Source organism: Streptomyces sp. NPDC093221 (assembly GCF_044753885.1).
GTDB lineage: Bacteria > Actinomycetota > Actinomycetes > Streptomycetales > Streptomycetaceae > Actinacidiphila.
The window spans coordinates 150,981-208,037 of the sequence record NZ_JBIVOA010000011.1; the positions used below are offsets into that span (position 1 = coordinate 150,981).

Genomic DNA, 57,057 nt, shown 5'->3' on the forward strand with positions numbered 1-57,057 from the left:
CCGGGCGGGGGGGTGTTTTCCGGGGGGGGCCTCGGCTGCCCCGCCCCCCGGCCCCCCCCGGCCGGGTAAATGGCGGGGCCGGGGCGGGGGGGGGGGGGCCCCCCCCGCCCCCGCGCCCGCGTCACGCTCCGCTCAGCGCGGCATGTCGCTCACAGGTACAGCGAGTTGGGCTCAAGGCCGGTCAGGGACCTGCCGTACAGCTCGATGTTGGTGCTCGGCGTGATCAGGGCGTGCAGGGACGTCGCGTGCACGTCCCGCTGGATGCGGGTGATCGGCACGTCCCGGAAGATCGAGGAGCCGCCGCTGGCGGCGGCGAGGATCTCCACGGCCTGCTTGGTCTGCTTGGCGATCCAGCCGATCTGCACCCGGGAGAAGACCCGGTCGTCCTGGGACCACGGCTCGTCCCGCCGGATCTTGTCGGCCAGCAGATCGGCGAACCGGTGGGCGCGGGCCTCGGCGTCCTCGATCAGCAGGGCCGCCTCGCCGACCTGGAGATGCGTGATCGGCGCCTCCAACTGGCTGGGGTAGCTGGTGTACGTCAGCGGCCGGCCGGGGAGCCGCTCCAGGAAGCTGGACAGGGCGTACTTGGCGGCGCCGACGAGCTGGCCCGTCTGTATCACCGTGGCGCTGACCAGCATCGGCACCCGGTAGGCGCCCTTGGCCGCGTTGGCCTGCGACTTCGAGACGTTCTGGTAGAAGTCGGCGCCGGAGATCACCCGGTGGTCGGGGACGAAGACGTCCTTCGCCACGGTGGTCACACTGCCGGAGCCCGCCAGGCCGATGGTGTTCCAGTCGTCGACGATCTCCAGTTCGGAGATCGGGATGAGGGCGAAGACCGGCAGGGTCTCCCCCGCGGGCCCCTCAGGCATCGCCGCGGTGATCTTCCAGTGGGCGTGCAGCACGCCGCTGTTGTAGCCCCAGCTACCGTTGAACAGATAGCCGCCGTCGACCCGGGTCGCCTTGCCGGACGCGGCCGTCGTGCCCGTCACGCGGACATGGGGCTCGGCGAACACCTCGTCCAGCGCCTCGTCGGGCCACAGGCCGACCATCCAGGTCAGCGAGGCGTAGATGGACAGGACGAAGGCGGCCGAGCTGTTGCCCTTCGCGACCTCGGCCAGCACGTCGACGAAGGCGCGCGCGTCCGACTCGTATCCGCCGTACTGCGTGGGCACCTGCATCTTGAGCAGACCCGACGCCTCGATCGCCTCGATGACGTCCTGCGGGAGCCTGCGGTTCTCGTCGATCCACAGCGCCCGGGAGCGCAGCAGGGGCACGAGTTTCCCCGCGGCCTCGACGAGATCGTCCCGGGACGGCGCGGTGGTGGTCATGATGGGTTCCTCCCGATGTGGGTTGCACTTGACGCGCCCGCTGCCGGGCACCGGTATTCCGGACGGTCCGCGCGCTGACATCGCCGGCGGGAAAGGGGAGTTGAGAACGGAATGCGTTCGGTGCTCTGATCACCGACCGACCGTTTTCCCGATCCTCGCACCCTCGGCGAAGCGGCGGCGAAGGAGCCGGGGAAACCTACGGTTCGCCCGCAGGTTTGTGTCGCACTGCCGGGGATTCCCCGACCGCGCTCAGTACCATGACGAGTTCGCCTCTGCCGGAGATGGCGAGTTTGCGGTAGACGCCCGACAGATGGAATTCGACGGTTCTGACGTTGAGGAAAAGGGCTTCCGCAATGCGCCGGTTGCTGTATCCGGCGCGGGCCAGCTGCGCGATTCTGGCCTCCTGCGGGGTGAGTCCGCGCGGGGCGCCCGGTCCGCCCAGCCGGCGCAGCGCGGACTCGGCGCGGTGCGCCCAGAAGGTGTTGCCGCAAGTGCGCGCGACCGCGGCGGCGGCCGTGAACCGGCTCCGCGCCCCGGCCGCGTCCTTGCGTTCGGCCCGCAGCGCGCCGAGGTCGTAGAGGGCCTGAGCCACCTCGCCCTGGGCGTCGGCCAGGCGGAGCAGATCGACGGCCTCCTCCAGCAGTACGAGGGAGGTCTTGTCGCGGCGCGCCACGGCGACGGCGCGCAGGGCCGTCCCCAGGACGCGCGCCGACCCCCACTTCCGCGCGGCGACGAGTTCGTCCTCGGCCAGGGCGACGGCGAGGTCACGGCGGCCCGCGACCGCGGCCCCGAGCGCGCCCGCCGAGCGCCAGGCGACCACCGCGGGATTGTCGATGCCGTGCGAGGCCAGCAGCCGGCCGCTGCTCAGGCAGTCGTCGATCCCCTGCCGGAACTGGCCCGCGGCCAGGTGCAGCGCGCCGCGGGCCGCCAGGACGTGGGCCCGGTCGTGGCCTTCGAGGTCGAGCGCGCCGACCATGCCGTTCTCCTGGAGCACCGTCCACGCGCCGTCGAGGTCGCCGGTCCCGACCAGCGCCTCGGTCAGCCAGACCGCGGCGAGGGGGACGCGGGTACCGGACCGGCCACGGGCGAGGACCGCGCGCAGAATGCGTACGGCCCCGCTCGTATCCCCTCCGAGCAGCTTGATCCGTGCGCGCAGCAGGGCCAGCGTCTGGCGGTGGCGGACCGAACCCGACCAGAGCGGTTCGCGGGCCAGCCGGGCGCAGTGCGCGCTCGCGGACGAGGTGTCCCCCGCGTACAGCAGGGTCAGTACGGCCTGCCACACGCTGTCGGCGTCGGCTCGCCGCTCGTCCGCGGCGAGCAGGCGCTCGGCCTGGCGCATCGCCGTGGAGCGGTTCACCCCGCGGTGGGCCAGTTCGAGGACGCGGGGGGCCGCGGACACCTCGGTCGCGTCGGGACGCGCGCGCTCGCCGTCGTCGGCGCGGCGGATGCCCGGTGCGGGCGGGTGCGCCGCCGCGTATTCCTCGTGACGCCACCGTGCGACCGCCGAGGGTGCCTCGGCGAGACGCAGCGGCGCGGATTCATTCCTTCCGCCCTGCACGGTGGACTCCGTTCGGTAGGTCGGTGGGCCGGTGGGCCGGTGGGCCGGTGGGCGCGCGGATCTGACGTGGTGTCAGGCGGTGAGGCTGTGCAGGAGGTGGTAGCGCTTGAAGCCGATCGGCCGGACGCCGGGAGTGTCGTGGGTGGCGCGCAGGGTGGCCGCCCGCGTGGCGCCCTCAAGGAACGAGATGTGCGCCTCGTCGCTGGTCCACTCGGCGTAGTTCAGGACGCGGGTGCCGTCGGTGCTGAGGTGGAAGTTGGCCGAGAGCAGGCCGGGGTGCTGCGCGCCGGGGGCGCTTTCGAGGGCGCCCGCGATCGACTCGACGATGTGCTCCTGCGGGGCGGGCCCGTCCACGTCGAAGGTCGCGACCACGAAGCTGGACGGCACCAGCGGCCCCTTGTGCAGCACGATCGCGCGGCGCAGCGTGTACGCGACCGTCGCGGCGCCCGCCAGTCCCGTCAGCCCCGAGGTGAAGTCGCGGTGGGCCGAGGCTCGCGAGGTCTGGAGGTAGGTCAGCACCGTGTCGTCCTCGGTGCTGAGATACGCGGAGGCCGACAGGAGCCCGGTCGGCCAGTCGGCGGCGCGCCACTGCTCGACGGTCTCGGCCACGGCCTCGACCCCGGACTCGCGGTCGGGGACGTGCCACTGCGCGACGTGCGCGGCCGTGCTGTCGGCGCGCCGGATGTCCGGCGGTGCGGAGGAGATCTGCTGGGTCATTGCCGTCGTCCTTCCAAAGGACCGAGGTCCGGGGGTTCGGGGCGGGAAGCGGGCGGTGCGTGGGGAGTCACCGGCCGGGTGCGGGCTCAGCGCGGGTACGGATCGGGCGCGGGCTCAGCGCGGGTACGAATTGGGCGCGGGCTCAGCGCGGATACGAATTGGGCGCGGGCTCAGCGCGGATACGAATTGGGCACCGGTTCAGCGCGGGTACGCGCGCTCGGCGCGGGCCGCCCGCAACGCGTTGCCCCACCAGTGCAGTTGGTCCAGGAGCAGTCCGGCCGACAGGACGCTCGGCTCCGGGTCGATCAGCCGGCCCGCCTCGTCGAAGCGGTTTCCCGCCAGGGGAAAGGCGACGTTCTCCCGTACGGTCAGGGTGTGCACCTCGGCGAAGACCTGCCGGAGCTGCTCGACGGCGCGGATGCCGCCGCTGAGGCCGCCGTACGAGACGAAGCCGACCGGCTTGGCGGTCCACTCCTCGTAGAACCAGTCGACGGTGTTCTTCAGCGCGGCCGGGAAGCTGTGGTTGTACTCGGGCGTGACTACGACGAAGGCGTCGGCCGCCACGAGCACGGAACGCAGCGCTTCGCGGGTCCTGGCCGTCTCCAGCGACACGTCCTTGCCGGGCCCCGGCAGGACCAGCGGCAGCGGATGGTCGATCAGATCGACGCTCTGCACGGTGAATTCGGGGCGTTCCTTGACCTGGGACAGGAACCAGTCGGCCACGGCGGGACCGAGCCGCCCGTCGCGGACGCTGGCGGTGATGATGGCGAGGGAGAGCTGGTCATCCGTCATGGTGCGACCTGTCTGTGAGGGGTACGGAGTCCGGTCAGTGCGGCCAGCAGGCCGATCCCGGAGACGGCGGTGATCAGGGTCAGCGCCGGGCGGTGACCGTGGTGGGAGCCGAGCAGCGCCGCGGTGGCCGGGAGCATCACGACGGCGCCGACCTGCACGGCGGTCTGGAACAGCGGGACGGCCGCGGCCCGTTCGGCGGGCGGCAGGGCCCCGGTCGCCTGGAGATTGAGGGCGGCGAAGGAGAGCACGAACCCGGCGCCGACCAGAAGGAGCGTCGGCAGCATTCCCGTGAGGTAGGAACCGCTGTCGGGCCGCCACAGGTAGAGGGCGTAGCCCAGCAGCGGCGCGGTCGCGCCGAGGGCGATGAGCCGCCCGGTGCCCCACCGCGCCGTCATGGCTCCGGCGAAGGGCACGGTCACGGCAAGCGGCACGCACGCGGGCAGCAGGGCGACCGCCGACTGCCAGGGAGACCAGCCCAGTTGGCGCTGGGTCTGAAAGACGAGCAGCAGCAACAGGCTCTGGTACGTGCCGTTGAGACAGGCCGCGCCGACGGCGGAGCGCAGCAGTTGGCGGTTGCGCAGCAGCGCGGGGGTGACGCGCGGGGCCGGGACGGCGCCCCGGTCGCGCGGGATGATCCGCAGGGCGAAGACCAGCAGGATCAGGGCCACGGGCGCCGGGAAGAGAAAGGTCCAGCGCCAGCTCTCGGTCAGCAGCGCGCCCGACAGCAGCAGTCCGACCGTGAAACCGGCCGCGCCGAACAGGGCGTAGACGGACACCGCCCGCCGCTGCTGCGGTCCGCTGGGGAAGGTGGTGCCGATGATGGCGAGACCGGTCGGTGCGGTGAGCGCCGCGCTGAGCCCCTTGACCACCCGGGTGGTGATCAGCAGGGCCGCGCTGTCGGTGAGTCCGCCGACCACCGAGGCGGCGGCGAAGAGCAGCATCGCGGCGAGGTAGACCCGCCTGCGGCCCAGTCGGGCGTTGAGCCGGGGGCCCAGGACGAGCAGCGTGGCGAATCCGACGGCGAAGCCGCTCATCAGCCACTGCGCCGTCCACAGGTCAAGGCCGAGCGCGGCGCCGATGGAGGGCAGCGCGACGAGCACCAGGGAGACCTCGATCGCGTCGAGGATCATGTTGGCCGACAGGATCAGGAGGACGGTCCAGAGCCGGGCGTCCCAGCGCGTCGATTCCGCCGCCGGTCCTGGTCCCGTGCCCGTGCCCGCTCCCGCTCCCGCTCCCGTGGCCGTTCCCGTGGCCTCGGGGTCGGCATCGGCATCGGCATCGGAAGAGTCGGTCCACGAGGGAGCTGTCATGAGGGGCCGCCGTGTCTGTGTCGGATGGGGTCGCGGTGTCGGCTTCGGCGTCGGGTCCGGCTCACGGCAGCAGCGCGGGCAGCTTCTCGGTGACGAGCCGGATGTTCTCGGCGACCAGCTCGTCCGGCATCCCGGCGATGCTCGCCCAGAAGATGAGGTGCTTGACCGGCAGGTCACCGGTCAGTTCCTTGATCCGGACGGCCGCGTCCTCGGGGGTGAGGATGTCGAGCAGGCCGCGTGTGTCCTCGGCGTTCGGGTCGCGGAGATCCTCGGCGGTGAGCAGCGGTTCGGACTTCTCGCGGCCCTCCACCGACAACTGCCGGTAGGAGTTGACCTGGTGGGCCAAGTGCGGCGCGACCTGGTGCCACGCCTTCTCCGGGTCCTCGGCGAGGATGATGGGCATCAGGTCGCTGACTCGGGCCGCCTGCGGGTCGTGGCCCGCCTCGACCAGGCCCTTGCGGTAGTGCTTGAACATGGGGCGCGAGATGTGCAGCAGCCCGATGCCCAGCTCGCCCGCGAGCTTCGCGCCGCGCGGACCGTAGAAACCGCCCCACAGCGGCGGCGGGTCCTGGATCGGCAGCGGCGAGATCACCCGCTCCTGCCACAGGCGCAGGATCTCGCGGATGTTGCGGCCGGTGCCCGCGAACCGGCGGCCGAAGTCCGCGCCGAACAGCTCGTATTCGGGCACCCGGTACCCGGCGCCCAGGCCGAGTTCGAGCCGGCCGCCGCTGATCAGGTCGACGAGCGCGGCCTGTTCGGCGAGGTCGACGGGGTGGTGCAGCGCGGGCAGCACCACCGAGGTGCCGATCCGGGCCCGCCGGGTGCGCGCGGCGACGGCCGCCGCGACGGTCAGCGGCTGCGGCAGATAGCCGTCCTCGAAGCGGTGGTGCTCGGTGAACCACAGGCCGCCGACACCGCGTTGGTCGGCCTCTTCGCAGAGTTCCAGAGTATGCGCGTAGTGGTCGGCCCACGGCCGGTGCCACTGCTCGGGGTTGCGCAGGTCGAAGAGGAGTCCGACGTCCATGCCACGATCCTTTTCACTGGGGTGGGTTGCCGTGCTTGCGGTGCGGCAGGTCGGCGCCCTTGGCGCTGAGCATGTTCAGGGCGCGGCAGAGCACCGGCCGCGTCAGGCGCGGGTCGATCACGTCGTCGACGAGGCCGCGTTCGGCCGCGTAGTACGGATGGACCAGCTCGTCGCGGTACTCGGCGATCTTCTGGGCGCGCATGGCGGCCGGGTCCTCGGCGGCGGCGATCTCGCGCCGGAAGACCACGTTGGCGGCGCCCTCGGCGCCCATGACCGCGATCTCGTTGGTGGGCCAGGCGAAGGCCAGGTCGGCGCCGATGGAGCGGGAGTCCATGACGATGTACGCGCCGCCGTACGCCTTGCGCAGGATCAGTGAGACCCGCGGCACGGTGGCGTTGCAGTACGCGTAGAGCAGTTTGGCGCCGCGCCGGATGATGCCGTTGTGCTCCTGGTCGACGCCGGGCAGGAATCCGGGGACATCGACGAGGGTGACCAGCGGGATGTTGAACGAGTCGCAGAACTGGACGAACCGGGCGCCCTTCTCACTGGAGTCGATGTCCAGTACGCCCGCCATCGCCGCGGGCTGGTTGGCGACCAGGCCCACCACCCGGCCCTCCAGCCGAGCGAGCGCGCAGACCAGGTTGGGCGCGAACGCGGCGTGCACTTCGAGGAATTCGCCGTCGTCGACGATCTCCTCGATCACCCGCCGGACGTCGTAGGACCGGTTGCCGTCGGCGGGCACCAGGTCGAGCAGTGCCTCGGACTCGCGGTCGGGCGGATCCGCGGTGATGGCGCGCGGCGGCAGTTCGCGGTTGTTGGCGGGCAACAGCGAGAGCAGATACCGGACTTCGGCCAGGCAGGTCTCCTCGTCGTCGTAGACGAAGTGGGCGACCCCCGAGGTCGCGGCGTGCACGTCCGCGCCGCCGAGACCGTTCTGGGTGATCTCCTCGCCGGTCACCGCCTGGACCACGTCCGGGCCGGTGATGAACATCTGCGAGGTCTCCCGGACCATGAACACCAGGTCGGTGAGGGCCGGGCTGTAGGCGGCTCCGCCCGCGCACGGGCCGAGCATCACGCTGATCTGCGGGATCACCCCGGAGGCGCTGGTGTTGCGCCGGAAGATCCCGCCGTAACCGGCGAGCGCCGAGACGCCCTCCTGGATACGGGCGCCCGCCCCGTCGTTGAGCGAGACCAGCGGGGCGCCGGCCGCGATGGCCAGGTCCATGATCTTGTGGATCTTCTCGGCGTGCGCCTCTCCCAGCGCGCCGCCGAAGATCCGGAAGTCATGGGCGTACACGAAGACCGTCCGGCCCTCGACCGTGCCCCAGCCGGTGACCACACCGTCGGTGTGCGGCTTCTTCGCCTCCAGGCCGAAGCCGCTGGCGCGGTGCCGCCGCAGCCCTTCGACCTCGGTGAAACTGCCCTTGTCCAGGAGCAGTTCGATCCGCTCCCGCGCGGTGAGCTTGCCGCGTGCGTGCTGTCGTTCGGTCGCCCGCGGATCGGGTCCCTGCCGGACCCGTTCCTTCAGGGCGCCGAGTTCGGACGTGCGGTCCGCGATGCTTCCCGGGACGTCTGTCGGCATGCCGGGCCACCTCCTCTCCCGTTCGATTCGGTCGGTTCCTGCTCCCCTTGGGCGGTCAGCCCAGCAGCGTGCCGCCGGTGGCGTCGATGAAGGCACCGGTGATCCACCGGGCCTCGTCGGTGGCGAGGAAGGTGACCACGTCCGCGACGTCACCGGCCTTGCCGACCCGCTTGAAGGCCGAGAGCTGAGCCATCTGCTCGACCGCCTCGGGGATGTCGAAGACGGCGCTGCCGTTGTCGGTGATCCCGGGCGCGACGCTGTTGATGGTGATGCCGCGCGGCGCCAGGTGGCGGGCGAGGTGCAGGGTGAGCTGCTCGATCGCGCCCTTGGTCATCGCGTACGCGACCTGGTCGGGGTTGGCGACCCGGGTCAGGCCGGACGAGATGTTGATGATGCGACCGCCCTCGGGGATCTGCGCCAGGGCCCGCTGCACGATGAGGTACGGGGCCTTGGCGTTCACCGCGAAGAACAGGTCGAGCTGTTCCGGGGTCACGTCCTCGGGTGCGATGCCGCTCGCGCTGGTCGCACCGGCGTTGTTCACCAGGATGTCGAGGGTGGTGCCGCCGGACCGCTCCTTGAGGCCCTTCTCCAGGCCGAGGAAGAGTTCGTGCACATCGCCGGGCGCGCCCAACTCCGCTCGGACGGTGAACGCCTGGCCGCCGTCCTTCTCGATGAGTTCGACGGTCTCCTGGGCCGCCGCCTCGTTGGCGGCGTAGTGCACGGCGACCAGCGCGCCCTCCCGGGCCAGCCGTACGGCGATGGCGCGGCCGATGCCGCGGCTGGAGCCGGTGACGAGCGCCGTCTTGCCGATGAGCCTGCTCATGATGCCTCTCCTGGGGTGACGTCATCTGTGGTGGTCTGGTGTGGTGCCGCGGGGCCGGACGCGTCGGGGCCGACGGGGTCGGGGTCGGCCGGACCGGGTTCGGCGGGGTCGGGGGCGGCGGCGCCGAGGCCGCTGATCGCGCGGGCCAGATGGCGCCGGGCCGAGTCGATCTCCAGCAGTTGGCCGAAGACCGACCGCAGGCCGTCCACTTCGGGACCGCCGAGCAGCAGCCGGGCCTGGGCCTGGATGTTGGTGAGCGTCGCGGCGCCGATCCGGTGCCGGGTGTCGTGGTAGCTCTCCAGCAGGGCCGAGCCGCTGTCCTCGCTGCCCCCGTCGCCCTTGGCGATCTGTTCCGCGAGCTTGCGGCCGAGGTCGGCGGCGTCCTGGAGGCCGAGGTTGAGCGCCTGGCCCCCGACGGGCATCTGCACGTGGGCCGCGTCGCCCGCGAGGAGCACCCGGCCCTTCACATAGCGGGTGGCCTGGATCGTGGTGTTGTCGAAGGCGTTGAGCCAGACCGGGGTGCCGGCGCCGATGTCCTCGCCGGTCACCAGGGACCAGGCCCGGACGACCTCGTCCAGGCTCGGGGCGCCGGTCCGCCGTCCAGGGCCGGTGCCAGTTCCGGTGCCGGTGCCGGTGCCGGTGCCGGTGCCGGCTTCGGCTTCGGCTTCGGCTTCGGCGGACGGACCGCTGCCTTCGCCGTGCACATGGACCATCACCCGCGTGCTGCCGTCGGGCCAGCGGAAGGCGGTGGCGAGCCCGTTCGGATGCCGCTCGAAGCGCCGGTTGGGGATGTCGATGCCCGCGAGGTCGGCCCGGAGCATCTCCAGCGTGCCGTCCCCGCCGTCCACCTCGAATCCGGCCAACTGCCGTACGGTGCTGCGCTCGCCGTCGCAGCCGACCACGTAGGAGGCGGTCAGGACGCCCGGTTGGGAGCCCAGTTGGATGAACCCGGCCTCCACCCGGTCGGTCCGCGAACGCAGGCCCGTCACCGCGTGCCCACGCAGCACCCGCGCGCCCAACTCCGTGGCCCAGGCGTACAGCACGGCCTCCAGACGCGCCTGGGCGCACTTCCACTGCCCGGCCCAGCGGTGGCCGGGAGCCGCCGCGGTCAGGTCGAGGCGCAGGCCGCCGAAGTGCCCGGGGCCGCCGCTGGGCAGCGTGCCCAGCCGTGACAGCAGCCCGCGTTCGTCCAGGATCTCCATCGTGCGGGTGTGCAGCGTGGACGCCCGGGACTCGGTGGTCGGTTCGGTGAGCTGCTCCAGCACGGTCACCCGTGCTCCGCCGAGGCGCAGTTCACCGGCGAGCAGCAGCCCGACGGGGCCTGCTCCGACCACGACGACGTCGGTGTCCAGTGGGCCCGCCATGCTCAGCGCCGCGCTTCCGCGTGCTCCTTGGCGTGGTTCAGCGTGGCCCGGCTGTTGTTGCCGAGCGCCTCACGGATGAACCGGCGCGCCTCCTCCACCCCCGCCTCGGGGCCGAGCACCTTGCCGATGTTCTCGGCGTTGAGCACGACGGTGTGCTGTGAGGTGGCGGTGGTGACCCCGTCCTCGCCCTCCTCGAAGGTCCAGTAGCCGGTGTGCAGGTCGAGCAGCGCGGGCAGCGTGGTCTGCTTGTAGGCGATCTTGTGGTGCGGGAAGCAGACCCGGACCGACTCGGTGGTGTGGGTCGAGCCGTCCTTGGTGAGCGTGTCCATCCGCAGGGTCTGGAGGCCCGGGGTGTCCTCGGTGAGTTCGACCTTGGCGACGTGCGGCAGCCGCTCGGTCCACAGGTGGGCCTCGTTGACGAAGTCGAAGACGTCCTTGGCCGCGCCCTCGACCCGCACGCTGTCCTCGAAGGACAGGCTCAGCCCGGCGTCCTGCGCCGACAGCTCCAAGTTGGTCTTCAGGCCCGGCAGTTCGGCCCGGCTGTTGCGGTCGACCGCCTCGTCGATCCATCGCAGACCCTCGGGGTCGTCGTCGATCGCGCGGTAGCTGTGCAGCAGCCGTACCCGCGACTCCCGCTCCCCCAGCCGCTCGATGATCCAGGTGCCGGTCATCTCGGCCACCGGGGGCGCCGAGACCTCCTGCCAGAAGCGGATACGCAGGGCCTCGGGGTCCAGCGTCCGCCGCGAACTCCAGTTCTTGGCCTCGCCGTTGGCGGTGGCCCAGATCCGGATGCGCTCCTCGTTCCCGTCGCGTTCGAGGTAGTCGACGTAGACGGACGGCGGGAACAGCCGGGGCCAGTTCTCGACCTCGGCGAGCAGCCGGTAGACGTCGGCGGCGGGGGCCCGCACGGTGATCTCGTGTTCGACCTCACGGGTCGTCATGTCACAGCTCCGATCGGTGGTGGAAAGGACCGCGGGACCGGGCGGTCGTCCGCGGTCGGTCAGGGGCCGGTCAGGGGTCGGGCAGCGGTCGGGCAAAGGGCAAACGGGATCGGCCGGAGATCGGCCGGAGATCAGCCAGGGTTCAGAAGTTGCCGAGGCCGCCGCAGACGTTGAGCGCCTGCGAGGTGATGGAGGCGGCGGTGTCGGAGGCGAGGTAGCCGACCAGTCCCGCCACTTCCTCGGGCGAGGAGTAGCGGCCGAGCGGGATCTTGGACTGGAACTTCTGGAGGATCGCGTCCTCGCTCGTGTCGTAGGCCGCCGCGTATCCCTGCCGGACCCGCGCCGCCATCGGCGTCTCGACGTAGCCGGGGCAGACCGCGTTGACCGTGATCCCGGTCGGCGCCAGCTCGTTGCCCAGGGCCTTGGTGAAACCGACGACGCCGTGCTTGGAGGCGGAGTACGGGGCGCCGAGCACCACGCCCTGCTTCCCGGCGGTGGAGGCGATGTTGATGATCCGGCCGCGGCTCTTGTCGCGCAGACCGCCCGTGTTCAGCACCTCACGGGTGACCCGGAAGACGCTGTTCAGGTTGGTCTCGATCACGTCGTACCACAGCTCGTCGGTGATGTCGGCGGTCACTCCGCCGCCGCTGCGGCCCGCGTTGTTGACGAGCACGTCGATGGTGCCGAAGCGGTCGACGGCCGCCTGGACGAACGACCTGACCTCCTCGTCGCTGCGGATGTCGACGACCGCGCCGTCGACCTCCAGCCCCTCGGCGCGCAGTTCCTTGACGGTGGCCGCGACGTTGTCGGCGTTGCGGGCGCCGATGAAGACCCGGTGCCGCTGGCCGGCCAGCAGGCGGGCGACCGCCAGGCCGATACCGCTGGTCGCGCCCGTCACCAGGGCGACCCGCTCCGTGTTCTGCGACATGTGCCGTCTCCTCAGACGCTCGGGGCAGCGGAGAGCTGCGAGTTGACGGCGTCGATGAGGCCGCGCGGTGTGACCGCGTCGGTCAGGGCGGAGTCGTCGAGCGAGATGTCGTACTCGCGCTCGATCCGGCTGCCGGTCTCCAGCAGGGCGAGCGACTCGTAGCCGAGCGCCTGGAACTCGGTGTCGATGATGTCGCCGCTCAGGTCGACGCCCTCCTCTTCGCCCGCGGCCTCCAGCAGGATGCGGCGGAGGTCGTCGAGGGTGAACGGGCTGGTGGTGGACATGTCCGGTGCCTTTCGTGGTGGGGATGGTGGCCGGGGCGCGCGAAGGCCGGAGCCCGCGGTGGCCGGTGGTCCCGGCGGCGGGCGGCCTCAGCGGTCGGCGGCGGGTGACTACAGCGGTCGGCGGCAGGTGGCTTCAGCCGTCGTGGGCGGGCGACAACAACCGTCGGCGCCGGGTGGGTTCAGCGGTCGGCGGCGCGTACGACGAGGGCCGAGTTGAATCCGCCCTGGCCGCGGGCGAGCACCAGCGCGGTGCGTACGGGCGCGGGGCGGGGGGCGCCGACCACCAGGTCTATGTCGTACCGGTCGGCCAGGGCCGTGCCGATGGTCGGCGGGATCACGCCGTCGCGGATGCTCAGCAGGGCGGCGGCGACGTCCAGCGGCGCCGCGCCGGAGTAGAGGCGGCCGGTCATGGTCTTGGGCGCGGTCACCGGGACCCCGTGCGGGCCGAAGGTCTTGGTGATGGCCTCGGCCTCGATACGGTCGAGTTCGGGGATCGCGGCGGCGTCCGCGAAGACCACGTCCACCTCGTCGGGGCCGGTGCCCGCGTCCAACAGCGCTTCCTCGATGGCCCGTTCGATGCCGGGCGCCCGGCCGCTGCCCGGCCGGGGATCCATGGTGGCGGCGTGGCCGACGAGTTCGCCGTAGATGTTCCCGGCGCCTCGGGCCCGCGCGTGCTCGGCGTCCTCGACGACCAGCAACGCGCCGCCCTCGCCGGGCACATGGCCGCGGGCGGACGCGTCGAAGGGCAGGTAGGCGCGCTCGGCGTCGTCCCCGGTGGCCAGCCGTCCGCCGGCCAGTTGGGCCACCCACCCCCAGGAGCAGATCGACGCGTCGACGGCGCCGGCCACCACGACCGACGTCCCCTTGCGGATCTGGCGCCTGGCCTGGGCGAGCGCGTCCAGGCCGCCCGCCTGGTCGCTGACGACCACGCTGCTGGGGCCGCGCAGTCCGTGCCGGATGGAGATCTGCCCGCTGTTGACGGCGTAGAACCAGGCGAAGGACTGGTAGGCGGAGACGTACCGGCCGCCCTTGCTCCACAGGGCCTTGAGTTCGTTCTGGCCGAACTCGAAGCCGCCGGAGTGGCTGGCGGTGATCACCCCGGCCGCGTAGGCGGGCAGGTCGTCGGCGTCGATCCCGGCGTCCTTCAGCGACCAGTCCGCGCCCACCAGGGCCAACTGGGTCATCCGGTCGGTCTGCGGCAGCAGCCTGCTGGGCAGGTGCTCGCGGGCGTCGAAGCCGCCGATCTCACCGGCGAGCCGCGACGGGTAGTCCGAGGGGTCGAAACGGGTGATCCGTCCGATGCCGCTGCGTCCTTCGAGGGTGGCGGCCCAGTACTCCTCGACACCGAGGCCGTTGGGCGCGACGACACCGAGTCCGGTCACCACGGGGTGGGCGTTCATCGAGCGCTCCGATCCGGTCGGGCGAGCACTACCGCGCTCTGGAAGCCGCCGAAGCCGCTGCCGACCGACAGCACCGTGTCCGTACGCCAGTCGCGCGCGGTCAGCGGCACGTAGTCGAGGTCGCACTCCGGGTCCGGGTGGTGCAGATTGGCGGTGGGCGGTACGACGCTGTGCTCCATCGCCAGCACGGAGGCCGCGATCTCGATCGAGCCGATGGCGCCGAGCGAGTGGCCCACCATCGACTTGATGGAGCTGACCGGCGTCCGGTAGGCGTGGTCCCCGAGGCTGCGCTTGAAGGCGGCGGTCTCGTGGCGGTCGTTCTGCTTGGTGCCGGAGCCGTGCGCGTTGATGTAGTCGATGTCCTGCGGATCGATCCTGGCCTCGTCGAGCGCCACCCGGATCGCCTCGGCCATCTCCGCGCCGTCCGGGCGCAGTCCGGTCATGTGGAAGGCGTTGGACCGGGTCGCGTAACCGGCGACCTCGGCGTAGATGTGGGCGCCCCTGCGGCGCGCGCTCTCCAACTCCTCCAGGACGAACACGGCCGCCCCTTCCCCGAGTACGAAGCCGGTGCGGCTGGCGTCGAACGGCCGGGAGGCGTGCTCCGGGTCGTCGTTGCGCGCCGTGGTGGCCTTGATCGCGTCGAAGCAGGCGACGGTGATGGGCGAGATCGGGGCGTCGCTCGCCCCGGCCACGACCACGTCGGCCGCCCCGTCGCGGATCAGGTCGGTCGCGTAGCCGACGGCGTCGAGGCCGGAGGTGCAGCCGGTGGAGACCACCGTGCCGGGCCCCTCCGCGCCCACGGCCCAGGCGACCTCGGTCGCGAAGGAACTGGGCACCAGGAAGTTGTAGAGGTGCGGGACCGCGTACTCGTGGTCGACAAGGTCCAGCCGTCCGCCGTCGCTGACCGCGCGGTACTCCTGGTCAAGGCCGGTGGTGGCGCCGACGGCGCTGCCGATGGTCACGCCCACGCGGTGCGGGTCGACGGAGTCGAAGTCCAGTCCGCTGTCGGCGACCGCCTCGCGGGCGGTGACCACCGCGAACTGCGCGGCGCGGTCCATCCGGCGGATCTCCTGCGGGGTGAGCCCGGACAGTTCGGCGTCGAAGTCCGCCTCGGCGGCGATCTGGGAGCGGAACGGCGCCGGGTCGAAGAACGAGATCCGGCGGGTCGCGGTGCGTCCGTCGGCCAGCAGTTGCCAGAAGTCCTTGACCCCGATGCCGCCGGGGGCCGTGACACCGACTCCGGTGATCACGACGCGGCGGCCGGTCGACCTGCTCACGAAGCGCTCCAGTGGTAGAAGCGCTGGGCCATCGCGTCGGCCGGCGAGCGCCAGGTGGCGGGGTCGTACGCCTCGATGTGCGGCTTGAGGTCGTCACTGATCCGGATGAACCGGGGGTCGTTCTTGGCGGTCTCGATGCGCTCGCCACCGTTCTCGGCGTCGAAATCCTGGAGGTGGAAGTACAGACCGCGGTACGAGAACAGCTCACGGCGGCGCGTGCCCATCAGATGCGGCATGTCGGTCCCGTCGAAGGCGCCGAATATCCGGGCGACCTCCTCGGCCGAGCCCAGGTTCATTCGGGCGACGATCAGTGTGCTGTGCATCTCTACCTCTCTCGCGAATCGAGTCGGGCGGGACCGAACCAGCGGTCCAGTGCCGCCGGAAGGTCGTAGTGGCTGCCGGGTCCGGCCCACGCCACATAGCCGTCGGGGCGGATCAGCACCGCGGTGGTGCCGTCGAGCGGGTCGGGTCCTTCGCCGCGCGGGACGGCGGTGACGATGTCGATCCGCTCGCGCCAGTCGGCGGCGCGGCGGCGCACGTGCGGGTTGTCGGCCAGGTCGAGCAGGACGCCGCGGCCGGCGTGCAGCAGCGCGGTGCTGCTGGTCGGCCGGCCCCGCACGCTCAGTTCCACATGCGGCATCCGCGCCCCGAGGAGCGGATTGGGGCCGGGTCCCACGTCGTACCGGATCGCCAACCCGCTGACCTGCGCGGCGAGATGGCGGGTCACGTCCTGGTACGCGGTCAGCTCGGCGAGCACGTCGCGCAGCGGCTGCGCCTCCTTGCCGCCGAGGATCAACTGGCTCTGCGCGCCGGTGTTGGCGAGCAACTGCCTGCCGACCTCGTGCCGTTCGGTGTGGTACGTGTCGAGCAGGGATTGCGGCGCGGTGCCGCGCAGGACCGCCGCGAGTTTCCAGCCGAGGTTCACCGAGTCCTGGATGCTGGTGTTCATGCCCTGGCCGCCCGCGGGGAAGTGGATGTGGGCGGCGTCGCCGGTCAGCAGGACCCGGCCCCTGCGGTAGTCGGAGACCTGGCGTGCGGCGTCGGTGAAGGCGCTGATCCACACCGGCTCCGCGCCGGAGATGTCGTCCCCGGTGAGCCGCTTCCAGGTGTCGGCGACCTCGTGGAAGAGCGGCGGCCCGCTCCGCCTGCGCGGCGGTGTGCCGCGCTCGCCGACGATGACGCGGTGCACGCCGCCCGCCAGCGGGGCGGACATCACCATGCCGCCGGCCGACAGTTCACCGGTCATACGGGGCGCCACGTCGATGCCGCGGATGTCCGCGAGCAGCAGTTCGGTGGCGCCCGCGGTGCCGGGGAAGTCGAAGCCGCCGGCCTTGCGGACGGTGCTGCGCCCGCCGTCGGCGCCGATCAGGTAGTCCGCCCGCAGTGTCCGCTCCCCGTCCGGGGTGCCGACGCGTACGGCGACGGACGCGTCCTCCTCCTGGTAGGAGCGGACCTCGTGACCGCGGCGGATCTCGGCGCCGAGTTCGAGCGCCCAGTTCTGCAGAACGGTCTCGGTGACGGACTGGGGCACGGTCTTGGCGCTGCGGTACGGGCCGTCGAGCACGCCGAGGTCCAGCGGGACCCCGCCGAAGTGGCCCTGCTCGCTGGTCGTGAGCTCACCGAAGCGGCGGAGCAGTCCGCGCTGGGCGAAAGTCTCGACTGTTCGAATCGCCAATCCTATTCCGCGTGATTCCGCGGTGGGTCCGGAAAGGCGCTCCAAAACAATGACGTCAATACCGGCCAGCCGCAGTTCCCCGGCGAGTACGAGCCCGGCCGGTCCGGCTCCCGCAATGATGACCGAAGCGCTCATACACCTCTCCCATCTGAAAGGGCAATCGCGTCCGCCGGGTTTCCGTTGGACGCAAATATCGTCCGTCACGCCCTGCCCAGAATTCAAGCAAAAATCTAAAGGGTATCTGAAAATGACCGTCAGAGGAACGTCAAACCGTGTCTTCAGGTTCCTGACACTCCGACCATGAAGCCGACGTCAGGCACCACGCCGCTCGACGGCGATTCATAAGAAACCGTCAAGGGATGTACAGGTTTCTTGACCGAGCACGACCGGCCGCTCCGCCCCAACTGCGCGTATGCGCCGGATAGTTGCGGGAACCTTGCAGGAGTATGAAATGTCCCGCCGGATCTTCAAAGCGGGCCCGGCGGCCGCTAATCTGCCAAAGAAATTTGAGCGATCCCCATCGAGGTTGGAAAGTCATGCGGGTGCTGGTAGCGGATTCCGACACGATTGGGGTCGGCAGCCTGAGTACCGAGTTGCAGCGGCACGGATTCGACATCGAGCAGTGCGGCACCGGTGCGGAGGCGCTGGAGAAGTACTCCAAGTTCGATTTCTTCCTCATCGACCTGGCGCTGCCCGACATGGACGGTCTCGAAGTGTGCCGATTGCTCCGGTCGGCAAGCGACATACCGATCATCGCCTTCACCGACCCCGACACCGAACTCGACCGGATCCTGTGCTTACAGGCCGGTTGCGACGACTGCATGGCCAAGCCTTTCGGATACCGCGAACTCCACGCGCGTATCGAGGCCGTCCTGCGGCGTTCAGGACCGCAACTCTCGGCCGCCGTCCGGTCGCAGCCGATCATGATCGGCTCGCTGTGCGTCGACCCGGACACCCGGGAGGTCCGGGTGAACGGCCGGCTCATCAGGCTCACCCGGATCGAGTTCTGCCTTCTCCTCCAACTCGCGTCACAGCCGCAGACGGTCTTCACCCGTACGCAGTTGATGGCCGACGTGTGGGGCTATCAGCACGACGGCCGCCCGCTGAGCGCGCGGGCGAGCCGCACCATCGACACCCATGTCAGCGCGCTGCGGAAGAAGTTGGGCGACCCGAGCTGGGTCGTCACGCTCCGCGGGATCGGGTTCCGGATGGGACACGGCTGAACGACTCCCGCCGCCCCCACCTCACTTCACCGCCGGAACACCCGTTCCGGTATCTCGCACCCCGGAACTTGTGTCCGGTACATCTCGCCCGGAAGGCCCTGCCTCATGCCCGGCTCACGCCACCAAGCCCACCTGCTCGCCACGGCCGTCGTCCTGTCCCTGACGCTGGCGGCCTGCTCGTCGTCGGACTCCACGTCCCCGTCGACCGACGGGAAGACGGCCAAGCCCCACGCGGGCGGTCATCTGACCTTCGCGCTGGGCTCGGACCCGATCTGCGTCGACCCGCACCAGGCGGCCACCAACGACGCGGTCTACGCCGCGCGCGGGCTGGTGGACTCGCTCACCGACCAGGACGCGGCGACCGGGAAGATCGCCCCCTGGCTCGCCACCTCCTGGGACGTGAGCCCGGACGCCTCGGCGTTCACCTTCCATCTGCGCGACGGCGCGACCTTCAGTGACGGCAGCCCGGTGGACGCGAACGCCGTGAAGGCCAACTTCGACGCCGTGGTGAAGCTCGGGGCGAAGTCGATCTTCGGATCCGGCTACCTCAGCGGCTACCGGAGCACCGAGGTCATCGACGCGCACACCGCGAAGGTCACCTTCGACCACCCCAACGCCCAGTTCCTCCAGGCCACTTCCACCACCACGCTCGGCCTGCTGGCCCCCGCGAGCCTGAAGGGCAGCGCCGAGAAGCTGTGCGCGGGGCCGCTGATCGGCTCGGGCCCCTTCACCCTGGCGAGCTACACCCCGGGACGCTCGGTGGAACTCAACCGGCGCGCCGACTACACCGGGGGCTCGGCCCTGTGGAAGCACAGCGGCCCCGCCTACCTGGACAAGATCACCTTCAAGGTCGTACCGGAGTCGGGCGTGCGCACCGGCAGCCTGGAATCCGGGCAGGTCGACGCCATCGCCGGGGTCGCGCCGCAGGACGAGGCGGGCGTCACCGGCCAGGGCGCGAAGCTGCTGTCCCGTTCCAACCCCGGCGTTCCGGTCGCGCTGAGCGTCAACACCTCGCGGCCCCAGGCGGGCGACATCGCGGTACGCCGGGCGCTGGAGGTCGCCATCGACCGCAAGGAGGTCGTCGACACCGTCCTCAGCGGCAGTTACCACCCGGCCACCAGCTCGCTGTCCAGCACCACTGACGGCTACCAGGACAACTCCAAGCTCCTCGCCCACGACCCGGCCGCCGCGGGGCGGATCCTGGACGCGGCGGGCTGGAAGCCGGGGCCCGGCGGCATCCGCGTGAAGAACGGCGCGAAGCTCGACCTCAAGGTCATTCTCGCGCCCAACTTCGGCCCCAACCAGTCCGTCCTGGAACTCGTGCAGCAGCAGGTGAAGAAGGCCGGCATCGGCCTCACCCTCAAGGTGCTGAGCATCGCCGACTACCAGGTCGCCCAGAAGAGCGGCGACTACGACCTGTCCTGGGGCAACGGCACCAGGGCCGACCCGGACATCCTGCGCACCGCCTTCTCCAGCAAGCTGCTCAACCTCTCGCACATCGACGACCCCGAGTTGCAGACGCTGCTCGACACCCAGGCCGCCGCGGCCGACCCCGCCAAGCGCGCCGCCATCGTCGCCTCGGCGCAGCGCCGCGTGCTCGAACAGGCTTACCAGATACCGGTGTTCGAGATGACCAGCGTGTACGCGCTCAGCGGCAAGGTGCACGACATCACCCTCGGCTCGTCGTCCCAGGCGCAGTTCCACGACGCCTGGCTCTCCTGAACGAAGGCGACGATGAGGACCTATCTCCTACGGCGGCTGCTCCAGGCCGTGTTCGTGCTGTGGGCCGCCTACACGGTGTCCTTCGGTGTGCTGTACCTGCTGCCCAGCGACCCGGCGACGATCATGGCGGCGGGCGGCGGCGACGCCAGTACGGTCACCCCGGCGCAGACCGAGGCACTGCGCCACCAGTACGGCCTGGACCAGCCGTTGGCCGAGCAGTACGGCACCAGGCTGCTCCATGCCCTGCACGGCGATCTGGGGCGGTCGGTGCAGAACGGTGTCCCGGTGACCCGGCTGCTCTCCCACGACCTCCCGACCACCGTCCAACTGGCCGCCAGCGCCCTGCTGCTGGCCCTGGTGCTGGGCAGCGCCGTGGCGCTGCTGGCCAGTTGGACGAGGAGCGGGCCGCTGCGCCAGCTCCTGCTCTCCTTACCCGCGTTGGGGGTGTCGGCGCCGACCTTCTGGGTGGGGCTGGTGCTGGTCCAGTTGTTCTCGTTCCGCTGGCATGTCTTCCCGGCCTTCGGCGACGAGGGCTTCGACTCCCTGGTCCTGCCGTCCGTCACGCTCGCGCTGCCCGGTGCCGCGCTCATCGCGCAGGTTCTCGCCAAGAGTCTGCGCACGGCACTGGCGGAGCCGTACGTCCAGACGGCCCTGGCCAAGGGGGCGAACCGGCGGCGGGTGCTGTTCGGACATGCCCTGCGCAACGCGTCGATCGCCCCGCTGACCCTGGTCGGCATCATGATCGGCAATCTCCTGGCCGGGGCGGTGGTCGTGGAGACCGTCTTCGCCCGTGCCGGGATAGGGCGTGAGACGGCCGCGGCGGTGACGGCCCAGGACATCCCGGTCGTCCAGGGCGTCGTCGTCCTCGGCGCCGTCACGTTCGTCCTGACGACTCTCGCCGTCGACCTGCTCCTGCCCCTGCTGGACCCGCGGATCACCGCGACGACGAAGCCGACGGTGCGGACATGACCGAACTGAGCCTCCCGGACGCGGACACCGCGGGGCCGGGCGCGGACCTGACCCGCGCCGAGCCCGCGCGGTCGCCGCACCCGCGGTCCCGGCCCCGCCGGTACGCGCGGTTCTGGCTGACGCGGCCGGGGCTGCTGCTGTCGGCGCTGCTGATCGCGGTGCTGCTGCCGACCGCGTTCTTCCCCCGGCTGCTCACCTCCCGCGATCCGCTGGCCGCGGCGCCGCGGGACAAGCTCGCGGCGCCGAGCGCGGAACACCTCTTCGGCACCGACCAGTTGGGCCGCGACGTCTTCGCCCGTGTCGTGCACGGCGCCCTGCTCACCCTCCAGGCGAGCGGGCTTGCCGTACTGGTCGGACTCGTCGTCGGGTCGCTGGCGGGGCTGCTCGCCGGCTACCTCGGCGGGGTCGTGGACGACACGCTGATGCGGCTCACCGACGTCCTGCTGTCCATTCCCGGCCTGCTGCTCTCGCTCGCGCTGGTGACGGCGCTGGGATTCGGCACCGTCAAGGTGGCCCTCGCCGTGGGGGTGACCAGCGTGTCGACCTTCACCAGGATCATGCGCGCCGAGGTACTGAAGGTCGCGGGGTCCGGCTATGTGGAGGCGGCGCGGGCCTCGGGCACCCGATGGCCCGCGGTGCTGTGGCGGCACGTGCTGCCGAACGCGGCCGGTCCCGTACTGGTCTACGCGGCCATCGACTTCGGCGCGGTCATCCTCCAGGTGTCCTCGCTGTCGTTCCTCGGCTACGGCGCGCAGCCCCCGGCGCCGGAGTGGGGTTCGCTGGTCTCGGACGGCCGCAATTACCTCGCCACGGCCTGGTGGCTCACCACCTTGCCGGGGCTGGTGATCGCGGCCACCGTGCTCGCCGCCAATCGCATCGCCCGCTCCCTCGACGGCGAAGACACGGAGGACCGATGACGCACACGACACCGACGGACGGCGCATCCCCGCCGTCCGCAGGTCCGTTGCTCGACATCCGGGGTCTGCGGATCTCCTACCGCACCCGCACCGGAACCGTGCCCGCCGTCCGCGGCGTCGACCTGACCGTCCAGCCGGGCGAAGTGGTCGCCCTGGTCGGCGAGTCGGGCTCGGGCAAGAGCACGGCGGCGCTCGCGGTGACGGGGCTGCTGCCGCGCGGCGGCTCGCTCGACGCGGGGTCCGTCCTCTTCGACGGCGCCGACGTGGCGCGCGCCGGGGAGACGGGGCTGCGCGGGCTCAGGGGCCGGGAGATCGGCCTGATCCCGCAGGACCCGATGCTGTCGCTCAATCCCGTGCGGCGGGTCGGGTCCCAGGTGGCCGAGGCGCTGCTCATCCACCGGCTAGCCGACCGGGCGGAGGCGGCCCGGCAGGCCCTCGACCTGCTCGGCGAGGCGGGACTGCCCGACCCGGTCCGGGTCGCGCGCCAGTACCCGCACGAGCTGTCCGGCGGCATGCGCCAGCGGGTGCTGATCGCCATCGCGCTGGCCGCGCGGCCCCGGCTGGTCATCGCCGACGAGCCGACGAGCGCGCTGGACGTCACCGTCCAGCGGACGATCCTCGACCACATCGACACGCTGACCCGGGACCGGGGCATCGCGGTTTTGCTGATCACCCACGACCTCGGGGTCGCGGCGGACCGGGCGCACCGGGTGAGTGTCATGTCGCGCGGCGAGGTCGTCGAGACCGGACCCGTACGGCAGGTGCTCGAAGAACCGGAGCACCCCTACACCCGCGGCCTGCTCGCGGCGGCCCCGAGTCTGGCCCGGTCGCCGGTACCGGCTCCGGCCCGGTCACGAGCCGCGTTCCGGTCCGTTCGGGAGCGGGCGTACGGAGCCGGCCCGGTCGCCGGGAAAGCGCCGCTCGTGGCCGGGGAGCCGGGCGCGGCGGAGGACCTGGTCGTGGCCGAGGACCTGGTCAAGGAGTACCCCGGCCGCCGAGCGGACCGGCGCCTCGGCGTACGGGCCGTCGACGGCGTCAGCCTGCGGGTCGGCCGGGGCGAGACCGTCGCCCTCGTCGGCGAGTCGGGCTCGGGCAAGTCGACGACGGCGCGGATGCTCGTACGGCTCACCGAGCCGACCTCCGGGCGGATCACCTTCGACGGGCGGGACATCACCGGCCTCGACGGCGGTGAGCTGCGCCGACTGCGCCGCCGTATGCAGATCGTCCAGCAGAGTCCGTACGCCTCGCTGTCCCCGCGGATGTCCGTCGCGGAGATCGTCTGCGAGCCGCTGCGGGCCTTCCGGATCGGCTCCCGCGCCGAGCGCGCCCGGCGGGCGGCGGATCTGCTGGACCTGGTCCGGCTGCCCGCCGCGTTCCTGGGCCGCCGCGCCTCCGAGCTGTCCGGCGGCCAGCGCCAGCGGGTCGCGATCGCCCGCGCGCTGGCGCTGGACCCGGATCTGGTGGTCTGCGACGAGCCCGTCTCCGCGCTCGACGTGTCGTCGCAGGCGCAGATCCTGGATCTGCTCGCCGGTCTCCAGGACCAGCTCGGTCTCAGCTATCTCTTCATCTCGCACGATCTGGCCGTCGTCCGCCAGATCGCCTCACGGATCGGCGTGATGCGGGCGGGACGGCTCGTCGAGAGCGGCACGGTGAAGGAGGTCTTCGCCGCGCCCTCCCACCCGTACACACGGGAACTGCTGGCCTCCGTGCCGGGCAGCCTCGTCCGGTGACCGGTCGTCCGTGCCCGCCCTGCGGTTCGTCGCGGGCCGGGCACGGACATTGGCGCGGGCGGTTCTAGCCCGCGCTGAAGGAGACCACCGGCGTGTAGGCGGTGCCGGCGTTGAACTCCACCTGCTGGGTGCCCCTGGGCGAGCCGAGGGCGGTCAGCGGCAGCGTCCAGGTGTACGTCGAGCCGCTGATCGTGGTGGTCGGGGCCGGTGTGGCCGCGGCCCACGCCCAGCCAGTCGAGGTGCTGCGGTAGAGGGAGCCGTTCTCGATCATGTAGTCCGCGCCGAGCGGTGAGGACGACGGCGCGGGCGCCTGGTAGCCGGTCGCGGTGTTGCCGTCGGTGTTGATGAAGACGTGATGGAAGCTCTCGGAGCTGTTGAAGGTCGCCTTGAATACGGCCGTGCCCGCCGAGGCGCACGCCGAGTACGAGGTGATGGCGCCGGAGCCCGCGGTGGTGGTGCACCCGGTGCCCCCGCCGGAGCCGCCGGTGCCCCCGGACCCGCCCGATCCGGCGGCAGCGGCCTTCGCCAGTTCGTCGGACCAGTACGCGCCGGTGGGCAGGGTGTCCCACGGATTGGGCAGGTTGTCCGGGGTGACGTACAGATAACCGGCGTTGCGCTGCTTGCTCAGTGCGACCGCGTTCTCCATGTCGGCCTGCGCCGGGGTGTCGTAGACCAGGTGCCAGAACTTGTCGGGGTTGGCGTAGTGCAGCTCCCAGTCGGGCGCGGTCCAGGAGGCGTAGACGCTGTAGGTGTTCTCGAACATCACCAGGACGTCGGCCGCCGACGCGTAGCAGGACTCGGCGGGCGAACCGGGGTTGTCGACGGTGAGGGCGCCCGGGTGGGCCTGTTTGGTGGTGGAGTTGATGCCGCTGTAGAGGTTCACGTGCGCGTCGCCCGAGCCGCAGTCGCCCAGGGCGTCGTCGAAGAAGATGCCCGCGAGGCCCGACGAGCCGTACCAGGAGTACCAGTTGGCCACGTCGGCGTTGATCTGCGCGGTCCACGCGGCGACGCTGGTCTGTCCGCCGCGGGTGGTACGCCCTGTGGTGCCGAAGTAGCCGGTGTCGACGTAGCCGAGCACCTTCGCCCCGGCTCCGGCCGCCGCGCTCACGGCCGAGGCGTAGCCGCTGTCGACCGCGGTGCCGGGCCCGTTGGAGGGGTTCGCGACGGCGATGCCGACGCGGGACCCCGCCTGGTCGATCTGGGTCCAGAAGGCGCGGCCGGCGGCGTCCGAGGGGTTGAAGTACGCGGGTACGGCCAGATGCTGCGCTCCGGCTGCCGCGCTCGCCCGGCCGGACAGCGTGCCGGACATGGTCAGCGCGAGCGCGGCGGCGACCGCCGCGCTCACGGCGGCCCTGGTCCGGTGCGCGGCGGTGAGGCGATGCCGCGACCGGGTGCGTGCGAGTGATCGGATGAGGGACATGTGATCCCCTTTCGACGGTGGGGGGTTGCGTGAACAGGGGGTGGGATCAGGGGGTGGGACCAGGGGGACAGGAAGCGTCAGCCCTTGACCCCGGTGTGCGCGATTCCCTGCACGAACTGCCGTTGCAGGAGCACGAAGACGGCGATGACCGGGAGCGAGGCGAGCAGCGATCCGGCCATCAGCACGGGGTAGTCGGTCTGGAACTGCCCCTGGAGCGAGGCCAGTCCGGCGGACAGGGTCATCTTGTCCGGGTCGGTGTTGACCACCAGCGGCCAGAACAGGTCGTTCCAGGACCACAGCAGCGCGAGGACCGCCAGCGCGACGAGTCCGGGGCGGACCAGCGGCAGCATCACCGACCAGTAGATCCGCCAGGGCCCCGCGCCGTCGATGCGCGCCGCCTCCTCCAGCTCCTTCGGCAGGGCCAGGAACGACTGCCGGAGCAGGAAGACGCCGAACGCGCTGAACATGCCGGGCAGGATCAGCGCCTGGAGGCTGTTGAGCCAGCCGAGGTCGGACATGATCTGGTACTGGGGGATGATGAACAGTTGCGGCGGCACCATCAGCACCGACAGGAACAGCCCGAAGAGCATCCCGCGGCCGGGGAAGCGCAGCCGCGCGAACGCGTAGGCGGCCATCGGGCACAGCACGACCTGGCCGAGCGTCCGCCCGAGCGACATCAGCAGCGTGTTGAGAAACTGCCGGCCGAACGGCAGCAGGTCGAAGACCTTGCCGTAGTTGTCCCAGTGGCCGCCGGGCAGCGGCGACGGCGGCACATGGGTCGCGTCGCTCAGCGACTTCAGGGAGGTGACGATCTGCCAGAGGAACGGCGCGACCATCGCCAGCGACGCCGCGATCAGCACGGTGTGCACCAGCGGATGACGTCCGCGCCGGGAGCGGCGGGCGGGCCGGTCCGCGGCCCGGTCGGCCGTGTGGACCTCAGCCATAGTGCACCCACCTCTTCTGCATGCGGAACTGAAGGGCCGTCAGCGCGACGATGATCAGCAGCAGGACCATCACGATCGCCGCCGCGTAGCCGCGGTCGTTGGTGACGAACGCGCGGTCGTAGAAGAGCTGCACGACCGTCTCCAGGCGCGGGAACGCCGGGTTGGAGCGGGCCGCGGCGCCCGATCCGGCCATCACGTAGACCAGGTCGAACAGTTGGAGCGAGCCGATGACCGAGATCACCGAGACGAAGAACGCGGTGGGCGACAGCAGCGGCAGGGTGACCGAGCGGAACTGCCGCAGCGGGCCCGCGCCGTCGATCTCCGCGGCCTCGTAGTACTCGCGCGGGATCGCCTGCATCCCGGCCAGGAAGATCACCAGGTTGTAGCCGATGCTGCTCCACACGCCCACCACGACCAGGGCGTACAGCGCCACCCGAGGGTCGGCCACCCAGTTCGGGCCGTCGATGCCGACCAGCGACAGCAGGTAGTTGATCAGCCCGTAGTCGCCGTTGTAGAGCCAGCGCCACACCATGCCGATCGCCACCGGCATGGTGACCACCGGCAGGAAGAACAAGGTGCGGTAGACGCCGAGGCCGCGCAGCCCCCGACGGTTGAGCAGCGCCGCGAAGACGATCGCCAGCGGGATCGACAGCAGTCCGAGCCCGGTGTAGGCGAGGGTGTTGACCAGCGCCCGGCCGAACTCGCCGTCGTGCAGCATCCGGTGGTAGTTGTCCAGCCCGCTCCAGGTGTGGCCGCCGAAGGCGCCCCAGCGGGTGAACGAGAAGTACGCGGTCTGCACGACCGGCCACAGGTAGAAGACCGCGAGGCCCAGGCCGGTCGGCGCGATGAAGGCGTAGCCCCACAGCGCCTCGGTGACGCGGTCGCGGCGCGGTCGCCGGAAGCGGCCGGGCAGCCGTGACAGCCGCCCGGTCCCCGGCCGGGCGCCGGTGGCCGCCTGCAGGTCCCCGGCGGCGCCGGGGGTGGACGTGAGGGTCATGTCACTCCTTGGCGAGCAGGTCGTCCATCGCTGCGGCCAGCCCGCGCGCCGCCTGGTCCACCGGCTCCTGGCCGTTCCACGCCTTGGTGAGATACGTCAGCTCGGCCTCGTTCCAGGCGGCGGTGTTCTTCGAGACCGGGTACGGGACGCCGTACGGCACCTCGTCGAGGAAGGTCTGGAGGTGGAACTGCGGGTAGGCGGCGATCCAGGCGCCCTGCGTGCCGTTGTACGCCGGCATCGCGCCGGACTTGGCCAGGATCTCGGCGGCCGGCTCGGAGCCGAGGAAGTTCACGAACTGCCATGCCTGGTCGGCGTGTTTGGTCCGCGCCGAGACCACGTTGGCGAGGCCGTGGATGATCGTGGCCCGCTTCTCGCCCGTGGGCAGCGGGGCGACGTCGACCCGGTCCTTGGTGTAGGCGTTGCCGCCGAATTCCAGGGAGTCCCAGGAGCCGCCCCAGTACATCGCGAGCTTGCCCGCCTCGAAGAGCTGGAGCGGCGCGGTGTCCGTCATGGTCTTCAGGTCGGGCGACTGCTTCTTCTGGATCAGGTCGGTCCAAAAGCGCAGGCCCTCGATCGTCTTCGGATCGGCGTAACCGGACTTCTTGCCGTCCGGTGAGATCACATAGCCGCCGGCCTGGGCGATGGTGTTGTACTGGTACTCCTGGAAGCTGGTCAGCTCCGCGCCGGTGGCGTACTGGCCCTTGCTCGCGTCCGTCAGCTCCGCGGCCGCCTTCCGGAAGTCGCCCCAGGTCCAACCGGCCTTCGGGTAGGGGACCTTGGCGGCGTCGAAGAGCGTCTTGTTGTACCAGACGCCGACCGTGTCCAGGTCCTTCGGCAGTCCGTAGTGCTTGCCCTGATACGTGTACTGGTCGACCAACTGCTTGGGGTAGGCGGACAGGTCGGTCCTGTCCTTGGCGATGCCGTCGTCCAGCGGGCGGATCACGCCGTTGGAGGCGTAGAGCTGGAAGTTGGGGCCGTTCATCCAGAAGACGTCAGGGGCGGCGCCGCCGGTGGCAGCCGCCTTGAGCTTGGTCCAGTAGTCGGCCCACGGGGTGAGCTGGACCTTGACCGTGATGCCGGGGTGGGTGCGGGTGAACTCGCGGCCGAGCTGCTCCATGGCCGTCTTCTGCGTCGCGTCCCACACCCCGTACGACAAGGTGACCTTGCCGCCCGAACCGCCCGCGCCCGAACCGCCCGCGTCCGAGCCGCTCCCGCCCGACGAACAGGCCGAGGCGGCCAGCACCACCCCGAGCGCCACCGCACACCATCGCACCGACTTCCGCATACCGGGCCCTCCCAGGATCCACACGCCCCGGCGGTGGACCGTCAGCCGGAGTCGTCGAGTGGCATTAATCATGGAGTCCATGGAAATTAAGTCAAGACCCGTGAGATGAAGAATTCCTCTCAGCGGTCTCCGCGCCCGGTCAGACGCGGCGGGAGAAGTGCTCCACGCCGCCCAGTTCGTGCCGTTCGCGCAGTTGCCGGTCCACGTGGTCGAGGGCCAGCCGCAGCGCGCCCAGCGCCACCCCCTCGTCGCCGAACTCGGAGATGCGCACCTCGGGCGTGCGGATGCACCAGCGGTCCAGCTCGCGCCGCAGCGGCTCCGCGATCAGGTCGGCCGACCGGGAGAAACCGCCGCCGATCACGACCAGTTCGGGGTCCAGGGTCAGCACCAGCGCCGCCGTCCCGACGGCCACGTCCCGCACATAGCGCCGCACCACCGCCGCCGCCTTGCGGTCGCCCGCGCGCGCCGCCTCGAACACCGCCTCGGCCGCGGCCTCCTGGTCAACCGCTGTGTCCGCGTGCGCTCCCGCGCCCCGCCCCTGTCCCTGCCCCTGCCCCGACGACCCGGTGCGCTCCCGCGCGGGACCGGCCTGCGGCGGCCACGCGCGCAGGTGCTCCTGCGCCCTGATCCAGCCCGAGGCGGGCAGTGCTCCGATCTCTCCGGCCGCGTTGCCGAAGCCGCGGTGCAGCTTGCCGTCGATGATCAGCCCGGCGCCGGTCCGCAGACCGGCGAGGATCACCACCACGTCCTTGGCGTAACGCGCCGCCCCGCACCACGACTCGGCCAGCGCGGCCAGCTTGCTGTCGTTCTCGACCAGCGCCGGGCCGCCGACCAGGCGGCGCAGATGCGCTCCGACGTCCACGCCGGTCCACTCCGGCAGCGCCTCGGAGAGCATCACCCTGCCCGCGCCGTCCACCAGTCCGGTGGTGGCCACGCCCGTCGCCCACAGGTCGCCGGTGGTCAGGCCGCCGCCCGCGAGCGCTCCTGCCACCGCGCCGTCCAGCGCGGCCAGGCGCTCCTTGCGGCCCATGGCCGGCGCCACCGCGACCCGGGCGCTGTGCAGCACCGTTCCGTCCAGGTCCGCCACCAGCGCCAGGATCTTGTGGCCGCCGATGTCCACGCCGAGCACACGGCCCGCGTCGGCGCGGAACCGGAACCGCCGGGCGGGCCGGCCCACCATCCCGGCCGCGGCGGGCACCTCGGCCAGCCAGCCGTTGTCCAGCAACTCGCGCACCACGTCCTCCGTGGAGGCGCGCGACAGCCCGGTCCGCCGGGACAGCTCGGTCAGGGTCATCGCCGGTGCGGACCTCAGCTCCCCCAGCACGGCGAGGGAGTTGAGCTGCCGGAGCCGGGAGAGGTCGCCGCCGCTCGGAGTCTCGGTCACGACGTCCCCTTGAGTTTGGTTGCTGCGCGCTTAATAATGAGAGAGTCCATGATAAATAGGAAAGGATCCTATGTCTCGGGTGACTCTAGCTCTCGTCGGCGCCGGGCTGCGCGGACAGACCTACGCACGCCACGCGCAGGTCACCGGCACAGGGCGGGTGGTGGCACTGGCCGAACCCGATCCGGTGCGGCGCGCCGCCGCGGCCGAGGAGTTCGCCGTCCCGCAGGACCGGGTGTACGCCGACTGGTCGGAACTGGCGGCGGCGGGACGGCTCGCCGACGCCGCGATCGTGGCCACCCAGGACAGACAGCACACCGAACCGGCCGTCGCGCTGGCGGACCTCGGCTATCACGTGCTCCTGGAGAAGCCGATGGCCACCACCGAGGCCGAGTCCGCGGAGATCGCCGAGGCGGCCGAGCGGAACAAGATCATGCTCGCCGTCTGCCATGTCCTGCGGTACACCCCGTACACGCAGACGCTCAAGCGGATGCTGGACGAGGGCGCGATCGGCCGACTGGTCAGCGTCCAGCACCTGGAGCCGGTCGGCTGGTGGCACCAGGCGCACTCGTTCGTCCGGGGCAACTGGCGCCGCTCGGACACCTCGGCGCCGATGCTGCTCACCAAGTCGTGCCACGACATCGACTGGCTGGTGTACCTCTTCGGCCGCTCGCCGCGCCGGGTCAGCTCCTTCGGCAGTCTCACCCACTTCCGGGCCGAGGCCGCCCCCGCGGGCGCCGCCGCGCGCTGCACCGACTGCCCGATCGAGAGCACCTGTCCGTACTCGGCCAAGCGCCTGTACCTGGACTGTCTGGAGGACCCCGAGCGGCGCTACTGGCCGCTGTCCGCGGTCACCGAGGACCACACCGAGGCCGGTGTCCTTCAGGCGCTGCGCACCGGTCCCTACGGGCGCTGCGTCTACGCGTGCGACAACGACGTCGTCGACCACCAGGTGGTCTCGATGGAGTTCGACGACGGCGCCACCTGCTCGTTCACGATGAGCGCCTTCACCCCGCAGGAGCACCGCAGGACCCGGCTGCTGGGCACCCACGGCTATCTCGACGGCGACGGCGTCACCATCAGGACGGTCGACTTCCGTACCGGCGAGGAGGGCGTCGTGGACACCAGCACCACCGCGGGCGCCTCGGCCGCGGACGGTCACGGCGGGGGTGACGAGGCGCTGATGGACGCTTTCCTGGAGGCGGTCGCCACCGGAGACGGCGGCGTCCTGAAGTCCGACGCGGCGGCGAGTCTGGCCAGCCACCGCGTGGTGTGGGCCGCGGAGGAGGCCAGGACGACCGGCACCGTCGTCGCGCTCGCGTCCGCGGTCTGAGGAGCCGCGCCCCGGAGAAAACCGGCCCGTGCCCCGGAGCAGACGGGCCCGCGCCCCGGAGCAGGCCGGCCCGCGCCCCGGAAAAACCGCACGGCGCCCCCGGACACGACCGGCCCGCGCGCCACCGCCGGTCAGTCGGCCACCGGACGCCGCACCCCCGTCGTGGACTCCCCCACCTCCAGCCGGTACGGGGCCACGTGCACCGCGTGCCCCGGCGGGGTCGCCGCGCCGATCCGGCCGGCCAGTGACGTGACGGCCAGCGAGGCGATGGCCGCTTTGTCGGGCACCACCGTCGTCAGCGAGGGAGTGGCGTAACGGCCCTCCTCGCTGCCGTCGACGCCGGCGACGGCGACGTCCCCGGGCACGGCGAGACCGGCCTCGTGGAAGGCGCGGATCGCGCCGACGGCCAGCATGTCGTTGAAGCAGAACACCGCGTCCGGGCGGCTCCCGGCGGGCAGGGCGGCCAGCGCGCGGCCCGCCCGCAGCCCGCTGCGCCGGTCGAACTCCTCGACCCGCGGCGCGAGTCGGGGGTCGAAGGACAGACCCGCCGCGTGCAGGGCGAGTTGGAAGCCCTCCAGGCGCTGCCTGCTGGTCGCCGAGCCCTGCCGGTCCACGCCGACGACGGCGAGCCGGGTCCGGCCGAGCGAGACCAGGTGGGCGGCGGCCTCACGGGCGGCGGCCACATTGTCGATCAGGACGTGGTCGGCGTGGAGTTGCTCCCGGCCGTCCTCGCGCTCGCCCAGCAGCACCAGCGGGAAACCGGCCGTGGTGGCGGCGAGTTGGTCGAAGGGCACCCGGAGCGGGGAGAGGATCACGCCGTCGAGCAGGGCCGCGCCGAGCCCGGTGGCCAGCCGCAGCTCCTCGCGGGGGTCGCCCAGCGTCTCCTCGATCAGGACGGTGAGACCGATCCGGGACGCCTCGGTCCTGACGTGGTGGGCGAGTTCGGCGAAGTAGGGCGTGGCCAGGAACGGCACCGCCAGAGCGATCAGCCCGCTGCGGCCGGTGCGCAGCCGTACCGCCGACGGGTTCGGACGGTACCCCAGTTCGCTCACCGCGACCATGACGCGCTCTCGGGTGGCGGGGGCCACTCTCGACATTCCGCGTACAACGTTGGAAACAGTCTTGACTGAGACGCCCGCACGATCGGCGACGTCCTTGAGCCGCACTGCTGTCACGTACCCGCCCTTCTCGGAGACGCCTCATTGTAGGGCAGTTCAACGCAGAGCGTCCCGCAGACGCGTGCAGGCGGCAGTCGTCCGCGCCCAAAGGGTTGACCGCCAGGACACACACTGGTTACAACGTTGGAACAGCCGGGCGAAGGAACCACTGGCCGACCCTGCCGGGGTCTGCGTGCGCCCGGACGCCGTGGGCGCGTGGCGGACCGCCGTCGCGCCCCCGGCGGTCGAGCGGCGGCCGGACAGCCCGTTTCCGCGCCACCGCCCGTGACGTACGCCAGCCTCACGAGAGGGCCCGCATGTCCCCGCACCGCCCGAATCTCCCGCTGCGCACCGCCGTGGTGGGCACCGGATCCATCGCCCGAGGAAGTCACCTGCCCGCGCTCGCCGCTGTGGCGGCGGAGGGCTCGGTGGAGATCGTCGCCGTGGTCGACGTCGCCGAGGAGGCGGCCCGCGCCGCCGCCGAGGAGTTCTCCGTGCCGGGCGCCTTCACCGACCTCGACACCATGCTCGGCGAGGTGCGCCCCGACCTGGTCGTCCTCTGCACGCCGCCCTCGCTCCACCGGGAGCAGGCCGTCGCCGCGCTGCGGACCGGCGCCCATGTGTGGTGCGAGAAGCCGCCGTGCCCCTCGCTCTCCGACTACGACGCGGTGACGGCCGCCGCCGAGCGGGGCCCCGGCGCCCCGACCGCGGCCTTCGTCTTCCAGCACCGGTTCGGCTCCGGCGCCCGCCACGTCCGCGAACTGCTGCGCGAGGGGGCCTTCGGACGGCCGCTGGTCGCGCACTGCCAGACCACCTGGTACCGGGGCGCGGACTACTACGCCGTGCCGTGGCGCGGCCGTTGGGACACCGAGGGCGGCGGTCCCGCCATGGGGCACGGCATCCACCAGAACGACCTGCTGCTCGACCTGCTGGGCCCGTGGCGGGAGATCCGCGCGATGGCCGCCCGGCTGGTGCACGACGTGCAGACCGAGGACGTCTCCACCGCCCAGGTCCGGTTCGCGAGCGGCGCGGTCGCCACTGTCGTCAACAGCGTGCTCAGCCCCGACGAGGTCAGCCGGATACGGATCGACTGCGAGCTGGCGACCGTCGAGCTCACCCATCTCTACGGCTACCGCAACGCCGACTGGCGGATCACCCCGGCCCCCGGCGTCCCGGCGCGGACGGCACGGGCCTGGAACGACTTCGGCCCCGACGAACCCAGCTCCCACCTGGCCCAACTACGCGCCCTCGTCGCCGACATCCGGGCCGGAACCCCGCACCCGACCGGCGGCGAAGGCGGCCGCGGGATCGTGGAGTTCACCGCCGCGCTCTACAAGTCCGCCTTCACCGACGCCACCGTCCGGGCGGGCGAGATCGGCCCCGACGACCCGTTCTACGCCGCCATGCACGGCGGTGAACCCGACCGGCTGCCGGTCGGCGCCCGCGAGGAGGAGCAGGCCGCATGACGCTGTCGCTGACCCACGTCCACGACGACCGGATCACCGTGACCCACCGGGCCACCGGTACCGAGCTGTTCGCCTACGTGTACCGCCCGGAGGCCGCCTGGGAGGCGCCGAAGCCGTACCTCCACCCGATCCGCACCCTCGGCGGTGGTCTGGTCACCGACTACCGCCCGAACGACCACCGTTGGCACAAGGGCCTCCAGCTCACCGCCTCGCACCTGTCGGGTCAGAATCTGTGGGGCGGCAACACGTATGTGCACGGCGAGGGGTACGTGGCGCTGCCCGAGCGGATCGGCTCGATGGCGCACGTCGGCTTCGACGAGGTGTCGGCGGGTCCCGACGGCGTGGTGATCGCCGAGCGCCTGACCTGGCACCCGTACGACGGCTCGCTCTGGGCCGAGGAGGACCGCAGGATCGAGGTCACCGCCGAGGAGGGCAGTTGGACCCTGACCTGGTCCTCGGCCGTCACCAACCGGCGCGCCGAGCCGTTGCGGTTCGGCAGCCCCACCACCGCCGGGCGGCCCGACGCCGGTTACACCGGGCTGTTCTGGCGCGGGCCGCGCGCCTTCCGCGACGGGCACGCCTTCACCGCGGACGGCGACAGCGCCGAGCGCGACCTCATGGGTGAGCAGGCGCCGTGGCTCGCCTACAGCGGCGAGCACGACGGACGCGACGGACACGCCACCGTCGTCTTCGAGCACGCGCCGGGCAACGACCACGCGGGCGAGAAGGGCACCCACCCCGCGCACTGGTTCGTGCGCACCGACCCGTTCGCCGCGGTCGCCCCGTCCTTCGCCTTCCACGAGGAGCTGGTCCTGGCGCCCGGCGAGGTCCTGGACCGTACGTACCGCGTCCATGTCGCCGACGGCGCCTGGGACCGTGCGGCGGTCACCGCCCATCTGGAGCGGCACCCGTGGTGACGGCGGGCTACGACGGGTTCCCCGGGGCGGTCGCGGTCTCCCGGCTGAGCGTCTACGACTGGCCGACCGTGGACGGCAGGCCGGGCGGCGGCACCCCGCACCTCCATCTGACGTGCAGCGAGGGGTACGTGGTGACCGACGGCGAGGGCGCCGTGCAGACCCTGACCGCCTCCGGGTTCGAGGAGACCCCGCTGCGCGCGGGCACCGTGGCCTGGTTCACCCCCGGCACCATCCACCGGCTGGTCAACGAGGGCGGGCTGCGGATCACCGTCGTGATGCAGAACGGCGGACTCCCCGAGGCGGGCGACGCCGTCCTCACCCTGCCCCCCGACCGGCTGACCGACCCCGAGGTGTACGCGGCGGCGGTCCGGCTGCCGACGAGTGGGAGCGAGCGGGAGCTGGTCGGCGCGGCGCGGGCCCGCCGTGACCTCGCCACCCGCCGTTTCCTCGATCTGCGCGACGCGCTCGCCGCGGGTGATCCGGAGCCGCTGGCCGCCTTCCACCGCGCGGCGGCCGAGCTGGTGCGGCCACGCCTGGCCGACTGGGAGCGGCGCTGGCGCGAGGGCGCCCACGCGGCGGTGACCGCCACGCACGACCAGTTGGCCGCTCTCGGTGACGGCGACGCGCGCCATCTGGCCGACGCCCGTACCCACGCGAGCGGACCCGCCGCGACCGGACGGTTCGGGATGTGCGGCCGTCTCGACGTCTACCACGACGGGTGAGCCGAACGGCCCGTCCCCGCCCCTCGGCGTCCGCCCACGACGGGTGAGCCGAACGGCCCGTCGCCGTTCCCAGCCCCCGTGCGGCGGCGGGCGCCTCGTGCCACCGCTCCACCCACCCACCCACCCACCCCGGAAAGGCCACCATGCCCGAGCCCCGAAGCGGCCGGCGTCGGTTCCTCCGCCGCCGAGCGGTCGCCACGGCGGTCGCCGCCGGTTGCAGCACCGTTCTGCTGGCCGCGCTCACCTCCTGCGGCGCCTCCGGCGCCTCGGGCGGTCACCTCACCCTCACCTTCTCCTGGTGGGGCAACGACGAACGCCAGGCCCGTACCGAGAAGGCGGTGCGCCTGTTCGAGAAGGCGCACCCGGACATCAGCGTCCAGATGTCCAACGCCGACTTCGGCTCCTACAAGCAGCGGCTGTCCACCCAGGCCGCGGGCGGCGGGATACCGGACCTGGCGCAGCTCGACTACCGCCAGATCTCCCAGTTCTCCACCGGCGGCGCGCTGCTTCCCCTGGACCGGTACGTCAAGGACGGCACCCTCGACACCGCCGAGATGGATACGTCCTTGGTGCGCACCGGCTACCTGGCGGGAAAGCAGTACGCGCTGCCGATGGGCCGCGGGATCACCGGTTACGTCTACGACGCCGACGTCTTCGACACCGCCGGTGTCCCGGCGCCGCAGCCCTCGTGGACCTGGCAGGACTGGGCCGACGCCAGTGCGAGGATCGCCGGGCTGAAGCTGAAGTCCCCCGACGGGCGGACCGTGGCGGGCGGCAACGACGGCGGGAGCAACGAGGACGTCTTCGAGGACTGGTTGCGCAGCCACGGCAAGCAGCTCTACGCGAGCCCCATCGAGCTCGGCTACACCGAGAAGGACCTCGCCGACTTCTGGACCTTCTTCCACGAACTCCAGAAGGCGGGGGCGGTGGTCTCGGCCAAGGACAGCGCGCAGGCCGACGCGACGGGCATCAGCGCCTTCAGCCGCGGTCTGGACGCCATGGACTACTCCTGGGACGCGACCTTCACCGGCTTCACCAGCCCGACCGGGCACGCGATGCGCTTCGCGCCGGTGCCCACCATCGACGGCAAGGCGGGGTCGTACTTCAAGCCGACGATGCTGATCGGCATCGGCGCCCACTCGAAACACCCGCAGGAAGCGGCCCAGTTGATGAACTTCCTCCTCAACGACCCGCAGGCGGGGAACATTCTGGGCGTCACCCGCTCCCAGCCGCCCAATCGGAAGATCGCCGCCGAGGTGAACAGCAAGCTGACAGGACCGGAGTTGAAGGTCTGGCAGTTCGACGAGGTGATGCAGAAGTACGGCGTGCGGCCGCCGCCGTCCGCACCTCCCAGAGGTGACGTCGCGATCCAGAGCGCCTTCGTCCGCGAGTACCAGCGGGTGGAGTTCGGCCTGGCGTCGCCCGCGAAGGCGGCCCATGAGCTGGTCGTCCAGGCGAAGCAGGAGTTGGAGTCATGAGCGTCGCGCGGATCGAGACGGCCGAGGCCGCCGGGCGGCCCGAGGACACGCCGGGACCGGACCGGCGCACCCGCCGCGGCCGGGAGGCGCGCTGGCCCGCGTATGTGTTCCTCACCCCGTGGATGATCGGCGCGGTCGCGGTGACCCTGGTGCCGATGGCGGTCTCCCTCTATCTCTCCTTCACCAGTTACGACATGCTCTCCACCCCGCACTGGGTGGGCGTGCGCAACTACTCGGAGATGCTGACCGCCGACCCGCGGTTCTGGCGGTCGGTCCTGACCACCCTGAAGTACGTGGTGATCGCCGTCCCGCTCAAGCTGGCCCTCGCGCTGGGCGCCGCGATGCTGCTCAAGCGGCTCAGCAGCCGGGGCCGGGGCTTCTACCGGTCGGCGTTCTACGCCCCGTCCCTGCTCGGCGCGAGCATGTCGATCGCGCTGGTGTTCCGGGCGCTGTTCAACGACGGCGGCACGATCGACAACGTCCTCGGCACCTTCGGCATCCACATCGGCGGCTGGGTCGGCAATCCGCATCTGGCGACCTACGTCGTGGTGCTGCTGACGGTCTGGCAGTTCGGCGCCCCCATGGTCATCTTCCTGGCCGGTCTCCAGCAGATCTCGCCGGAGCTGTACGAGGCGGCGGCGCTCGACGGGGCGGGCGCCTGGCGGCAGTTCGTGTCCGTCACGGTGCCGATGCTCTCGCCGGTGGTCTTCTTCAACCTGGTGCTCGAAGTGATCCAGTCCTTCCAGGTCTTCACGCCCGCCTTCGTCGTCAGCGGCGGCAACGGCGGACCGGCCGACTCGACGCTCTTCTACACGCTCTATCTGTACGAGCGCGGCTTCACCGCCTCGCACATGGGCTACGCCTCGGCCATGGCCTGGCTGATGCTGCTCGCCATCGCGGCCGTCACCGCGGTGCTGTTCAAGACCTCCCGGTCCTGGGTGTTCTACGCGGACGAGGCGGAACGATGAATCTGACCCTGCGCCGCCGGCTGCCCCACACGGTCGCCCTGATCGCGCTGCTCGCCCTGCTCTACCCGCTGCTCTGGCTGCTGGTGACGTCCGTCAAGCCCGCCGACGAGGTGGTGACCAGCGTCGATCTGTGGCCCCGGCACTTCGAGTGGAGCAACTACACCACCGCGCTCGACGGTGTCTCGGGCGTGTCGGTGACCCGGCTGCTCGGCAACAGCATGCTGATCGGCCTCGGTTCGGTGATCGGCACGGTGACGTCCTGCTCGCTGGCCGCGTACGCCTTCGCGCGGCTGCGGTTCCGGATGCGCGGCCCGATGTTCGCCTTCACCGTGGCCACGCTGATGCTGCCGCAGCACGTGGTGCTGATCCCGCAGTACATCATCTTCAACAAGCTCGGCATGATGAACACCTACTGGCCGCTCATCCTGCCCAAATTCCTCGCGGTGGACGCGTTCTTCGTCTTCCTCATCGTGCAGTTCATGCGCAATCTGCCCAGGGACCTGGAGGAAGCGGCCAGGATCGACGGCTGCGGCCCGTTCCGCTCGTTCTTCCACATCGTCCTGCCGCTGAGCCGGCCCGCGCTGATCACCACCGCGATCTTCTCGTTCATCTGGTCCTGGAACGACTTCTTCGCCCAGATGATCTACCTGCTCTCGCCGGAGAAGGCCACCATCACGCTGGCGCTGCGGAGCTTCGTCGACCAGTCGAGCACCTCCGCCTACGGGCCCATGTTCGCCATGTCGGTGATCTCCGTGCTGCCCATCGTGCTGTTCTTCCTCGTGTTCCAGCGCTATTTGGTGCAGGGCATGGCCACCTCGGGACTGAAGAGCTGAGGAGGACCGATGAGTCACCCACCCGTCGTTTCCCGCCGGGCCCACCGCGAGCCGGGCGAGGTGTTCGGCTCCGGCTTCACCCTCTTCGCCGACATGCTGCTGGTGGGCGTGGTCACCGCCGTGGCCTGCCTGCCGGTGGTCACCGCCCCGGCGGCGCTCTCCGCCGCCTGCGCCGTGTTCCGCCGGACCGCGGCGAACGGCGTGCAGGTCCGGCTCGGCGACCTGGCGGCCGAGGCACGAGCCCGGCTGACGCTGCCCGCGCTGCTCAAGGGCCTGGTGCCGCCCGCGTTCGCCGTGCTGTTCCTGCTCGACGAGGAACTGCTGCGCTCCGGGCTGCCCGGCGCGGCCCTCATGGCGCCGGTCCTGATGCTGCTCGCCCTCGGCGCGGCGGCCGTCGGCCTGCGCGCGGTCGCCCTGAACGGACCGCACCGGCTCTCGGGCCGGGAAGCCCTGGCACGTTCCCTGGCCGACCCGCGCGGCACCGCCCTGCTGGCCGGAGCCGTCGTCCTGGCGGCGCTGCTGCTGTGGGCCATGCCCGTCCTCCTGCCGCTGCTGCCCGGCCCGTTGGCGTTCGCCGCGACCGCCGTGGACGTGCGGCGCCCCGCCGACCCGTACGACCGCTGACCGGCGCACCCGCCCGCCGCCCGCGTCCTGCCATCCGTCAAGACTCACCTCCGGAGCACTCCCCCATGCCCCACACACACCTCGACGCGGCCGGTCACCCCCGGCCGCAACTGGTCCGCGACCCCGACTGGCACGACCTGTGCGGCCCCTGGCTCTTCGCCCACGACGACGCCGACACCGGGCGCGCCGAGCGCTGGATGGACCCGGCGGTCACCGAGCCCTTCACCACGACGATCACCGTCCCGTACCCGCCCGAGTCCAAGGCGTCCGGCGTCCACGACACCGGCCACCACCCGGTGGTCTGGTACCGCCGCTCCCTCGATCTGCGCCGGCCCGCCTCCGGCCGCCTGCTGCTGCACTTCGGCGCGGTGGACTACCGCGCCGAGGTGTGGCTGGACGGGCGGCCGGCAGGGCGGCACGAGGGCGGGCACACCGGGTTCACCTGCGACCTGACGGACGTTCTCGACGGCGACGGCGAGCATGTGCTCGTGGTCCGCGCGGAGGACCAGCCGCTGGACGCGGCGCAGCCACGGGGCAAGCAGGACTGGCGGCGCGACCCGCACGTCATCTGGTACGAGCGCACCACCGGGATCTGGCAGCCGGTGTGGCTCGAAGAGGTCCCCGAGGAGCACGTCACCGTCCTGCACTGGCTGCCCGACGTCGCCCACGCCCGGGTCGGCTGCCGGGTCCGCCTCAGCCGCTGGCCGCGCGGCCCGCGCGACCTCACGGTCCGCCTCACCGTCGGCGAGCGGGTGCTGGCCGAGCAGCGGATCCGTACCGAGGGCCAGGAGACCGCCTTCGACATCTCCGTCCCCGCGCTGCGGCACGGCCAGGACCTCGACGACCTGCTGTGGCGCCCGGAGAAGCCGCACCTGGTGGACGCCGCCGTGACGGTCACCGACCCCGCCGACGGGGCCCGCCTCGACCAGGTCTCCTCCTACCTGGGCCTGCGCGACCTCGGCTGGGACGACGGCGTCTTTTTGCTCAACCACCGGCCGTACTTCCTGCGCATGGCGCTCCAGCAGGGCTACTGGCCCGAGTCCCACCTCGCCGCGCCCGGGGAGGCGCTGCGCCGGGACGTGGAACTCGCCAAGGAACTGGGGCTCAACGGGCTGCGGATCCACCAGAAGATCGAGGACCCGCGGTTCCTGTACTGGGCCGACCGGCTCGGCCTGCTGCTCTGGGAGGAGATGCCGTCGGCCTACGTGTTCGGCGCGCCGACCGTGGAGCGGGTGGCGCACGAGTGGACCGAGGCGATCCGCCGGGACCTCAGCCATCCCGCGATCGTCGCCTGGGTCCCGGTCAACGAGTCCTGGTCGGTGCCGAATCCGGCGCTGGTGCCGGAGCAGCGGCACTTCATGGACGCGCTGTACCACCTGACCAAGGCGCTCGACCCGACCCGGCCCGCCGTCTCCAACGACGGCTGGGAGCTGTCGGCGGCCGACATCTGGGGTGTCCACGACTACACCCAGCACGCCTCGGTCCTGGCCGACCGCTACGGCCACGCGGCCCTGCGCCAGGGCGCGTTCACCGAGCGGTGGCCCGCGGGCAAGCGGCTCACCCTGGAGGGCGTACGCCACCAGGGCCAGCCGGTGGTGCTGAGCGAATTCGGCGGCGCCACCTTCGAACCGGCCGACGGCGAGAACTGGTTCGGGTACGACACTGTGGCCACCGAGGAGGACTTCACCGCGCGCCTCGACGCCCTGGTGACCGCCGCCGTCGACTCCGGCCTGGCCGGCTTCTGCTACACCCAGTTGACCGACACCCTCCAGGAGACCAACGGCCTGCTCACGGCGGAGCGCGAGCCGAAGGTGCCGACGGAGACGGTGCGCGCGATCGTGGGACGGCCGCGGACGCTCGGATGAGACGGAGGGCGCCGCCCCGACGCCTGCCCCGACGCCGCTCAGCCGGAGCCGGGGCGGCGTCGGGGCAGGCGTCGGGTGCGCCACCGTTCTGCGGCGTCGGTCAGCCGCCGGTCGTGAAGACCGGTTCCAGGTCGGCCCATCGGTCGGCGGTCGCGTACACGGGGATGAGGTCCAGCGGCGCGGCCCGTTCGACGACCCGGCCGCCGGTGTGGGTCCGCCCGGTCCAGACGTCGACCCAGTCGCCGTGCGGCAGATAGACCTCACGGCCGGTGGCGCCCGGCTCGGTGACCGGGGCGACCAGGAGCGCGGAGCCGAGCCGGAACTGGTCGGGGAAGTCCCAGATGCGCCGGTCCCGGAAATCGTCGAAGAACAGCCCGCGCATCAGCGGCTTCCCCTGCGCCAGACCGGTGCGGGTCTCCTGCGCCAGGTACGGCACCAGCCGCTCGCGCAGGTGGGTGTACGTCCGGGAGATCTCCAGCACGCGCGGGTCGCCGGAGCGGTCCGCGATGTTCCACGGCGTACGGTCGCGCAGCGGCAGCCGGTGGTGGTTGTACTCCGAGTGGTACTGCATGATCGGCATGAAGCAGGACGCCGCGAGGGCCCTGACGTACAGCTCGGCGTCCGGGACGTCCCCGGAGAACCCGGCGATGTCCCAGCCCCAGTAGACGATGCCGCAGGCCGAGGCGGTGATGCCGGCGGTGAGGGAGTGCCGGTAGGCGTCCCAGGTGGAGTCCTCGTCGCCCGCCCAGAAGACGCCCGCGTTCTGTGAGCCGGTGAACCCGGCACGGCTGAAGGTGACCGGCGCCTTGCCGCACTCCCGCAGCAACTCGCCGTACGCGCGCGGGTATTCGACGGTGAACAGATTGTTGGTCAGCGCGCCCGTCGTGCCGTCGTCGTACCGCAGGTCGTCGCCCCAGGCGTGTTCGCCGCCGTCGGTCTTGAAGCCGTCGACGCCGACCTCCTCCACCAGATAGCGGCGCTTGGCGAGCCACCACTGGCGTGCCTTGGGGTGGGTCAGGTCCGGCATCAGCGCCTGGGGGAACCACCAGCCCCTGTTGCGGTAGGGTCGCGTGCCGCCCTCCTCCATGACGGTGTACCCGTGCTCGATCATCGCGCGGGCGTCGGCGGCGGCCTGGCCGCGCGGCGCCGGGCGCGTCTTCATCAGCGGGATCTGCCAGAGCAGCACCTTGATGTCGCGGCTGTGCAGCTCGTCGACCATGCCCTTGGGGTCGGGCCAGGCGCCGTCCGGCGGGAAGGTGAAGTCGGCCAGGCGGTGCGGGGCGCCGTCCTCCGTGACCGGGTACCGCGCGTCCCGGAAGGCGGTGAAGGTCGCCTCGTCGCTCCACGCCTCGATGACCAGCGCTCCGACCGGGATGTCCTCGTCGCGGTGGCGGTCCATCTCGGCCATCACCCTTTGCTGGGTGTTCCATTCGTTGCCGCTGGCCCACAGGCGGAAGACCCAGTCGGGCAGTTCCTCGGGGCGTCCGGCCTCGTCGAGGAAGGCGGACAGCAACTCGTGGGGCGCGCCGCCGAAGCAGACCGTCTCGACCGCGCCGTCCGGCGGGGCCTGCGCCTCGATCCACAGCAGGTCCGGGTCGCTCGCCGCGATGTCGTACCAGGTGCGCCGCGAAGTGCGGACGTGGAAGGCCCAGTTGTCCGCGCCGTCCCCGCCGAGCACCATCGCGAACGGCATGGGCAGGTACGTACGGGTGGTGAAGCCCTGCCCCTTGTACTGCTCGAAGACCTGGGCGTCCAGCGTGTGTCCGCGTTGGTCGACGGCGTTGTAGCGCTCGCCGAAGCCGACCACATGCGCGTCGGGCGCCAGCCGCAGCGCGAAGCGGACCCGCAGCACCGTGCCGTCGGCGGCCACAAGCCTGGAGGCGGACCCCTCGACCAGTCGGCCGGTGTCCGCGGTGACCCGCAGCAGCGCGGCCCCCTCGCGCCACACCGCGGGGGCGACGGTGTGCCAGGACGTGGCACGGGTGCGGCCGTCGCGGTGCGTGGCCACGAAGCGGTAGCGGGCGGCGGTGCCCTCGGCGAGCGGGGCGGGGTGGACGACCCAGCGGGTACGGTCGCCGCGCCCGCTCGCGGCCGCCGCGAGGTGACTGTCCGAGTCTCCGCCGTTGTCACCGGCCGGGTCGGTGCCGCCTTCGACGGCGGCGGTCAGCGCGGTGACGCCGTCACCGGCGTCCCACTCGCACACCACGGCCTCGACATCGGCTCCGGTGGAGGCGCGTACCTCGAACGGCTCACCCGCCGACGGGATCACGGGCACGCGCTGGTCGTCGGTCGGCTCGTAGGGGTGGCCCGAGCCGTGCGGACGGTGGCGGATCATACGGAGACTCCGAGTTCATGGGCGAGGATGAGGTACATGGCGTGGGACCAGAGCAGCGGGGTGGCGTTCGGCCCCCACCGCTCCTCCCACTCCGCGAGGTGTTCCGGCGCCAGCAGGCGTACGCCCGGGGCCTGTTCCGGCAGCAGTCCGTCGGCAGTGGACCGCGAGGCGATCCACTCCAGCTCGCGCAGGGCGTCGCCGGTACGGCCGACGCGTGCGTAGTGCCACCCGAGCAGCCCGGCGAGCACGGGCCACTGGCCGCCGCCGTAGAAGACGTCCTGGAGGTAGCGGTGCACGCCGCCTTCGGGCTCCACCAGGTCGCGCTCGATCGCGGCGAGCGTCGCGCGCGCGACCGGTCCCGCCGGGTCCACGGAGCCGAACGGGGTCAGGCAGGCCAGCAGGCTCGCGTCCACCGCCGCCCCGCCCAGCCACTTCGCCAGGCCGCCGCCGTACAGGCCCTGTTCGCGGACGAGGGCGTCGATCCGGGTGACCGTGGGTCCGCAGCGCCCCGCCGTGTCGAGCCCTGCCGCGCCGACTGCCGCGAGGCCGCCGCGGATGGCGCCGAGCGTGGCCCCGTGCCGGTGCTCCTTGGACTCCTCCCACCAGTCGTAGCAGGGCAGGTCCCAGGTCGCGGCGAGGTAGCCGACGGTGAGGCGGATCGCCTCGCGGTAGGGGGCGGGGTCGCCGCCGTGCCGGCGCAGGTGCTCGGTGAGCGCCCACAGCCAGGTGCCGTAGCCGTCGGTCTGGAAGTCCCACCAGCCGACGTCCCCGGTGTCCGCGCCGTCCAGGGTGTACCGGGTGGGCAGCAGATCGGCCTCGGCGGGCTGTCCTCCCGCCGCCCGTACGGCGATGATCCGCTCGATACGGGAGGCGCGGTCCGTGATCACCTTGGCGCACCACCGGTGGAAGGCGTCGGCGGAACCGGTCGCGCCGTACCGCGATGCGGCCTCCGCGACGAACGAGCCGTCGCGGAACCACGAGTAGCGGTAGACCTCGTAGCCGGGGCAGGCCGGGTACGCCCCGGAGGCCGCCTGATGGGCGGTGATCACCTCCAGGCTGCGGCGGGCGAGGCGCGCGTGGCCGGGTGACTGCGTCGTGGAGGTGGACAAGGCTGGTGTCTCCTAAGCGGGCGATACGGGTGTCGCCGGGTGTGGCGGAGGGGTGCGGGGAGCGGGGGGTTCGGGCGCCCGCGTGAGTGTCAGGTCTCCCGCGGGCGCCCGAAGTCTCACTTCAGCAGGGCGGTGACCTGCGCGGCCGCCTGCGACAGCGCCTTGGCGACGTCGGTCCGGCCGGCGGCGGCGTTGGTGAGGGCGTTGTTGATGATGTCCTGCATCTGCTGCTGCTTGGCGATGACGGGCGAGGCGGCCTGGTTCTTCAGGGAGTCGAAGACGGCCTGGCGGTTGGCCGGCTTGCCCGCGGTGAGGTATCCGGCGACCTTGCCGGTGTCGGACAGCGGCGGGAGCTCCCAGGAGGAGTCGACGCGGGTCTTCGCGGTGATGTCGGACGTGGTCAGGTAGTTCAGCCACTTGAAGGCCGCGCCGGAGTGCGCGGTGGCCTTGGAGACGGCGACGGAGTTCTGGAAGACCGCGCTGGCCTTGTGGGTGTCACCGGGCTCGACGGCCACGTCCCAGCCGAAGGGGACGTCCTTCAGGGCGCTGAACTGCCAGTTGCCGTTGTGCCACATGGCGAGCTTGCCGGCCTTGAAGAGGTTGGTGTCGAAGTCGGGGGTGCTCGCGCTCTTCGCGGCGTCGGGCATCGTCCGGTTGTTCTTGCCGATCAGCCATCTCGCGGCGGCGACGCCCTGTGGGCTGTCGAAGGTCGCTCTCGCGCCGTCGGCGGAGAAGAAGGAGCCGCCCGCCTGGTCGAGGGCCTTGGTGAACTCGTTGAAGCTGATGGGCTGGTAGTCGCCCCATACGCCCTTGGCGCGGTCGGTGAGCTTGAGCGCGGCGGCCTGCTCGTCCTTCCAGGTCCAGTCCGCGGTGGGGACGGGGACGCCGGCCTTGGCGAAGAGGTCCTTGTTGTAGATGAGGACCACGGTGGAGAAGGACTCCGGCAGCGCGTACTGCTTGCCCTTGTACTGTGCCGCTTCGAGGTTGGCCGGGGCGTACGCCGACGCCTTGTAGGCCGGTTCCTCGGCGGCGGGGTCCGTCAGGTCGAGCAGGGCGCCGGAGGAGGCGTAGGTGACCAGGCTCTGCTGGTCGAGTTCGAAGGTGTCGGGCGCGGTGCCGCCGGCGATCGAGGTCTGGAGCGTCGTGGCGTAGTTGGCGTAGGGGACGGCCTGGACCTGGATCTTGATGGTGGGGTACTGCTTCTCGAACGCGGCGACGATCGTGTCGAGGTCCTTGGTGTGGTCGGGGGCGGAGGAGAACGTCATGTAGCGGACGGTGGTCACACCGTTGTCCGAGGTCGTTCTGGTGGCGGAGCCCTGGGAGCAGGCACTGGTCAGGGCCAGTGCCGCGAGACCGGTGGCGAGGGTGATGTGGCGGGTGCGCATGGCGGATTCCTCGGGGTGGTGGCGAGTGGGAGGGTGTTCGGGAGGTGCGCCGGGGGGCGGGGCCGCTCGGGCGGCCGGCTACTTCAGGCCCGACTGGGCGACGCTCTGGACCACGTGCTTCTGGGCGAAGAGGTAGATGGCCATGATCGGGAGGGTGCTGAGGACCGATCCGGCCATCACCACGTTCCACTGGGTGCCGAACTGGCCCTGGAGGTCGGCCAGTGCCAGCGGGAGGGTCTTGAACTCCGGCGAGCGGATGATGACCAGCGGCCACAGGAGGCTGTTCCAGCTGGCCATGAAGGCGAAGACGGAGAAGGTCGCGAGCGACGGGCGTACCAGCGGCAGCACCACAGAACCGAAGATCCGCAGGTGGCCCGCGCCGTCCAGCCGGGCCGCCTCGTCCAGTTCGCGGGGTACGGCGTCCATGGCCTGGCGCAGCAGGAAGACTCCGAAGCCCGAGGCGAGGGTCGGGGCGAGCAGGGCGAAGTAGGTGTCGACCAGATTCAGGGCCTTCATCTCCGCGAAGAGCGGGACGATCAGGACCTGGAGCGGGATCATCATGGTGGCGAGGTAGAGGGCGAAGACCAGGCCCCTGCCGCGGAAGCGCAGCCGGGAGAAGGCGTACGCGGCCATGGAGCTGGTGATCAGCTGCACGACCGTCGAGACCAGGGCCAGGCAGAGGCTGTTGACGGCGACCCGGGTGAAGGGCATCGCGCGGAAGAGGCTGCGGTAGCCGTCCGCGCTGACGGTGTCGGGTATCAGGGAGGGGGCGGAGATCCCGCTGCCGTGCGGTTGCAGCGAGGTGATCAGCACCCACAGGAACGGGAAGAGCATTCCGGCCGCCCCGAGGACGACCAGGGCGGTGACCCCGGCGGCCCGCAGCCGTCGGCGGGTGCTCGTGCGCGGGCCCCGGTCCGCGGTACGGGACGGCGGGACGCGAGGGAGGTCCGCCGCGGGCGCGGGTTGTCGGGCGGGGGTCGTGGTCAGTTCAGGCATGGGTCACCCACCGCCGCTGGACTCGGGTCATGACCGCGGTGACGGCCATCATCACGGCGAAGAGCAGCCAGGACAGGGCCGAGCCGCCGCCGACCTGCCCGTACCGGAAGGACAGGTCGTAGACCTCCTCGACGACGGTGCGCGAGGACCCGGCGGGGCCGCCGCCGGTCATCACGAAGACCTGGTCGAACACCTGGAAGCCGTTGATCAGGGAGATGAGGACGACGAAGTAGGTGGAGGGCGAGAGCAGCGGAAGCGTGATGCGCCGGAACCGCTGCCAGGCGTTCGCTCCGTCGATGGTGGCCGCTTCGTACAGCTCCCGCGGGATCGCCTGGAGCCCTGCCAGCAGGATGACCATGACGAAGCCGAGGTCCTTCCACGCCGAGGCGAGGATCACCGAGGGCAGCGCCCAGGTCGGTGAGGCCCACCAGTCGGGGGTGGGCAGGCCCACGCCGCCCAGGACCCGGTTGAGCAGTCCCCCGTCGGGGCTGAGGATCCACTTCCAGGTCAGCGAGACCATCACCCAACTGGTGATGACCGGCAGGAAGTAGACCGACCGCAGGACGCCGCGGCCCCGCATGCGGCGGTTGAGGGCGAGCGCCAGGACCAGGCCGCCCACGTACACCAGCGGGAGGTAGCCGGCGATGAAGTACACGGTGTGCAGGAACGCGACCCGGGTGTCGCCGTCGCCCAGCAGGTGGCGGTAGTTGGCGAATCCGACCCAGCGCATCGGGGAGATCAGGTCCCAGGAGTGGAGGCTGATCCACAGCGAGGAGACCATCGGCGCGAAGGTGAACAGCAGCAGCGGGACGGCGCTCGGTGCCAGGAAGAACAGCACCGCGCCGCGGTTGCGCCACTTCCGCCGTCGGGCGGCGGCGGCCGCCGGGACGGACGCCGGGGCGGACACCGGTCCCCGGCCAGGGCGTACGGAAAGGGGGCCGATGGTCATCTGGCGCTCCGTTCGACCGCCGCGCCGCCGAGCCCGTGGATCCGTCGGCGCGGATCGACGCTGCCGACGCCGCCGTCCAGGGACGCGGCGAGCACCAGGGCGGCGGCGCCCTGCGCCCAGATGGTGTCCGTGTACGGCTCGACGGTGATCGCCAGTTCCCGGGCGCGGCGGGGTGCGTGGCGTTCGAACGCCTCCCGGACGCCCGGTTCCCACCAGGGCCAGGAGCGGGTCCCCTCCCCCATGACCACGATCTCCTGCGGGTCCAGGAGCGTGGCGAGTCCCGCCAGTTGGCGGCCCAGGAGCTGTCCGGCCTCGCGCAGGATGCGACGCGCCGTCGCCGTACGGTCATCGGTGCCGCCCGAGTCATCGGTGCCGCCCGAGTCATCGGTGCCGCCCGAGTCGTTGGCGCCGCCCGAGTCGTTGGCGCCGTCCGAGCCGTTCGCGAGGTCCGCGAGGTCGGCGGGCGTGGCGCCCTCGCCGAGGATGCCGGCCGAGCGTGCCGTACGGAGCAGGACGTCGTCGCTGATCAGGGCTTCCAGGCAGCCGCGATTCCCGCAGGTGCACGGCGGCCCGTCCGGATCGACCGGGACGTGGCCGAAGTCTCCGGCGCCCCCGTGGGCGCCCCGGTAGACATGCCCGCCCGCGACGACGGCCAGGCCGATGCCGCGGCCGATGGTGACCACCAGGAAGTCGTTGAGACTGCGTCCCCGCCCGTACAGGCGCTCACCGCTGCCCAGGGCGTTGACGTCGTTCTCCACCAGGACGGCGAGCCCCAAGGAGGCGCCGAGCATGGTGCCGAGCGGCACGTTCTCCCAGTTCAGCATCGCCGCGTCCACGACCCCGCTGTCCGGGCGGTCGACGGTGCCCGGCACGCCCACTCCTATCCCCAGCAGCGGGGGCACCCCCTGCGCGGACTCGGTGAACGGACGCAGGAGTTCGGCGATCGCGGGCACCGCCTCCAGCGCCGTGGCGTCGAAGGGGACCGTCATGGTCTCCGTGACCCGTCCGTCCAGCCGCATGTCGACCAGCGCGACGTGGTCGACGGCCACCTTGACGCCCAGCGCCCGGCCCGCGCTGCCGACCAGACCGATCAGCCGACCGCGACGGCCGCCCCGGGAGGGCTCCTGCCGGTCGAGCTCTTCGATCACTCCTTGCGTCAGCAGCCGCCGCGTCACCTGGGTCAGCGTCGCCGGACTCATCCCGAGGTCCCGCGCGAGCGCGGCCCGCGACATCGGCCCTGCCCTGCCCAGCAGTGCCAGCACGGCGGTGCTGGTGAGATCCTCGCCCGACGACCCGTTCATTCGCACTCTTTCTTTACTGGATAAATAAACTGCCTGAACGTTAGAGCGGGCTCACGACCACGTCAACCCCCGGTTTCCATGACGTTTCGGCCACCGCCGGGCGCGCGTCCGCCGCGGCCCGCGCACCGGCGCGCCCGGTGGGACGCCTGGGGCGTCAGTGCTGCCGGAGTGCGGGCTGTCGGACGGTGTTGGCGCGGCCTATAGTGCGGTTGCGACGATGCGACGCGGAGGAAACCACGACGTGAATCGCAGTCGTGGAACCGCGCGCGTGCCGTGCGGGGCCGGGGCACCGCCTCCTGGGAGTTCCGTGATGGACAACGGTCGTCTGAGGGTTGAGACGCTCGGGCCGCTGCGCGCGTACGCGGCGGGACGGGAACTCGCTCTCGGCCCGCCGAAGCAGCGCGCGGTCTTCGCCGTCCTCGCGCTGAGCGGCAACGCGGTCGTCTCGCGCGACCGTCTGATCGACGGGGTGTGGGGCGAGTCGCCCCCCACCACGGCCGTCGGCAGCCTGCACACCTACGTGTCCGGTCTGCGCCGGGCGCTGGACGGTCTCGGTGAGCCGCTGACCAGTTCGGCGGCGGGCTACTCGCTGCTGCTCGACCCCGACGGCCTCGACGTCACGGTGGCCGAGCGGCTGGCGGCGCGGGCCAGGTCCCTGGCCGCCGGGCGGGAACCGGCCGCCGCGGTCACCGTCTTCGAGGAGGCGCTGGCCCTGTGGCGCTCGGGCACGGCGCTCGGCGGTCTGCCGGGACCGTTCGGCGCGGAGCACCGCGCCTGGGCGGCCGACCTTCGGTTACGGCTGGTGGTGGAGCACGCCGAACTGCTTCTGGAACTGGCCCAACCCGCCGCCGCGGCCGACCGCTTGGCGCTCCACGTGGCCGACCATCCCTACGACGAGCGGCTGCGCGCCCTGCTGATCACGGCCCTGAGCCGCAGCGGCAGGACCGCCGACGCGCTCGCCCGCTATCACGATCTGCGCAAGCTCCTCGCCGAGGATCTGGGCATCGACCCGTCGGCCGAACTGCGGGCGCTGTACGCGTCGTTGCTGGCCGACAGCGCCGGTGCGGACACCGCGCCCGCCACCCCCGCTCCCGCCGCGGCCCCGGTGCGCCCCGCGCAACTGCCGCGCGAGGTCGCCGACTTCATCGGCCGGGAGGACGCGGTGCGCCGGGTGCTGGACGCGGCGCGGGACGCCGCGCCCGACGGCGGGGGCGCGGCCGCGCCGCCGCGGATCGTGATGGTCGTCGGGGTCGGGGGCGTGGGCAAGACGGCGCTGGCGGTGCGGTGCGCCCACCTGCTGGCCGACGCGTACCCGGACGGCCAGTTGTATGTGAACCTGCGCGGCTTCGACCCCAAGCGCCCGGCCCGCTCCCCCGCCGACGCCCTGCACCACCTGCTCGCCTCCTCGCACGCGGGGACGGTCCCGACCGACCAGGAGGAGCGGGTCGCGCTGTGGCGCAGCATCGTCCGGGACAAGCGCATGCTCATCGTGCTGGACAACGCCGAGTCGGCCGACCAGGTCGAGGACCTGCTGCCGGGCGACGGCCCCTCCTTCGTCGTCGTGACCAGCCGAAACCGGCTCAGCGGCCTCGCGGTGCGGTACTCGGCGCACCGCGAGACGCTCTCCCCGCTCACCGCCGACGAGTCGCTGAGCATGCTGCGCACCTCGATCGGGGACGCGCGGGTCGGCGCCGAACTGCCCGCGGCCCGGCGGCTGGCCGAGCTGTGCGACCGCCTGCCGCTGGCCCTGCGGATCGCCTCGGAGCAGGTGACCTCCGGGTCGTCCCAGGTGCGGATCGCCGACCTGGCGGCCGAGTTGGAGGACGTGCGGTACCGGCTCGACGCGCTCCAGATCCCGGACGACGAGCTGTACTCGGTGCGCGGCGTGCTCTCCTGGTCCTACGCCCGGCTGGACGCGCGGGCGGCGCACGCCTTCCGCACACTGGGGCTGTTCCCCGGGGTGAGCATCCGCGCGGAGGCGGCCACCGCGCTGCTGGACGTCCCGGCGCCGGTGGCCGCCGCCGCGCTGCGCAATCTCGCCGCGCAGCACCTGATGGAGACCACCGGCAACGGCTACTGGATGCACGACCTGACCCGTATCTACGCCGAGGAGGTCTCCGGCGACGGCGAGAGCGCCGAGGCCCGCAAGGGGGCGCTGCGCAGGGTGCTGCACTGGTATGTGCGGACCCTCACGCAGGACTACAAGTCCAACGCGGTCAAACTCCCCTTCACCCTCGACCCGGTGGCCCCGCACGCGCCGCTGCGCTTCGCGGACCAGAAGGAGTTGGTGACCTGGTGCGTGCAGGAGTGGGACAACATCTCCCCGCTCCTGCGCACCGCGCAGCGCATCGGCTGCCACGACGAGGCGTGGCAGTTGGCCTATCTGCTCTTCGACTACTTCTACGCGGCCGGGCAGACCAAGGACTGGGTCGAGGTGCTGCGGCTCGGGGTGCGCAGCACCGAGATGGTCGAGGACCGGCGGGCCCAGGCGGTGCTGCTCAACCATCTGGGCGTGGCCTACTCCCGGTTGGGGGACAACGAGGCCGCGGTGCACGAACAGCGGCGCGGTCTGCGGCTGTTGGAGGATCTGGGCGACGACGTCCTGCGCACCAGCCTGCTGGGGAATCTGGCGTCCACGCTCCGTGAGGCCAAGGAGTACCGGGCCGCGCTGTCCTACGCCAGCCAGGCCCTGGACCTGGCGCGCCACAGCGGCCACGAGTACTACGAGGCGGGCTGCCTGGACGTGCTGTGCGAACTCCACGCCGAGCTGGGCGAGTTCGAGGACTCGCTCTGGTACGGCACCTTCGGCCTCGCGGTGTCACGGCGCTGCGGGAACGTCCTGCTGGAGGCCAACATCCTGATCAATCTGGGCGGCGCCGAGTACGGGCTCGCCCACGACGAGAAGGCGCTGCGGTACTTCCAGGAGGCGTTGACGCTGTGCGAGTCGAGCGGCGACCACTACCACGAGGCGCTGACGCTGTTCGGTCTCGCCAAGGTGAAGCGGGCCAGGGCGGAACCGGACTCCGCCCGCGCCCTCGCGGACCGGGCGCTGTCGCGCCTGAGGGAGCTGGGCGCGGAGGAGGTCGGCGACGTCACGGAGTTCCTGCGCGCTCTGGACGCGGGACCGCAGGAAGCTCCGGCCGAGCAGCCAGGACCGCGCGCCGGTCGGTACCGTCCCACGGTCCGCGCTGTCCCCGCTGCCAGATCAGCACCGCCTCGACCCGGCTCTCGGCACCCAGCGACCTGAAGATCCGGTTGATGTGGTTCTTCACGGTCTTCTCGCTCACGTGCAGGCGCGCGGCGATCTCGGCGTTGCGCGCGCCTCGGGAGACCAGGGCCATCACTTCGTGCTGACGGCGGGACAGGGCCGGGGCCGTGTCCTCGGGGGCGGTGTCCTCGGGGGCCGCGGGCGCGTGCGGCCGTACCTCCAGGGCCGGTTGCCCCGCGGGCGGCAGGCTCTCCACCGCGACCGCGCTCAGCCGGTACTCCGCGCACAGCCGGCGCGGGTCCTGTTCGGCCCGCGGGACCGCGGGCGCGGCGGCGGGGGCGACGGCGACCTCGACGTAGGGCATCCGCAGGAATTCCACGTCGAGGTTCTTACGGGCGAAGACCTGGCGGATCTGGGCGAGGATGTCCGGGCTCACGATGGCGATCCGCACCCGGGTCGGGCTGATCGGCGCGGAAGTGGCGACGACTGTCATACGACCAGCGTGGCCGGGGCCGCTTCATACTTTCTTCGCGTTCGGTTCACGCGCCGGAGGCGTCGGCCGACGGCTCGCTCCGCGCGGAGGCCGACGAGCCGGTCGGCTGCTGATCCGGTGCGGGCCGGTCCATCTCGGCCAGTTGGGCCAGCACCTCGTCCTGGGTGGGGACGTCGACGCGGTTCGCCCAGCGCAGAGTCGTGACGATCATGTCGAAGAGCAGCACGACGGCCTGTACGGGTTCCGCGTCGATGTCGCCGTCGGTCAGCACGGTGAAGGTCAGCAGCCCCCAGGTGCCGGGCGCGTCGGGGTTCGAGACGTAGTACGAGACCCGCCAGGACGGCGCCTTGCGGCCGACCCGGCTGCTGTCCACCACCGAGGCGACCCGTACCGCCGGGGCTCCGCCGATCTCCAGATAGGTGCCGTCGGCCCCGGCGTCGGCGAGGAGGGAGGCCAGCAGCTTCTCCGGGTCCTCGGTCTCGTCCTGGCTCTCCAGGACCGTGACCAGCATCGATCCGGGCAGCCGGACGCCGCTGAACTCCTGGAGCGGGAGCAGCACCGAGCGGGCGTTCTGCCGCGCGGCCTCCTCCGTCGCCTCCGTCAGCTCCTTGCGCAGCATCCGCCGCCACGGGCCCGCCGAGTCGCGCGGCAGCGAGTCCGGCACATGGTGGCGGATCACCGCGTCGACGGTCCTGCGGCGCAGCGCGGTCGTGTCGGGCGTGGTGGGAATCTGCACCCAGCCGTCGGGCAGGACGAGTTCGAAGTCGATCACCGCTGGCTCTCCTCGGTGGTGGTGGCGAACCCGAGCCTGGCCGGGCCCCCGTCGGCCGGAGGCGCGCAGTCGTGGGCGATCTGCTGCATCAACTGCTCGACGCCCGCGCTGATCAGCGCCATCAGCCCCATCTCGAAGACGACCGTGGTCAGGACGACGTCGGAGCTGACGCTCGCGGCGCCGCCGACCGGCGGCACGTCCAGGCGCATCGCGGCTTCGGCGCGTCCGAACGCCGCGCCCTCCGGGGTCCGTCCGAGGGCGAAGACCTGCACTCCGTCACCGATCGGGGTCGTCACGTAGTCGATCGTCGGCTGCCGGGCGTCGCCGTCGCGGCCGGGGGCGCCGACGACCTCCATCAGGTAGTTGGGGTCCTCCTCCCGGGGGCGGCGGAATTCCACCACCACCGGGACCGGCGCCCAGCGCGCGCTGCCCTGAACGAACGCCGCGCCCCAGGCGAGCCGGGACCACGCGGGCAGTTGGCCCGCCCGGTGCAGCAGCCATGCGGCGGCGCCCTGCCCCACCATGTCGGACGTGAAGGGGAATTCGACGCCCGCCTCGGCGGGCCAGGCCAGCCGCGCCGCGTCCAGGCCCTCGGACGTCCAGTCGGCGAAGAGCGCCACGATGTGCGCGGTCCAGGCCGCGTACTCCTCGTCGTCCGGCCGGATGTCGGGCACCCATTCCCAGTGCCAGGGCAGTCCGTCCGGCGCGGCCAGGTCGTCGCTCATGTCGTCTCCCCTGGTCATGAGGCGGCCACACCGGGCGGGTTGACGGCGGGAATCCAGCCGACCAGGCGTCCGCCGGTGTAGATCAGACCGCCCATGCCGAAGGCGCCGTTGAGGCCGCCCCAGACGTACCAGAGCGGGGAGATCTTGCCGCCGATGGCCGCCATGACGGCCGACAGGTCGCGGAAGCCGCTCAGACCGCCGATGACACCCGCCCAGTCCTTGGCGAAGTTCAGCGGATCGGTGAACAGCTTTCCCCACATCGCGCCGGCGCCCTTGAACTGAAGTCCCGCCGACTCCCAGAAGCCCAGTTCGGGGGTGATGGCCCCGAATTTGCCCAACAGCCAGTTGGTGGCGGGGTTGTTGAACCAGTCCGACATGTTCGTCCAGCCGGTGGCCGGGTTGATCGGCATGACGAAGTCGCCGGGCACGGTGTTCACCCCGCCGATCACGCTCGGCCCGGTGCGGGTGCCCGCGCCCGCCGCGGGCCCCATCGGGGTCAGCTCGATCGGCGCGCCCGGACCCCAGTGCAGTTGCGGGGGGTTGGTCGTCACCGGGCGGGGCCGACCGGCCAGCTGGCCGAGCGTCTTGGCCGCGTTGGCCAGGCCCTTGGCGGCCAGCGAGGCGATGGCGCCGATGCCCGCGAGGCCGAGACCGACGGCCCCGAGGATCACGTCGACCAGGCTGCCCTTGCCGTGCGCGTACAGCACGATGTTGGCGACCAGGGTGATCGCGCCTGCCACCACTCCGGCGATGATCAGCGCGTTCACACCGGGGATGAGGATCGCGAGGACTCCGAGGATCATGCCGATGATGGCGAAGATCTGGCTGATCTTGGCCATGACGGCGTCGAGCTTGTCCTTCCAGGAGTCGGTCAGGCCGTCGTCGTACTTCTTGCAGTTGACCGCGTCGCCGAAGCGCTTGCCCGCGACGTTCAGCGCGTCCATCGCGTTGGTCAGCCGCGTCTTGGCCGCCGCCAGCTTCCCGTCCGCGTCGGCGTTCGCCTTGTCCTTGTCGGAGCCCTTCTGCTGCTCCTCGGGGGTGGTGGTGCCGTCCGACTGCTTCTGCGGGTCGGGCATGGCGTGCGCCTTGGTCTGGTCGTTCTTGGCCTCTTCGGCGTCGGTGCGCGCGGCGGCCGTCTCGTTCAGCCCCTGTTCGAGGTCGGGCTCGTACTTCTTGATCTCCGCGGCGACGTCGTGGTAGCGCACCGCGGCCTTGGTGAGGCTGTCCTTGACGCTGGTCGCCTCGGACCTCAGGCCCTCCACGTACTGGCCCGCCAGGCTGTCGCTGTCGGTGTCGACGATCCGCTGGAGCTTGGTGATCGCGTCGTCGATGGTGTCGGCGATGTGCTGGTAGCGCGTCTGCGCGCCGCTCACCACGTCGAGGTCGGTGTGGATCGGGTCCGAGTGCCGGTCCAGTGGCGACCAGTCGAGGTTTCTGATGGACATGCGGTTCTCCTTGTGACGCTCGTCAGCCGTCCTGGCGCTCAGCCGTAAACCCAGCCGTGGGCCCGGCCATGGACCCAGTCATCGGCTCAGCCGTCCTCGAACGAGTCCAGCAACTGCTGGTCCGCCTGCGCCCACGCCTCGTCGACCTTGTTGACCTTGTCGCGCAGGCTCTTCATGGACTTGACCATCGCGTCACGGTGCACGGTCCAGTTGTCGGCGAAGTCGCCCATCGACAGGTTGGCGTTGAGCTGACCCCACAGGCCCTTGTCGTCGTTCTGGAAGTCCAGCGCTCCCTCGAACTGACCGATCAGCTCGCTGAGGTCGCTCGCGAGGCTCTGGAGGTCCTTCACCACGAGGTCCGCCATCACTGCTCCCTGTTGTCGTGTGCGGAGTTGTCGCGTGCGGGCTCACCGGCGGCCGGCGGCAGCGGGATCTGGGCGGGCAGCAGGCTGCCGCTGCCCAGGTGCACCAGGGCGGCGCCCGGTACGACCCTGGCGGCGAGCTGGGAGCGGGACAGCCGCACCCCCACCAGGTCGCCGTCGTTCAAGGTGGGCGGCGACAGCAGGACGCCGCGCCGGTTGCGCTTGACCTCGGACTGCCAGCCGGAGAAGCCCATCGCCACCGAGGCGACGTCCCCGCCGAGGACCACGCCCCGCCTGCTTCCCGACGCCTTCTTCACGAACGCCTTCAGCCAGTCGCGGCACGGCAGGTCGCGCCAGGTCTCGGCGTCGTCGACCACGAGGACGACGGGCCCGTCACCGGGGTTCAGCAGATCGGAGAACTGCTGCTCGGTGGGGGCGTCCGCGGTGATGACGCCGCGCACCCCGGTCCTGCCCTCGAAGGCCCGCAGCGGTGAGTTCATGGGTGCGCCGATGACGATCTCGACGCCGCCGCGCAGCAGCGACTCGGTCATGACGGTCAGCGCGGTGCTCCGCCCCGACCTGGACGGTCCCGCGACCAGGAAGGTCGGCTGATCGCCCATCAGGTCGGCGCCGACGGGTTCGAGGTCGTCGCCCGCGACGCCCACCAGTGCCCACATGGGCTTCGGCGTCTCCTCCACCATCTCCCACGCCTGGACGAAGGAGAGTTGGGTGGGCAGCACCGCGATCCGGTTGGGGCGGGCCGATTTGGGGACTCCCGCCTCGCGTTCGGTGAGCCGGGCCGCCAGCGCGTGCACGGCGGCGGCCTGCGCGGGGCCCGCCGGGTCGTCCGCCACGAGCCCGACCTGGGTCTCGATCGCGCTGGGCGCGCGGTAGCCGCGGCCCGGCGGCAGATTCTCCGGGATCTTCCGCGAGTTCAGCCCCGCCAGGCCCATGTCGCTGCGGTCGGAGAGCCGCAGCACCAGCTTGTCGTCGCACAGCGAACTCATCCGGCCGCTCAGCAGC

The 57,057-nt window shown here is 71.7% G+C and carries 46 protein-coding genes and 2 pseudogenes (1 of these 48 cut by a window edge); 15 read left to right on the plus strand and 33 right to left on the minus strand.

Going from position 1 to position 57,057, the window contains the following annotated elements:
- Positions 1-149 precede the first annotated feature (149 nt).
- The 15 genes and pseudogenes from ACIQCJ_RS31925 to ACIQCJ_RS31995 form a co-directional block, all read right to left on the minus strand.
- Entirely contained in the window at positions 150-1,328 is a 1,179-nt protein-coding gene (locus ACIQCJ_RS31925; RefSeq protein ID WP_355335444.1) for an acyl-CoA dehydrogenase family protein, read from the minus strand.
- 196 nt (positions 1,329-1,524) lie between these two features.
- Positions 1,525-2,886 carry a LuxR C-terminal-related transcriptional regulator gene (locus ACIQCJ_RS31930; protein ID WP_402713284.1) on the minus strand — a complete coding sequence of 454 codons (1,362 nt, stop codon included), beginning with the start codon at positions 2,884-2,886 and terminating at the stop codon, positions 1,525-1,527.
- A 72-nt stretch (positions 2,887-2,958) separates the two neighbouring features.
- Positions 2,959-3,603 (minus strand): hypothetical protein, encoded by a 645-nt coding sequence (locus tag ACIQCJ_RS31935; RefSeq protein WP_355335450.1) that lies wholly within the window; start codon positions 3,601-3,603, stop codon positions 2,959-2,961.
- Between the two features lie 198 nt (positions 3,604-3,801).
- Positions 3,802-4,395: an NAD(P)H-dependent oxidoreductase gene (locus ACIQCJ_RS31940; protein WP_355335452.1), complete on the minus strand. Its 594-nt coding sequence runs from the start codon at positions 4,393-4,395 to the stop codon at positions 3,802-3,804.
- Positions 4,392-5,705 (minus strand): MFS transporter, encoded by a 1,314-nt coding sequence (locus ACIQCJ_RS31945; RefSeq protein WP_402713285.1) that lies wholly within the window; start codon positions 5,703-5,705, stop codon positions 4,392-4,394. Before ACIQCJ_RS31945 ends, ACIQCJ_RS31940 begins: the two co-directional genes overlap by 4 nt.
- Before the next feature lie 61 nt (positions 5,706-5,766).
- Positions 5,767-6,729 (minus strand): LLM class flavin-dependent oxidoreductase, encoded by a 963-nt coding sequence (locus tag ACIQCJ_RS31950; protein WP_391051276.1) that lies wholly within the window; start codon positions 6,727-6,729, stop codon positions 5,767-5,769.
- 13 nt (positions 6,730-6,742) lie between these two features.
- Entirely contained in the window at positions 6,743-8,311 is a 1,569-nt protein-coding gene (locus tag ACIQCJ_RS31955) for a carboxyl transferase domain-containing protein (protein WP_391051274.1), read from the minus strand.
- A 55-nt stretch (positions 8,312-8,366) separates the two neighbouring features.
- Positions 8,367-10,498 (minus strand): annotated as a pseudogene (locus ACIQCJ_RS31960) (SDR family oxidoreductase).
- Between the two features lie 2 nt (positions 10,499-10,500).
- The gene (locus tag ACIQCJ_RS31965; RefSeq protein WP_355335462.1) at positions 10,501-11,439 is read right to left on the minus strand and encodes an aromatase/cyclase; all 939 of its coding nucleotides are present in this window, start codon (positions 11,437-11,439) and stop codon (positions 10,501-10,503) included.
- Positions 11,440-11,581: 142 nt separating this feature from the next.
- Complete coding sequence (fabG, locus tag ACIQCJ_RS31970) at positions 11,582-12,367, minus strand: 3-oxoacyl-ACP reductase FabG (protein WP_355335464.1); 786 nt, start codon at positions 12,365-12,367, stop codon at positions 11,582-11,584.
- An 11-nt stretch (positions 12,368-12,378) separates the two neighbouring features.
- Positions 12,379-12,651 (minus strand): acyl carrier protein, encoded by a 273-nt coding sequence (locus ACIQCJ_RS31975; RefSeq protein ID WP_355335466.1) that lies wholly within the window; start codon positions 12,649-12,651, stop codon positions 12,379-12,381.
- Between the two features lie 179 nt (positions 12,652-12,830).
- Positions 12,831-14,051 carry a ketosynthase chain-length factor gene (locus tag ACIQCJ_RS31980; protein ID WP_355335468.1) on the minus strand — a complete coding sequence of 407 codons (1,221 nt, stop codon included), beginning with the start codon at positions 14,049-14,051 and terminating at the stop codon, positions 12,831-12,833.
- Positions 14,048-15,328: a beta-ketoacyl-[acyl-carrier-protein] synthase family protein gene (locus ACIQCJ_RS31985; RefSeq protein ID WP_355335471.1), complete on the minus strand. Its 1,281-nt coding sequence runs from the start codon at positions 15,326-15,328 to the stop codon at positions 14,048-14,050. Before ACIQCJ_RS31985 ends, ACIQCJ_RS31980 begins: the two co-directional genes overlap by 4 nt.
- Positions 15,325-15,651 (minus strand): TcmI family type II polyketide cyclase, encoded by a 327-nt coding sequence (locus tag ACIQCJ_RS31990; RefSeq protein WP_355335472.1) that lies wholly within the window; start codon positions 15,649-15,651, stop codon positions 15,325-15,327. The genes ACIQCJ_RS31985 and ACIQCJ_RS31990 overlap by 4 nt, the downstream gene beginning before the upstream one ends.
- A 2-nt stretch (positions 15,652-15,653) precedes the next feature.
- Complete coding sequence (locus ACIQCJ_RS31995) at positions 15,654-17,138, minus strand: FAD-dependent monooxygenase (protein ID WP_402713286.1); 1,485 nt, start codon at positions 17,136-17,138, stop codon at positions 15,654-15,656.
- Between the two features lie 401 nt (positions 17,139-17,539).
- Here ACIQCJ_RS31995 and ACIQCJ_RS32000 point away from each other — a divergent pair, with 401 nt between their 5' ends.
- The 5 genes from ACIQCJ_RS32000 to ACIQCJ_RS32020 all read left to right on the plus strand — a co-directional run bounded on the left by ACIQCJ_RS32000 (position 17,540) and on the right by ACIQCJ_RS32020 (position 23,564).
- The gene (locus ACIQCJ_RS32000; RefSeq protein ID WP_355335477.1) at positions 17,540-18,226 is read left to right on the plus strand and encodes a response regulator transcription factor; all 687 of its coding nucleotides are present in this window, start codon (positions 17,540-17,542) and stop codon (positions 18,224-18,226) included.
- Between the two features lie 105 nt (positions 18,227-18,331).
- Complete coding sequence (locus ACIQCJ_RS32005) at positions 18,332-19,948, plus strand: ABC transporter substrate-binding protein (RefSeq protein WP_391051266.1); 1,617 nt, start codon at positions 18,332-18,334, stop codon at positions 19,946-19,948.
- 12 nt (positions 19,949-19,960) lie between these two features.
- Positions 19,961-20,917 carry an ABC transporter permease gene (locus ACIQCJ_RS32010; protein WP_355335481.1) on the plus strand — a complete coding sequence of 319 codons (957 nt, stop codon included), beginning with the start codon at positions 19,961-19,963 and terminating at the stop codon, positions 20,915-20,917.
- The gene (locus tag ACIQCJ_RS32015; protein WP_402713287.1) at positions 20,914-21,834 is read left to right on the plus strand and encodes an ABC transporter permease; all 921 of its coding nucleotides are present in this window, start codon (positions 20,914-20,916) and stop codon (positions 21,832-21,834) included. The genes ACIQCJ_RS32010 and ACIQCJ_RS32015 overlap by 4 nt, the downstream gene beginning before the upstream one ends.
- On the plus strand, positions 21,831-23,564 hold the full coding sequence (locus ACIQCJ_RS32020) for a dipeptide ABC transporter ATP-binding protein (protein ID WP_402713288.1): 1,734 nt from the start codon (positions 21,831-21,833) through the stop codon (positions 23,562-23,564). The genes ACIQCJ_RS32015 and ACIQCJ_RS32020 overlap by 4 nt, the downstream gene beginning before the upstream one ends.
- A 64-nt stretch (positions 23,565-23,628) precedes the next feature.
- Here the strand turns inward: ACIQCJ_RS32020 and ACIQCJ_RS32025 are convergent, their stop codons facing one another.
- The 5 genes from ACIQCJ_RS32025 to ACIQCJ_RS32045 all read right to left on the minus strand — a co-directional run bounded on the left by ACIQCJ_RS32025 (position 23,629) and on the right by ACIQCJ_RS32045 (position 29,594).
- Positions 23,629-24,984: a spherulation-specific family 4 protein gene (locus tag ACIQCJ_RS32025; RefSeq protein WP_402713289.1), complete on the minus strand. Its 1,356-nt coding sequence runs from the start codon at positions 24,982-24,984 to the stop codon at positions 23,629-23,631.
- Positions 24,985-25,061: 77 nt separating this feature from the next.
- Positions 25,062-25,928 carry a carbohydrate ABC transporter permease gene (locus ACIQCJ_RS32030; protein ID WP_402713290.1) on the minus strand — a complete coding sequence of 289 codons (867 nt, stop codon included), beginning with the start codon at positions 25,926-25,928 and terminating at the stop codon, positions 25,062-25,064.
- Positions 25,921-26,925: a carbohydrate ABC transporter permease gene (locus ACIQCJ_RS32035; protein WP_402713292.1), complete on the minus strand. Its 1,005-nt coding sequence runs from the start codon at positions 26,923-26,925 to the stop codon at positions 25,921-25,923. Before ACIQCJ_RS32035 ends, ACIQCJ_RS32030 begins: the two co-directional genes overlap by 8 nt.
- A 1-nt stretch (position 26,926) precedes the next feature.
- Positions 26,927-28,183 (minus strand): ABC transporter substrate-binding protein, encoded by a 1,257-nt coding sequence (locus tag ACIQCJ_RS32040; protein ID WP_401854745.1) that lies wholly within the window; start codon positions 28,181-28,183, stop codon positions 26,927-26,929.
- Positions 28,184-28,349: 166 nt separating this feature from the next.
- A complete protein-coding gene (locus ACIQCJ_RS32045) occupies positions 28,350-29,594 on the minus strand; it encodes an ROK family transcriptional regulator (protein ID WP_402713294.1) in 1,245 nt (414 codons plus the stop codon).
- 70 nt (positions 29,595-29,664) lie between these two features.
- On the opposite strand from ACIQCJ_RS32045, the gene ACIQCJ_RS32050 reads away from it, so the two are divergent.
- Positions 29,665-30,924 carry a Gfo/Idh/MocA family oxidoreductase gene (locus tag ACIQCJ_RS32050; protein WP_355335498.1) on the plus strand — a complete coding sequence of 420 codons (1,260 nt, stop codon included), beginning with the start codon at positions 29,665-29,667 and terminating at the stop codon, positions 30,922-30,924.
- 131 nt (positions 30,925-31,055) lie between these two features.
- Here the strand turns inward: ACIQCJ_RS32050 and ACIQCJ_RS32055 are convergent, their stop codons facing one another.
- Entirely contained in the window at positions 31,056-32,099 is a 1,044-nt protein-coding gene (locus tag ACIQCJ_RS32055; protein WP_402713297.1) for a LacI family DNA-binding transcriptional regulator, read from the minus strand.
- Between the two features lie 299 nt (positions 32,100-32,398).
- Between ACIQCJ_RS32055 and ACIQCJ_RS32060 the strand changes: the two genes are divergently transcribed.
- The 8 genes from ACIQCJ_RS32060 to ACIQCJ_RS32095 all read left to right on the plus strand — a co-directional run bounded on the left by ACIQCJ_RS32060 (position 32,399) and on the right by ACIQCJ_RS32095 (position 40,954).
- Entirely contained in the window at positions 32,399-33,547 is a 1,149-nt protein-coding gene (locus ACIQCJ_RS32060) for a Gfo/Idh/MocA family protein (protein ID WP_402713299.1), read from the plus strand.
- Positions 33,544-34,464, plus strand: a complete 921-nt coding sequence (locus ACIQCJ_RS32065; protein ID WP_402713301.1) for a PmoA family protein — start codon at positions 33,544-33,546, stop codon at positions 34,462-34,464. The genes ACIQCJ_RS32060 and ACIQCJ_RS32065 overlap by 4 nt, the downstream gene beginning before the upstream one ends.
- Entirely contained in the window at positions 34,458-35,186 is a 729-nt protein-coding gene (locus ACIQCJ_RS32070; RefSeq protein WP_402713303.1) for a cupin domain-containing protein, read from the plus strand. The genes ACIQCJ_RS32065 and ACIQCJ_RS32070 overlap by 7 nt, the downstream gene beginning before the upstream one ends.
- A gap of 143 nt (positions 35,187-35,329) precedes the next feature.
- Entirely contained in the window at positions 35,330-36,664 is a 1,335-nt protein-coding gene (locus tag ACIQCJ_RS32075) for an ABC transporter substrate-binding protein (RefSeq protein WP_402713305.1), read from the plus strand.
- Positions 36,661-37,632, plus strand: a complete 972-nt coding sequence (locus tag ACIQCJ_RS32080; RefSeq protein ID WP_401307964.1) for a carbohydrate ABC transporter permease — start codon at positions 36,661-36,663, stop codon at positions 37,630-37,632. Before ACIQCJ_RS32075 ends, ACIQCJ_RS32080 begins: the two co-directional genes overlap by 4 nt.
- Complete coding sequence (locus tag ACIQCJ_RS32085; RefSeq protein WP_401719931.1) at positions 37,629-38,465, plus strand: carbohydrate ABC transporter permease; 837 nt, start codon at positions 37,629-37,631, stop codon at positions 38,463-38,465. Before ACIQCJ_RS32080 ends, ACIQCJ_RS32085 begins: the two co-directional genes overlap by 4 nt.
- Before the next feature lie 9 nt (positions 38,466-38,474).
- Positions 38,475-39,089 (plus strand): hypothetical protein, encoded by a 615-nt coding sequence (locus ACIQCJ_RS32090; protein WP_402713308.1) that lies wholly within the window; start codon positions 38,475-38,477, stop codon positions 39,087-39,089.
- 65 nt (positions 39,090-39,154) lie between these two features.
- Positions 39,155-40,954 (plus strand): glycoside hydrolase family 2 protein, encoded by a 1,800-nt coding sequence (locus ACIQCJ_RS32095; protein ID WP_402713310.1) that lies wholly within the window; start codon positions 39,155-39,157, stop codon positions 40,952-40,954.
- Positions 40,955-41,054: 100 nt separating this feature from the next.
- Here the strand turns inward: ACIQCJ_RS32095 and ACIQCJ_RS32100 are convergent, their stop codons facing one another.
- From ACIQCJ_RS32100 to ACIQCJ_RS32125, 6 genes are all read right to left on the minus strand, one after another.
- Positions 41,055-43,289 carry a TIM-barrel domain-containing protein gene (locus tag ACIQCJ_RS32100; RefSeq protein ID WP_402713312.1) on the minus strand — a complete coding sequence of 745 codons (2,235 nt, stop codon included), beginning with the start codon at positions 43,287-43,289 and terminating at the stop codon, positions 41,055-41,057.
- Complete coding sequence (locus ACIQCJ_RS32105; protein ID WP_402713314.1) at positions 43,286-44,398, minus strand: glycoside hydrolase family 15 protein; 1,113 nt, start codon at positions 44,396-44,398, stop codon at positions 43,286-43,288. Before ACIQCJ_RS32105 ends, ACIQCJ_RS32100 begins: the two co-directional genes overlap by 4 nt.
- 116 nt (positions 44,399-44,514) lie before the next feature.
- A complete protein-coding gene (locus ACIQCJ_RS32110; RefSeq protein WP_402713316.1) occupies positions 44,515-45,783 on the minus strand; it encodes an ABC transporter substrate-binding protein in 1,269 nt (422 codons plus the stop codon).
- Between the two features lie 78 nt (positions 45,784-45,861).
- On the minus strand, positions 45,862-46,779 hold the full coding sequence (locus tag ACIQCJ_RS32115) for an ABC transporter permease subunit (protein WP_391162881.1): 918 nt from the start codon (positions 46,777-46,779) through the stop codon (positions 45,862-45,864).
- Positions 46,772-47,728 carry a sugar ABC transporter permease gene (locus ACIQCJ_RS32120; protein ID WP_355335531.1) on the minus strand — a complete coding sequence of 319 codons (957 nt, stop codon included), beginning with the start codon at positions 47,726-47,728 and terminating at the stop codon, positions 46,772-46,774. The genes ACIQCJ_RS32115 and ACIQCJ_RS32120 overlap by 8 nt, the downstream gene beginning before the upstream one ends.
- On the minus strand, positions 47,725-49,029 hold the full coding sequence (locus tag ACIQCJ_RS32125; protein WP_402713319.1) for an ROK family protein: 1,305 nt from the start codon (positions 49,027-49,029) through the stop codon (positions 47,725-47,727). Before ACIQCJ_RS32125 ends, ACIQCJ_RS32120 begins: the two co-directional genes overlap by 4 nt.
- A 310-nt stretch (positions 49,030-49,339) precedes the next feature.
- Here ACIQCJ_RS32125 and ACIQCJ_RS32130 point away from each other — a divergent pair, with 310 nt between their 5' ends.
- Positions 49,340-52,276, plus strand: coding sequence for a BTAD domain-containing putative transcriptional regulator (locus ACIQCJ_RS32130; protein ID WP_402713321.1), 2,937 nt, complete (start codon positions 49,340-49,342; stop codon positions 52,274-52,276).
- Between the two features lie 19 nt (positions 52,277-52,295).
- Here the strand turns inward: ACIQCJ_RS32130 and ACIQCJ_RS32135 are convergent.
- The 6 genes and pseudogenes from ACIQCJ_RS32135 to ACIQCJ_RS32160 all read right to left on the minus strand — a co-directional run.
- A pseudogene (locus ACIQCJ_RS32135) lies at positions 52,296-52,730 on the minus strand (LuxR C-terminal-related transcriptional regulator); the annotation flags it as partial.
- 46 nt (positions 52,731-52,776) lie between these two features.
- Positions 52,777-53,502, minus strand: a complete 726-nt coding sequence (locus tag ACIQCJ_RS32140) for a hypothetical protein (RefSeq protein WP_391051227.1) — start codon at positions 53,500-53,502, stop codon at positions 52,777-52,779.
- Positions 53,499-54,227 carry a hypothetical protein gene (locus tag ACIQCJ_RS32145; RefSeq protein WP_402713324.1) on the minus strand — a complete coding sequence of 243 codons (729 nt, stop codon included), beginning with the start codon at positions 54,225-54,227 and terminating at the stop codon, positions 53,499-53,501. The genes ACIQCJ_RS32140 and ACIQCJ_RS32145 overlap by 4 nt, the downstream gene beginning before the upstream one ends.
- 14 nt (positions 54,228-54,241) lie before the next feature.
- Positions 54,242-55,672, minus strand: coding sequence for a hypothetical protein (locus ACIQCJ_RS32150; RefSeq protein WP_391125461.1), 1,431 nt, complete (start codon positions 55,670-55,672; stop codon positions 54,242-54,244).
- 86 nt (positions 55,673-55,758) lie between these two features.
- Positions 55,759-56,037: a hypothetical protein gene (locus tag ACIQCJ_RS32155; protein ID WP_355335544.1), complete on the minus strand. Its 279-nt coding sequence runs from the start codon at positions 56,035-56,037 to the stop codon at positions 55,759-55,761.
- Positions 56,037-57,057: the 3' end of an FtsK/SpoIIIE domain-containing protein gene (locus ACIQCJ_RS32160; RefSeq protein ID WP_402713326.1), read on the minus strand. It continues 3,401 nt past the right edge of the window; 1,021 of the gene's 4,422 nt are visible here — the last part of the coding sequence; its start codon lies off the right edge, out of view; its stop codon occupies positions 56,037-56,039. The genes ACIQCJ_RS32155 and ACIQCJ_RS32160 overlap by 1 nt, the downstream gene beginning before the upstream one ends.

Bases quoted from the DNA above. Each gene is read 5' to 3' on its own strand.
- ACIQCJ_RS32075 (WP_402713305.1), top strand. From the start codon at position 35,330: ATGCCCGAGCCCCGAAGCGGCCGGCGTCGGTTCCTCCGCCGCCGAGCG.
- ACIQCJ_RS32080 (WP_401307964.1), top strand. From the start codon at position 36,661: ATGAGCGTCGCGCGGATCGAGACGGCCGAGGCCGCCGGGCGGCCCGAG.
- ACIQCJ_RS32030 (WP_402713290.1), bottom strand. From the start codon at position 25,928: ATGGCTGAGGTCCACACGGCCGACCGGGCCGCGGACCGGCCCGCCCGC.
- ACIQCJ_RS32065 (WP_402713301.1), top strand. From the start codon at position 33,544: ATGACGCTGTCGCTGACCCACGTCCACGACGACCGGATCACCGTGACC.
- ACIQCJ_RS32095 (WP_402713310.1), top strand. From the start codon at position 39,155: ATGCCCCACACACACCTCGACGCGGCCGGTCACCCCCGGCCGCAACTG.
- ACIQCJ_RS32025 (WP_402713289.1), bottom strand. From the start codon at position 24,984: ATGTCCCTCATCCGATCACTCGCACGCACCCGGTCGCGGCATCGCCTC.
- ACIQCJ_RS32150 (WP_391125461.1), bottom strand. From the start codon at position 55,672: ATGTCCATCAGAAACCTCGACTGGTCGCCACTGGACCGGCACTCGGAC.
- ACIQCJ_RS32005 (WP_391051266.1), top strand. From the start codon at position 18,332: ATGCCCGGCTCACGCCACCAAGCCCACCTGCTCGCCACGGCCGTCGTC.
- ACIQCJ_RS31980 (WP_355335468.1), bottom strand. From the start codon at position 14,051: ATGAACGCCCACCCCGTGGTGACCGGACTCGGTGTCGTCGCGCCCAAC.
- ACIQCJ_RS32130 (WP_402713321.1), top strand. From the start codon at position 49,340: ATGGACAACGGTCGTCTGAGGGTTGAGACGCTCGGGCCGCTGCGCGCG.
- ACIQCJ_RS32145 (WP_402713324.1), bottom strand. From the start codon at position 54,227: ATGAGCGACGACCTGGCCGCGCCGGACGGACTGCCCTGGCACTGGGAA.
- ACIQCJ_RS32020 (WP_402713288.1), top strand. From the start codon at position 21,831: ATGACGCACACGACACCGACGGACGGCGCATCCCCGCCGTCCGCAGGT.
- ACIQCJ_RS32015 (WP_402713287.1), top strand. From the start codon at position 20,914: ATGACCGAACTGAGCCTCCCGGACGCGGACACCGCGGGGCCGGGCGCG.
- ACIQCJ_RS32060 (WP_402713299.1), top strand. From the start codon at position 32,399: ATGTCCCCGCACCGCCCGAATCTCCCGCTGCGCACCGCCGTGGTGGGC.
- ACIQCJ_RS32125 (WP_402713319.1), bottom strand. From the start codon at position 49,029: ATGAACGGGTCGTCGGGCGAGGATCTCACCAGCACCGCCGTGCTGGCA.
- ACIQCJ_RS31990 (WP_355335472.1), bottom strand. From the start codon at position 15,651: ATGCACAGCACACTGATCGTCGCCCGAATGAACCTGGGCTCGGCCGAG.
- ACIQCJ_RS31975 (WP_355335466.1), bottom strand. From the start codon at position 12,651: ATGTCCACCACCAGCCCGTTCACCCTCGACGACCTCCGCCGCATCCTG.
- ACIQCJ_RS31925 (WP_355335444.1), bottom strand. From the start codon at position 1,328: ATGACCACCACCGCGCCGTCCCGGGACGATCTCGTCGAGGCCGCGGGG.
- fabG (WP_355335464.1), bottom strand. From the start codon at position 12,367: ATGTCGCAGAACACGGAGCGGGTCGCCCTGGTGACGGGCGCGACCAGC.
- ACIQCJ_RS32120 (WP_355335531.1), bottom strand. From the start codon at position 47,728: ATGACCATCGGCCCCCTTTCCGTACGCCCTGGCCGGGGACCGGTGTCC.
- ACIQCJ_RS31940 (WP_355335452.1), bottom strand. From the start codon at position 4,395: ATGACGGATGACCAGCTCTCCCTCGCCATCATCACCGCCAGCGTCCGC.
- ACIQCJ_RS32115 (WP_391162881.1), bottom strand. From the start codon at position 46,779: ATGCCTGAACTGACCACGACCCCCGCCCGACAACCCGCGCCCGCGGCG.
- ACIQCJ_RS32090 (WP_402713308.1), top strand. From the start codon at position 38,475: ATGAGTCACCCACCCGTCGTTTCCCGCCGGGCCCACCGCGAGCCGGGC.
- ACIQCJ_RS31955 (WP_391051274.1), bottom strand. From the start codon at position 8,311: ATGCCGACAGACGTCCCGGGAAGCATCGCGGACCGCACGTCCGAACTC.
- ACIQCJ_RS31995 (WP_402713286.1), bottom strand. From the start codon at position 17,138: ATGAGCGCTTCGGTCATCATTGCGGGAGCCGGACCGGCCGGGCTCGTA.
- ACIQCJ_RS32050 (WP_355335498.1), top strand. From the start codon at position 29,665: ATGTCTCGGGTGACTCTAGCTCTCGTCGGCGCCGGGCTGCGCGGACAG.
- ACIQCJ_RS32110 (WP_402713316.1), bottom strand. From the start codon at position 45,783: ATGCGCACCCGCCACATCACCCTCGCCACCGGTCTCGCGGCACTGGCC.
- ACIQCJ_RS31950 (WP_391051276.1), bottom strand. From the start codon at position 6,729: ATGGACGTCGGACTCCTCTTCGACCTGCGCAACCCCGAGCAGTGGCAC.
- ACIQCJ_RS32000 (WP_355335477.1), top strand. From the start codon at position 17,540: ATGCGGGTGCTGGTAGCGGATTCCGACACGATTGGGGTCGGCAGCCTG.
- ACIQCJ_RS32100 (WP_402713312.1), bottom strand. From the start codon at position 43,289: ATGATCCGCCACCGTCCGCACGGCTCGGGCCACCCCTACGAGCCGACC.
- ACIQCJ_RS31935 (WP_355335450.1), bottom strand. From the start codon at position 3,603: ATGACCCAGCAGATCTCCTCCGCACCGCCGGACATCCGGCGCGCCGAC.
- ACIQCJ_RS31945 (WP_402713285.1), bottom strand. From the start codon at position 5,705: ATGACAGCTCCCTCGTGGACCGACTCTTCCGATGCCGATGCCGATGCC.
- ACIQCJ_RS32085 (WP_401719931.1), top strand. From the start codon at position 37,629: ATGAATCTGACCCTGCGCCGCCGGCTGCCCCACACGGTCGCCCTGATC.
- ACIQCJ_RS32035 (WP_402713292.1), bottom strand. From the start codon at position 26,925: ATGACCCTCACGTCCACCCCCGGCGCCGCCGGGGACCTGCAGGCGGCC.
- ACIQCJ_RS32155 (WP_355335544.1), bottom strand. From the start codon at position 56,037: ATGGCGGACCTCGTGGTGAAGGACCTCCAGAGCCTCGCGAGCGACCTC.
- ACIQCJ_RS32010 (WP_355335481.1), top strand. From the start codon at position 19,961: ATGAGGACCTATCTCCTACGGCGGCTGCTCCAGGCCGTGTTCGTGCTG.
- ACIQCJ_RS31965 (WP_355335462.1), bottom strand. From the start codon at position 11,439: ATGACGACCCGTGAGGTCGAACACGAGATCACCGTGCGGGCCCCCGCC.